Here is a 57,671-nt window from a genome sequence, read left to right on the forward strand (position 1 = left end):
CCTACGGTTGTTGACGGTCAAAGATGCAATCGTCGCAGCCCTTGCTTTCATCCCCAGGTTCCGTAAACTACACCTGGGGACTTCCCGCAAGTTAGGTTAAAATTCAATAAAGTAATTTCAGTGCTGTAAAAAATATTTACAGTCATTGTGTCAAGCATAAAGCCTCTGACTTTGCCTTCCTGATGGTACAGTCTCTCCTAGAGAAGCCATTTCCGAATGAATTTATGAAGCTTACTGCTACACATTATCCGTACTCCTATGGAGAAGCAAATGATGCGTAGCATTCCTAAAGGAATGAGTAAGCTTCATTGATAATGACATGATGCAATAAATTCTGCCCAAGTGCTTATACCAGTGTAAAAAAGAATGCGACAAATACATTAATTAGGGGTGCAAAGCATTGCACCCCTAGAAATAATGGATATGTAGTAAAAATTTTAAAATTGGTATTACTAGTCAGAGTCTTACCCATTATTTAATTTCTGGGTAAGACTTTAACTTCTTGGGTTAGTTAGAAACAGCACTAATGAAATGCTCATCAGCTTCCATACCTAACAAATCCAAACAATCATGGCGAACATTTTTTCCAGTAGTTCACAATTCTCCTCAGATAGTCCTAATTCTCTGATCCGGAGTATAGAGCCAAGTGCTAAATTCTACTCTATCTTCTCTAAAAAAGAGGTTTTAGATTTAATTCAGGCATTAGAAATTCGCAAAGAAATTCCTTTAAAATATTCTTACAAAGGTAGAGGTGGAAGAATTTGGAGTAATTTTTATCAAAAATATCTGATGACTCGATGGTATCGAACATCAAATGTAGAGATTGATTTATTAAAGAAAAATTTTGAGTATATTAACGGCAATCATCAAAATTGTACTAAAGTCAATATTATTGATGTGGGTGCAGGTAATTCCTATCCAGTTAAAAAATTCATTGCACAACTTTCTAAATTAGATAAAATTAATCAATATATTGCTTTAGATATTAGCAAAGAACTCTTGGCTTTATCAAAGGCAAATTTTACTAAATGGTTTCCATTAATTAAATTTAATAGTGACACAATTGATATAGAAACTAGTACTGTTTCCGCAGAGCTTTGGCAAAATTCAACTTCTGAAGCTACTCCAAGTATAGCCAATATATTTTTACATTTAGGTGTGACTATAGGGAATCATCAAGACAGGATTAGAGTACTGCAAAACTTTAGAAATAGCATGAAAACAAACGATTTTCTTGTGTTTACTAACGAAAGTGGCTCTAATTCTATATGGGATGGTCAAGCCAGAGGTGGGTGTAAATATCATGTAGAAGAAATTTACGCATGGATTAAAAACAAAGTGGGAATTATTGCTGAAGATTGCGAACTTGTCAGAAAGTATGACTTAAAAACCGATAGTATCATTGCCAATATCAAATTTCATCAAAATTATACTGTGGTTTTTAACAATTTGGGAATTGATAAGAATTTGGAAATTTTAAAAGACGAGGAAATTACTATTTGGAGACATCATAAATATGAGATGCCAGAAATTCTCCAAGAACTAGAAAAATCCGGTTTACAACTTGTTCACTATAGTTATAATAAATATTTTTCACATATTATGGTTATTTGTAAAATTGCTTGCTGATACCAATTCTATGTGAAACTGCATATTTAACGCCCGTCGGCAGTAGCCCACGAATATGCATTTCCAGCCAGAGGCTGGAAACGAGATAGATAAAGGTTTTAAGCTTAAGTTGACACGTATGGGCAGTGCCATGCCCCTACAAATTGGATAAAATTCTCATGACAACTCTTAACTTAGATACCCTGACTGCTGCTTTTGCAGATATCGAAATCATCAGCGATACCGCCCAAGTCGCTAAATTATCCCAGGATTATCACACCTTTAGCCCAGTTCTCGTCCCTAAATTAGCCGGGAAAGTCGGGGATATTGTGGTGCGTCCCGCCAATGAAGCTGAAGTGATTAAGGTGGCTGCAACCTGCGCTAAACACCGTATACCTGTAACTGTACGCGGTGCGGGTACGGGGAATTATGGACAATGTGTACCCCTACATGGTGGTGTCATCCTGGATATGACAAAAATGAGTGAAGTTCTCTGGCTAAAACCAGCAGTGGTAAGGGTGGAAGCTGGGGTGAAATTGGCAGCTTTGGATAAAAAAGCGCGGGAGATTGGCTGGGAAATTAGAATGGCTCCTTCTACCTACCGTACAGCTACCCTGGGGGGCTTTATTGCTGGGGGTAGCGGGGGGATTGGTTCAATTCAATATGGTTTATTAGGCGATCGCGGTAATATTATCGGATTACGAGTGGTAACTTTAGAAGAGGAACCCCAGATTATTGAGTTACGGGGCGATGATGTGCAAAAGGTCAATCATGCATGGGGTATCAATGGCATTATCACTCAAGTTGAACTGCCCCTAGCCCCTGCTTATCCTTGGGCGGAAGTAATTGTTACCTTTGACGATTTCATGGAAGCGGCTAAATTTGGCTATGCTTTGGGTAATGCTGATGGCATGATGAAAAAATTAATTACTGTGTTTGCATCGCCAATTCCCGAATATTTTCAAGCCTTACAGCAATATATCAGCCCAGGTAAACATGCAGTATTTTTAATGGTAGCCGAGCCAAGTCTGGAATTTTTACCCGGATTAGTTCAACAATATGGCGGGGAAATTACTTACCAAAAATCAGCACAGGATACAGGTAAAGGCATAAATTTAGCGGAATTTACCTGGAATCACACCACCTTACACGCCCGCACTGTCGATACTTCCATTACCTATTTGCAAAGCCTGTTTCCTCCCGATCCGCAGTTGCAATTAGTCGAGCAGATGTATCATCACTTTGGGGATGAAGTCATGATGCATTTAGAGTTTTTCCGTGTCAGGGGTGCGGTGATAGCCTGTGGTTTACAACTCGTGCGCTACACCACAGAAGCACGCCTCAATGAGATTATCCAATATCACGAAGCCCAAGGAATTGCGATCGCCAATCCCCATACATACATCATCGAAGACGGCGGTAGAAAAGTCATTGACCCCGAACAGTTAAAATTTAAAGAAATGGTTGACCCCTATGGATTGATGAATCCCGGTAAAAGCAAAGTTTTAGAATTCAAAGTTTCCCAGTAATGGGCAGGGGACAAGGAAGACAAGGGGGACAAGGAGGATTAATGATAATTGTACAGACGCGATTCATCGCGTCTCTAACCGATGAATCGCGTCTCTGAGCATTAATTAATAATTTTTACACGCTTTATCGCCGCCTAAAGCCATAGCTACTTGCTGGACTGGGGTAAAATTGCGAAAATTTCTGTAACTGGAACATTGCCTGTTGTAGCAATTTCTAAAAACCTAGTTTATCCCTCAGCGCCATGCAAGTATTTTGCACTAAAAACCACGTAAATAATGGCAGTAACCGTTTTTGCACTCACTGCGGTGAACCTTTACCTCTACCTGTCGGGCAGCTTGTGGATAAGCGCTACAAAATTATACGTCAATTAGGGCAAGGTGGTTTTGGGCGCACTTACTTGGCTGAGGATAAAAATCAAGCAAATAAACAATGCGTACTTAAGGAATTTGCGCCACAAGTTCAAGATCCCCAGGATTTACAAAAAGCGAAGGAGTTATTTGAACGAGAAGCCAAGACTTTAAAAAAACTCCAGCATCCGCAAATCCCCAAATTTCACGCTTCCCTACAAGAGAAATTAGGGGGTAAAGATTTCTTCTTTTTAGTCCAAGATTATATAGATGGTGATAATTACCGCCAGTTGTTAGAACAGCGTCAAAGTCAAAAGCAGACTTTTAGCGAAGAAGAAGTCTTAACTTTATTAGAAAAAATCTTACCGGTGCTGGCTTACCTCCATTCTCAAGATGTAGTTCACCGCGATATCTCCCCCGATAACTTGATTTGGCGACGTTCTGATAGTCTCCCGGTGTTGATTGACTTTGGTGGAGTGAAGCAGTTACCGGCTTCTCAAGGTTTTTGGTTTACTCAGTTGGCGGTACATAATACTTTGTTGGGGAAAACAGGCTATGCTCCCGAAGAACAACTGCGCCAAGGTAAAGTTTATTTTAGTAGCGATTTATATTCTCTGGCTGTGACAGCTTTGGTGCTGTTGACAGGGAAAGAACCACAAGCGCTGTATGACAGCTATCAAGGAATTTGGTTGTGGGGAAAAGAAATTAAACTTAGTCCCAAATTAGAAGCTGTCTTTAAAAAGATGTTGGCATATCAACCGAATGCACGTTATCAGAATGCTAATCAAGTATTGAAAGATTTACCAACAAAAGGCGCAACAGTAGCGGCTAAACCCCAAAATCCGCAAATTACTAAACTGAAAACGATGATAGTCGCGCCTGGGGGTAAACAAACACGACAAGTTATCAGTAAAATTCACCAGAAAACACAATTAATCGCTAATAAAATGCCGCTTCCTGTGTGGATGCGTCCGTTTGCGGTGAGTATGCTGGGAACATCGGTAATCGTTTTAATTGTTGCGGGGAGTTTTGCGGCAGTTAATGCCATTATTCGCGGCGTATCGTCAATTTCCTTACCCACACTGCCCACAGTTTCCAATCCTATCGGTAAACCAGTTAACGATAAATCAAACCAACAACCAGGGCGTCTGAGTCAAATTATCAGTCGTCGTCAACAACTGGAAATTCCCGAAGCATATTTCATCCGCATGGTAGATAATTTGTTTTACGCCCAAAAGCCAGAATTACAAAGACGCGCCCTCACCGGGAAATCAGAAGATGCACCATTACGGGATGAATGGGCTGGTATTGCCGAAAACTTGTTACAAAAACTGGAACAGGCTCAACTCAGTAGCCCAGCTCGTCGTAAACTAGGAAGCTACTCACAAAAAGATTTCGACAGATGGAGGGAACAAGCAAAAGCTGGGCAGTTCGGTGATTATACGCTAAAAGAATTAACAAAAGATACTAATACACAATTCGATCGCTTGTTTCCCGGAAAACAAGGCGAAAGAAGCAACCTGCAAACTTATGGTCAAATTTGGTATGCGATCGCAGCCGATCGCGTCAGTAAGGTACAATCTGGCAACTAGATTGTTGATGGTTGACACTTCGACAAGCTCAGTGCGACGCTGTTGACGGTTGACTGCTTGACAAATGACAGCCAAGAACTGACAAATGACTAATGACAAATGACTAATGACTAATTAATATGCCTTTTTCTTATTGCTCCCAAGGACATGAAAATCCCGCAGGTAGTCGGTTTTGCTTGACTTGCGGTGAGAAACTATCAGATACACCTATAAATTACAATATTCAACCTGGACAAGTTTTAGGCGATCGCTATTTAATTGTCCGTCAAATTGGTCAAGGTGGTTTTGGACGGACTTATTTAGCGGAAGATATCAACCGTTTCCGCGAACTTTGTGTATTAAAGGAATTTTCTCCCCAGGTACAAACGGCTTACGTTTTACAAAAGGCGGAGGAATTATTTCAACGGGAAGCTAGCGTTCTCTACCAACTGCAACATCCCCAAATTCCCCGATTTCGCGAAAATTTCCGTATAAATTTAGCAGGTAAGGAATATTTATTTTTAGTTCAAGATTATGTCGAAGGACAAGCTTATAATTCTTTATTAAATAATCGCCTCAAGCAAAATATGCGGTTTACAGAGGCGGAAATTAGACAGTTATTACAGCAAATTCTCCCAGTCTTAGAATATATCCACGCTTTAGGCGTAATTCATCGCGATATTTCCCCCGATAATTTAATTCTGCGTCAAGTTGATCAATTACCAGTATTAATTGATTTTGGCGGCGTGAAACAAGTTGTAGCTGCGGTAGCTTCTCAATATTATCAGCCCGGTGTTGTCGCTTCGCCGCCAGCCGCCACTTTACTAGGTAAGGTGGGATTTGCACCCCCAGAACAAATGCAAACTGGTTTGGTATCTCCCCACAGCGATTTATATGCTTTAGCGGCTACCATGTTAGTTTTACTGACAGGTAAACAGCCCCAGGAATTAATTGATACCTATAGTCTAGATTGGCAATGGCAAAGGGAAGTTAGTCTAAGTCCGAGTTTGGCAGAGTTACTAAATAAAATGTTATCGCCAAGACCAGGCGATCGCTATCAATCGGCGCGTCAAGTTCTCGAAATCCTCAACCAACCCCAGGGACTCAGCTACATACCCACCCAACCACCTACCCAAGCACCACCACCAGCACCAATTCCTCAACCCCATCAGCCAACCACAGCAACGGAGACTATAGCCATATCTTCTCCCCGTTATCCAACTCCCTCCGTTCCTGTAGCTTCTCCTCCTCCCCCACCAGGAGATTCTTGGACATCAACCAAAACTTTGCTGGTAGGTATAGCAACCGCAGGAGTTGTAGGTTTAGGTTTGTGGGGAATCAGTAAGGTAATTAACCCCGGCGATCCCGGTGGTGGAGGAATTTCCGCTTCACCGACACCAACAGTCACTAATAACCCTCCGCAATATTCCCCAGAAGAACAAGCACGCAAAGATAAATTGCGCGATCGCCGTCAGCAGTTGGGTATAGATAATGACTTTTTTGTAAAATTAGTTAATCAACTGTTTTGGGAGAAAAACCCCAGTTTAACAGGACGCACTTTCAGCGATCGCCCGGAAGATGAAAGTTTACGGGCAGAATGGGATAAACTCGCAGGGGATACATTAACTAAACTAGCACCACTGAGTAACAAAGCCCGTCAACAACTAGGTACATATACCACAGCAGAACGCGATCGCTGGAAAGTTGCAGTTAACCAAATTAATGTCGGTAGTCGTTCTTTATACGATTTAGGCGATGCAGCCTTTTTCGCCACTTTCCCCACCCAGCGCGGTAAAGAATTTATCGATCAACCCACAGGACAAGTATGGTACGCCTTTGTGAGTGATAAACTCAACGCCATCTTAGCGAATAGCGCCTTTGGTAAAATCACCTTTGATGCCGGAAGCACAAGTAAAACAGTTAGCGGTAAGCTAAGTGCAACTAACGGTAAAGTATTTATCGCTGATTTGGCGAAAGAGCAAGCTTTGGAAGTGAATCTCAAAGCCAATAATAAAGTTTTGCTGTCAATTTATTCCCCTTCTGGAAAAATCGCTTTTTTAGAAGATTCCACTAAACGCACTTTATCCACCACCTTACCCGAAGCTGGATTTTATGAATTTGTGGTTGTAAATACCGCATCCTCACCAGCAGATTATCAGCTGACTATCAACGCCGAATCGCCTACACCCATACCATCGCCAACGCCAACTGTAACGGAAACACCCACACCATCACCATCCCCTACAGCCACACCATCACCATCACCATCACCATCGCCAACGCCGACTGTTACCCCTTCACCAACACCATCACCATCCCCTACAGCCACACCCTCACCCTAATATTATCAATTTACCCGTAGGGGCGGGGTCTCCCCGCCCCACCCCGACAATTTGGGATAAATTATATTTGATGGAAAAATGAGAAATTGAAAATCCCAATGATGAAAAATTGCCTGACAACCACAAAATTTCAGGTTAATGTTTTCATACCAAATTTAAAAGACAATACGACAGATACACAAGCCTAAACCTTGTCCTGTCAGGATTCTTAATTTTGAATTTTGAATGCGCGAATTTTGAATTGGTATAGATATCGACTCAGCAAGAGTTTTCAGGTATTATTCGTGACAAAACAAGACCAAAAACCCTCTCGTTCTTTCGCTGGAATTGCTGGCATTGTTGCCATTGCTACCTTAATTAGTAAAATATTCGGTTTAATCAGACAGCAAGCGATCGCTGCGGCTTTTGGTGTGGGTGCTGCTGCTACTGCTTATAGTTATGCCTATATTATTCCAGGGTTTTTATTAATTTTACTCGGTGGTGTTAACGGGCCGTTACATAGTGCCATTGTCAGTGTTTTAGCTAAACGCAAGCAAGAAGAAGCTGCGCCTTTGGTAGAAACAGTCACAACCTTTGTGGGTGGCATATTATTAATAGTCACATTTGCCCAAATTTTCTTTGCAGATAAGCTAGTTGATGTCATTGGACATGGTTTGGATGGAACAACCAGAGCGATCGCTATCCAACAAATCCAAATTATGGCACCAATGGCTTTATTTGCTGGCTTTATCGGTATTGGCTTTGGGACTCTCAACGCCGCAAATCAATATTGGTTGCTTTCCCTTAGCCCTTTACTATCTAGCATTACCGTTGTCATTGGTATTGCCATCTTAGCCGTGCAATATGGCAAAGATATTATTCTCCCACAATATGCTTACGTCGGCGGTATGGTGTTAGCTTGGGGAACCTTAGCCGGCGCAATTCTGCAATGGGTAGTACAGTTAGTTGTACAGTGGCGCTTAGGATTAGGAACATTAAAGCTGCGATTTGATTTTAAATCCCCTGGAGTTCAAGAAGTCATTAAAATTATGACACCGGCGACAATTTCCTCCGGAATGATGCCGATTAATTTTGCTACCGCCCTTTACTTTGCTAGCCCTATCCCCGGTGCTGCGGCTGGTTTTAATTATGCCAACCTTCTAGTGCAAACACCTCTAGGGATTATTTCTAACATTATTTTGTTACCATTATTACCAATATTTGCCAAGCTTGCCGCTCCAGAAAACTGGCCGGACTTGAAATTACGCATCCGTCAAGGATTATTACTCACCGCCTTTACTATGTTACCTTTAGGCGCACTCATGGTAGTTCTATCCGTGCCCATTGTGCAAATAGTCTATGAACGGGGTGCTTTTAAACAAGATGCAACAGAGTTAGTTTCTTCCTTGCTAATTGCTTATGGTATTGGCATGTTTGCCTATTTAGGGCGTGATGTCTTAGTCCGAGTATTCTATGCTTTAGGCGATGGACAAACACCGTTTCGCATTAGTACCTTTAATATTTTCCTCAACGCCTTACTAGATTGGTTATTAGTGCAACCTTTTGGCGCACCTGGTTTAGTCTTAGCTACCGTAGGCGTCAATTGTAGTTCTATGTTAATGCTGTTATGGATACTCAATCGCAAACTTGACGGTTTACCTTGGCGCGAGTGGAGTATACCCATCATCGGTTTAACTGCTGGGAGCATAGTTTCTGGGGTAGCTAGCTATGGTGCTTTAGTCGCTTGTCAGCAGGTATTTAAATCCACAAATTTAGTCATTCTCCTCATTGAAGTATCTATTGCTGGCTTAGTAGGAATTGCTGTATTTGCTGTCTTTGTTACATGGCTAAAGATACCAGAGGTGAATAGTTTTGTAGTACGTATGCGTCAGAGATTTTTGAAAAAATAAGCAATTTACACTGATTTTCAGCTAAATTCACGCCTCAGCCAAGGGCACAATATGATTGTGTCCTTTTGTGTAAGCTATAAAAAACACAACACAAAGTTCTGCTGTAAGTAGGCAATTGTAATTATGTAACGAAACCTAACATTTGTAGCTGCAGCCAGATAGATTAGGACATCAAGCTAAGATAAAACCCTGACAATACAAGGCTTTTAACTCTGTCAACAATCAACAGTCAACAGCGCCGCACTGAGCTTGTCGAAGTGTCAACAATCAACAGTCAACAGCTATTAGAGAATAAAAACGATATACTACTTTTGTATTTTTATTATTAAAGGTAATCATGGGAGATTTGAATGCAAGCTTTGATATTGTGGATAATCAAACAAATAACATAACAACAGAACCAGAACTAGAAGATATTCCAGATCATCACTCGCAAAACATAAATTTAGGCACAATTAAACCATCAGGAGATTTATATCATCTGCAACCACCAATTTCCCAGTTACGGAACTTTCTTGAACCTTACGAATCGTTGATAAAAAATTTAATTCAACAATTCACTAACTTAGTTAAAGAAAGATTAGCTGTAGATTACCAGACTATTAATAATTATATTTTAAATATTATTAGACAAACTTCAGAGGCTGACTTAGCATTTATTCTGGGTAGCGATCGCGCAGATAATTTATATATTAAATCTCATAGCAACCTGGGGCAAGATATCGACCAAAAATTTTATTTCAATACCTTAAATACACATATTTTACCTACAGTTTCTCAGGTAGCAATTTTTAACCCTGCTTATCATGGAATTTATCGACTACATGAAGATACAAATGGTGAAAGAAAAGCTTTTGTCTTTATCCCTTTAAAAGATTTACCACAAGCTGAGGTGATTGTGGTTTGTGGTATTCCCCAAGATTCCTATCTCTTAGGTGATATCTATGGCAGGATATTATCTAGCTTTTATCAGGCTGCTCAGAAATTCTCCCATAATCCAGCCTTAGTAGAAGCTGTCATTCTCGATGATTTAAAGCAAGACTTTGGCTTTATCGCCGCACATTTATATGAACGCAGATTTCAGCTATTTTGCGATCGCCTGCAAAAGATGATAGTTTATTTTGAACCAGTGCTGCATTTAGATCCTGACGAACTATTTATCAGTAGCTGGGAAGCCTTAGCTAGAGATCCCGATACTTTAACTGCACCTGTAGATTTATTTCAAGCTGCGGAAATGTGGGGAACGAGATTTATCGTTGAACTCGATCAATATTTTCTCAGAACTGCTACTTCTAGTTATCAAGAAGCGAGAAAACAATCTAAACAAAACAGATCTAAAGATATAGTACCCTTATCAGTTAACGTTTATCCTGAATCTTTAATTAGAACCGCCTATTTTGAAACAGTACGCCAAGTACTGCAAGAAAAAACTATTACATCAAGAAATCTCATATTAGAAATTTCCGAAAAAACAGAATTACCCCAATTTAACGAAGGGGTGCAATTAAAATCGCCCTTAACATTTTTTAAGAAAAAATTACTGGAATATGTGAGTCAATTACAAATTAGATTTGCCATTGATGATTTTGGTGTCGGTTATGCTTCCGTCGCTCGTTTAGCCGGGTTAAACCCATCCCATGTGAAAATAGACCGCAATATTTTGTATCATCAACCAAGCGATATTATCATTCGCTTTGTCCATGAATTAGTCAGTGCAAATAATCTCAATCCATCAAATGTGATTGTTGAAGGAGTAGATGAAACTACCCCCATGAGCTTATATCATCTCCATAAAATCGGCGTCAAATATATTCAAGGACATATTGTTGCTAAACCCAGTCCCGATATTTATCGCCTAAGTAAAGAAAAGTATCATGATTTGCGCAGATTGATTTTAGACAAGCCTCATTAACAATTCGTAATTCGTAAGTAAGTCGGCGCTAATATTTCCAACTATGTTAAGAAATTTAAATGTAGGGTGTGTTGTCGCGCAGCGCAACGCACCTTCAACAATTATTTTTAAGGGGGACTTTGATTCTTTTCCCCCCTTTTTTAAGGGGGGTTAGGGGGGATCGAATTCTATGCAGCCTCATAAAAAATCGGTATTACATATAGGGATTTAAACCCCACCCGTAACGTTACTATTTATAGAAGTCCGGCTTTCCACCTCGGTTTAATTACGAATTACGAATTACGAATTAGTAATTATGTTGAGAACCTTTAAAGTTAAGGATGATCGATTGCTTTTACCTTAACGGTTGTCAAAGCATAGTTGTCTCCATAGTGAGATCTAACTTTTACCTTAACTTTATCCCAACCTGCATATAACACAGAAACATCAGCTACAGCCCCATCGCCAATCGCTAAAGATGTTCCTTCAGCTTTTCCTATGGTAACTTGAGGTTTATTTTTGATATTAACACGTGTCCCAGTTTCGGCTAAACCTTCAGCGCCGCTAGCTGATGCATCAGCAGTGATTCCCAATAAAGCACCACCTACAATCAACTCAGATTTGATATTTTCTAAGTAAGACAAATCTGCAATATCGATCATAATCACCTTTTTAAAAATGTTTTTCTAAGAAAGAATTGCTTGATGTGGGAAGTTAATTAATTTGAATTTGAAGAGCGATCGCTAAATATGTAGGTTAGGTTGAGTATTATTCCTCAACCTACTGGACTGACATAACTAAAATAGTGCATTAGATGTAGGTTGGGTTGAGGCTTTGCGAAACCCAACATGAATTTCAGAAACTCAACATAGATGCTGGTGTTGGGTTTCCTTACGTCAACCCAACCTACATTTTTTTGCAACATTTTAGCCTTGCCACGCCACTACGCATATTCTGATTGTTAAACAGGAATAAGATCTGCGCCCGACAGCCTCGATACACCATCTAAAATAGCAACTAAGTCACTAGTACCACTAGCTAAGTCTGCGACAAGTAATATATCAGTACGACCATCACCAACAAAATCCCCAGTCAGGGGTCGATAGCTTGCCCCAGAACTAAAGTTTATTTGAAGCTTATCTATACCAGACACAAAATCGAAAATCAGAGCGTAGTCATCAAACCCGGCGCTAGTATAAAACACACTATTTGCATTACCCAGCACAAATATATCTTGAGTATTATCATTAACGTTTGTCACAATGCCAGCATTGTCAACCGTACCGCCGCCATATAACTCATCTATCTCAAAGGTTCCGAAGCCGCCGCCAAATCCATTGAGAACATCACTACCGCCACCACCAACAAGGTAATCTCTAAAAAATCCATCAGCATCAGCTTCAACAGAACCGTTGGTACCGCCACTTATATTATCATTGCCATCACCGCCAAACAGTACATCACTACCAGCACTGCCAATCAGGTTGTCATTACCGCCATCACCAAATAGAAGATCGTTGCCTAGACTCCCATCCAGGAAGTCATTGCCCGCGCCCCCATAGACAATATCGTCACCTAATTCTCCAAATAGTCGATCGTTGCCGGCGTCTCCACGAAGCACATCGCTGCCAACACCGCCAAAAAGTTGATCGTTGCCATTACCACCAATCAGCGAATCGTTACCAAAGTCACCAAACAGATTATCGTTGCCGTTGCTGCCGTCGAGGGTATCATCACCAAAACCACCAAGTAATCTGTCTGCACCATTTCCGCCAGTCAAATTATCGTTGCCACCTTGCCCTACTAAGGTGTAGTTCAAATTAGACCCCAGGAAACTGAAGACATCAGCATTATTAGTTCCTAATTTATTAGGCATATTTTTTCTCCTAAACTGTTAAATTCAAATTGTTTAAATACAAATTATGCACAACGAATAATGTCAACGATTATGCTGACAAAAAAAGAGACTAATTTATTTATGTTCAAGTCGGTTAAATACCGCTTGAAATCTTTATTTGGTGTGCATATTTAGATACTTAAAACTTTAGGGCTAAATTTTATTTTTTAAATTAATTAGCACCTAATAAAATTAAGTTTATCACATTAAATAAAATATAAATGCATTTTCAATTTAAATTTAAGAATCAGCCAGTATATTTAAAATATTTTTATGAGTATAACTGTGATTTTAAGAGAGGCAATTAATTGCCTCTCTTAAAAAATTGTAGAGATATTGTTACTCAATTCAAGCTTTTATAAAGCTGCTTGAAATTTGCGTAACACTTAAATAAATTGTTTTTCAAGTTGCTATTTCGCAATAGTCGAAATCAATGCACTTTACTGACAATTTATTTTTATTAACGACGGTAGCCGCTTTCGATAGCAGCTGTAGATTGAGATAGAGCAGAAGTGGTGTTACCATCAACTTGAGCATTGGTTGTGGTGCTGGAGAAGCCTGCTTTACCACCAACAGTATCAGCAGTAGCAGTTGCTGTAGCAACATAACCTTCTAATTTCAGATCTGTATCAAGTTTAACAGTGATTTTTTCTAAAACTTTGGTTTTAGCATCAACTGTCAATGTAACTTTGTTTTTGGTTGTTGAACCACGTCCACCAAATACTTCTTCGGTTGCAGCTTCAATGTAGGTTAAGTCGTTGATATTCATTGCTTTTCTCCTGAGATTTGTTTGTCTGTTTGTTGGAATCAACTCTGTTTGAGTTGTTGATATTAATATAGCTAAGTAAATTCTGCTTGTATCGCCAAAATGGCTGTAAATATGATTTTTCTAGCCACATTGGCTAAGGAATTATTTTTTGTCTTGCCATCAATCTACTAACCATAATTTAAAAATGAAAAAACACCCAAATTTATGTTTTAAATCGGGTGATATCCTTAAAAAGGAATATTTATGTAATTTATAAATAGTTATAAATCGCCTTATAGCCAGAAATCTCTCTAAAGACTACTGTCTCTAACCGCGATAATTTGTATGATTTTAGATGCATAGGCTAAAAAATGATTAGAAACAAAGACTAAATCAATGTCTTTTGTCAAATCATTTTAGTTTATGCAACTTGAGAGAATTCTAACTAATTTCCTCACAGATGAGGAGCCATTTTGGCTTCATTTTTAGAGAAAGGGCATTAGGTATAGGTTAGGGAGCCTCGTAACCCTCTTCTATCACTTGGGAAGGGAAAAATAAATGTAGTGGCGTGGCAAGGCTCATACTTGTCAACTTAACGCGAAACCCTTTTACCGCAAGGAACTTCAGTTCCTTGCTCATAGCCAAAGTCATCTTAAGATGACTAAATATCTTCAAAATCTTGAGTCTACTTCAGTAGGGGCGGGTTCACAGATATGCTCCAATAATTCACGACTATCTCGTTTAACCCGCCCCTACTTGGACTATTAGCCTCTTAATTCATTCTCAGGCGGGTGACGCTTGTACAGAGGCTATTTTGAGCTTAAGTTGACACCAATGGGCAAGGCTAAAATAGTGCATTAGTCAAGCTCTTGTGGGATGGGCGTCTCGCCCGTCCTGGGTGGACAAGATGTCCACCCCACAAGCAAATTACCTGAAACAGCAAGAAGGCTCACACCTACCCGGAGGGAGGTGTCGAGATGAATTGCGCGTGAGGCTTCCGGTGAGCGTCAGCCGAACCGTTGACGACAGCCCTCTGACCAATATTGAGCGTCAGCGAAATCAGGGAAGAGGGCATGGAGGAAACGAACAAAATATTTGTTTAAGTTGCGACATTTTTAACTATTTGTGTTACCGTGAAAAAGTAAATACGGTAAGGTCGATTCGCCACTTTGCGAAACGCTCCTGCGTCGCTAACGCTGCGCTAACGTGACGGAGACCGCCAAGACCGCAAGTGGCTCACCATGTATAGAGCAATTAAAGTTAGAATTTATCCCACTGATGAGCAAGAATCATATTTAGCTCAATGTTTTGGCAATACTAGATGGTTGTGGAATTATATGCTTAACGCCACAACTACAGCGTACAAAGAAACGGGGAAAGGTCTTTCTAAGGCGGCAATGGATAAATTGTTGCCAGGATTAAAAAAGGAGTTTGACTGGTTAGGACTTGCATATAGTCAAGTATTGCAACGAGTAACATTTAACCTTTCTAGTGCATTTGTCAATTTCTTTGAAGGACGCGCTAAATACCCTAACTTTAAATCTAAACATGGCAAGCAATCGATTCAGTATCCCCAAAATGTGAAACTGATGCCAGAGGACTCTGTGATTAAGTTTCCTGGAAATTTGGGGTTAATGAAAGCCGTATTTCACAGACAGCACAGTCATGCAAAATTCACCACTGTAACAATATCGAAACATGCAGATGGTAGATATTATGCTTCTATTCTTTTCAACCAGGAAGATAAACCAGTAGTTGCAGTCAGAGATGCGATTGGAGTTGACTTGGGTTTAAAAAATTTTGCAATCACTTCTGATGGTTCAAAATATGACCTACCCAAGAAACGATTAGCTAAATTAGAAAAGAATAGAAAGTGCAAGCAGCGTAAACTAGCCAAGAAAACAAATAAAACAACTAACAAGCGGCATAAGGCTAAACGCTTAGTTGCAAAAGTGTCTAGCAAAATTGCTAGAGTTCGTGAAGACTTTCTACACAAGCTATCTCGCAAAATAGCATACGAAAACCAAGTTATTTGTGTAGAAGATTTGGCAGTTAAGAACATGGTGAGAAATCCTAACTTGGCAAAAGCTATTAGTGACCAGGGCTGGGGAATGTTTCAAACCATGCTCAAATACAAAGCAGAGAAATTTGGGCATACATATCTTGAAATAAATCGTTTCTTCCCGTCTTCTCAACTTTGTAGTGAGACTCTACTACCAATCCCAATGTTGCAAAATGGTTATGATTCATTGAAAGTTAGGTTTGTAGATTGCCCACATTGTCAAAAGCAGCACGATAGAGACATCAATGCTGCAATTAATATAAGAACCGAAGGTTTGCGAATTTTGGTGAGCCAGTACGGTCTTGGGGAAACCCCAAGTGGAGTAACTGGCGAACTCGTAAGAGCGTTAGGAACTAGCGCTTCTGCCCTTGGAGGGGATGTAAGACCAAAGTCTTCTGGACGTAAAAAATCTACGAAAACGGAGGCAATCCCCAATGAATTGGGAAGCCTACACTGTACCGAAGGTCAGTGTAGGTAGTTCACTAGACTAATGGCAGCATCCTGGGAAACTTGAGAGTCTCGGATGAGTAAGCCATCAAGTAAAAATAAGTAGTGCGAGCATCTTGCTCGCGCCGGCAAGACTTCGGCGTGAGCGCTCAGTCGAACGCTGCCCGCACTACAAATATTAAATTGTTCAACTTATTTTTACACGACTCCTAACCAGACAAAATTAATTACGGTCATTGCGAGCAAAGCAAACTAACTTCAAGCCGTGTGATTGCTTCAGCTAAATTCCGCTTCCCTATATTTGCCGCAGACATTGGTAATTAATTTTGGTTAATTATCTAGCATCGATGAATCTTTTTGCTGCTAACAATCTAGACTTGAGGACTGATGATACATCCGTGGCTATTTTAACAAAGCCTTTAAACACAGTTGGTTTAGCTAAAGCAGCTAGAGTCTTGGTGAAATTTAAGCGTTGTGTCCAAATAGATGTGCCAACTCCTGTACTAGGAGTAATAGTGTTACCTCTAACTGTACTCACACCATTGACTGTAATTACACCGTTACCACTGATGCGGAAACTAATGGCTACACTGTTACTCACACTGGAATCTGTGCCTCTACCTCCAAAAACAGCTACATCATCAGAAATAGGCTCTAAATGGTCTAAATCGTTAATTTTCATGCTCTTGAATTCTCCAATTCATACATTGTGGAGCATCTATATTAGTTCTGACTTTAATAGCTAATAATTCACAAATATCGAGATTTGTGAAAACAACGGAATATAAAAAAATTAGATAATATTTAAACAACTAAGTAATTCGGTAATTGCACCTAACTATTTTAAAAACCTAAATAGACTATAAACCCTACAAAACTCAAAAAATAATTAAGCCATATTGAGATAAAATCTCTACGGCTAATTATAGATATATTGAGTAAATTTTAGGGGTTGATATTTGTCTCTTAATTTATCAACTCTGGTGAAATTCTAGCTAATTTCACGATCATTTTGGTGCCATTTTGGCTAACTTTTTTTAATTTCGGCAGATTTTAATCAGTCAGAAACAGACAACCAGAAGTAGGGATGACTAAGAAGTTTAGGGAATTTGTTCAGCTGATTCCACTATGAAACGAGATAAATGGATGAGTTTTATGTTTATGACAGTTAAGGAGTTATGTAAATAAGTTGAACAATTTAATATTTGTAGTGTGGGCAGCGTTCGACTGAGCGCTCACGCCGAAGTCTTGCCCGTGCGAGCAAGATGCTCGCACTACTTATTTTTACTTGATGCCTAACTGTTAACTATATATAGGTGCGTAACAGCATAACAAGATTAACCATCAATCTCTGCAAAAGTTCGCAGCAGTCATACCAATTCACCAAAAGCGACGTTAAGCCCACACCTTGAAGGAGTGTCCGGGACAGTCGCCCCGTCGCTGTCAATGGTCAGTAGTCAGTAGTCAGTATCAAAAACAACTGACTACTGACTACTGACTACTGATGGGAAATCCCGCCCCTTTTAGGGTTGGGATCATCTAAACGCGATCGCCTACTAGCCACAGCAATATAAAATTTTTTTATACTGTATACTTAGCCGAGCTTACGGTCTACTAGGTCTTAGTAAACACTACCTATGATGAATCGATTGTAACTAGTGTCAGTTGATAAAGTGTCACTCACCACATTACTGCAATTATTCTAGAAGAGATATCCTTAGTTAGTGCAAGGAGTGATACCACTTCACAATATGTTTGTCACCAGTTATCTTCGTAATGCTCCTCCTTCAGGGGTTATTGCGGGTTTCAGATGTTGCATCAAACAAGTGGATTGGTATAAAGTTATACGAAGGGGCGCTTGGGTGAGCAAAACTCTCAGGCGCTTTTTCGTGTATAAATAAAAAAAATTTGGCTCTAAGTCAGCATAAGTAAGTTTTTAAAAGCACATATTTGGGCAGAATGATGGATTCTTAATCTACTCCTAAAGATTGATGATCTTCAATGCCATGACAAACTCCCATCTAGTAATTATCACGGGGGTGATGGAAATAAGTGCATAGAAGCAGAGGTTTCAATACTGCTTGGTTAAGGAAAATCGTAGGTTAAGGTTTTTGGGCTTAACTGAACAGTATTGACAAAGGTTTAGGGAACTTCAAAAAATAAATTATGCCAAATTGTAGGGGCGGGGTTACCCCCATACGTGTCAACTTAACGTGAAACCCGTTTTGTGCAAAGGTTTTGCCCTCACCCCCAGCCCCTCTCCCTCAGGGAGAGGGGAGCAAGAGATTCAATTCCCCTTCTCCCTGAGGGAGAAGGGGTTAGGGGATGAGGGTGAGGGTTTTTGTACAACACGCGCTGTATATAGCTTTTAGCTTAAGTTGACACCAATGGGTTACCCCGCCCCTACGAGTTGCGGGCTTGGTAAGTTAATGATTAGAATATTTTTTTATTTGGAAGTCCCTAACAACTAGCTGCACCGGACATTTGGCAATAAAAAATCACAAGCACCGGAAAATTAGGTATAAATCATGAACATGTGGCTAACAAAGAGCGACAATTATCTTGCCTTTGTAGATGACTCATGAAAAAATCACATGAAATTCAGCGAAATTGTCAGCCGACTTGGGGATATTGTTACCGATAGCAGTCTTAGCGCCAACGAAAACCACGATCCAGAGATTACAGGGTTGGCAGCCATTGATGAAGCGACTACTGGTAATCTTAGTTATATAGAAGGGACGAAATTTGCTTCTTGGGTGGGTAAAACTCATGCAAGTGCGTTGATTTTACCGCAGGACGAAAAATTACAGACACAAGCCCAAGAACGAAATATTGTTTGGGTAGCGACGAAAGAACCACGCTTATTGTTTGCAAAAGCGATCGCACTTTTTTATCAACCATACCGCCCCAGCCCAGAAATTCATCCTACAGCTGTGATTCACCCTACAGCAGAAATTGGTAGCGATGTATATATTGGCCCCCATGTGGTAATTCAACCCAGGGTAAAAGTAGGTAATGGGGCGATTATTCATCCAAATGTCGTCATTTATCCAGATGTGACCATTGGCGATCGCACTACCTTACATGCTAACTGTACCATTCACGAACGCAGCCAAATCGGGGCAGATTGCGTGATTCACAGTGGCGTGGTGATTGGTGCAGAAGGCTTTGGTTTTGTGCCTACCCGTACAGGCTGGGTAAAAATGGAACAATCTGGTTACACAGTTTTAGAAGATAGGGTAGAAGTTGGCTCTAACAGCGCCATTGACAGACCGGCTGTAGGAGAAACGCGAGTCGGTCGAGACACAGTTATTGATAACTTAGTGCAAATTGGGCATGGTTGCAAAATTGGCTTTGGTTGCGCGATCGCTGGACAAGCGGGAATGGCTGGCGGTGTGGAAATTGGTAACCGGGTAATTTTGGCGGGACAAACCGGAATCGCCAATCAAGTGAAAATTGGTGACGGTGCGATCGCATCGGCGCAAGCGGGAATTCACAATGATGTCGCACCAGGAGAGATTGTTTCTGGTACTCCCGCTATTCCCCACAAGCTATATCTTAAAGTATCGGCAATTTATAATCGGTTGCCCGAAATGTATAAGTTTCTCAAACAATTGCAACGTCAAGAACCCAAGTGAGAAGTTAACTTTCTGGGAAGCACTACAACTCTAAGTAGGGTTTCCCCTAATAACTAAATTTGGGGTTTCAGCCAATATATAGACATAGGCAATCGAGCAAAGCCGCAGTCAATAAATAATTCTCAATTCTGCAATCTTTTTGCTTGTCAATTACTAATTACTTAACCAACTTTAGTTATTATCACTGTTCTTTTGGAGGTTAATCAAGTTATGGCATTAATACGTTGGCAACCCTTCTCTGAAATGGAAACTCTACGCCGTCAAATGGATAAAATGTTTGACGAACTAGCAGGAGCTAACTCGCAAATTACCCAAGCTTGGACACCAGCAATTGAACTACAAGATACCACCGAAAGCATAATTTTACGCGCTGAAATTCCTGGTATTGAAGGCAAAGACTTAGATGTTCATGTCACAAGAGAAGCAGTTTCTATTGCTGGTGAAACTCGCCAAGAAAGCAAACAGCAAGAAGGAAGTTTCTTCCGTTCCGAATTTCGCTATGGTAAGTTTCAAAGAATTGTGAATCTACCTGCGCCTATCCAAAACGATCGCGTACAAGCCGAATTTAAGAATGGTATTTTGACATTAACTCTACCGAAAGTAGAAGAAGTCAGCAAGAAAGTAGTCAAGATTAATTTAGGAGAAAGCCAAAGCGCGATTGCTCCGGCTGAGTCACCAGCTACAGGTGATGTTTGGGCTGATAGTAATTCGTAATTAAGAGTATTGTTGATAAACCCGACTTATTCAATAAATCGGGTTTATCTGTAGGGGCGGGGTTTCCCCGCCCTTTGCTTTGCGACAATCTAAATGTCACAATCATTAATTAAATCGATATCACATAACCAATTAAGATTCTTGATTAAAATCCCAATTTTTCTAACACTGGTTTTGTGGAAACAATATGACGTTCTAAACCCAATTCTTTGGGGCTAATGCCTAAAGCCAAAGCAATTAACTGGGGTAAATGTAACACCGGCAAACCCAGTTTCTTTTCAATTACCTTTTCAACCTCTGGCTGACGGGAATCTAAATTGAGATGACATAAAGGACAAGGGGTAACTAAACAATCAGCACCAGCCGTTAAAGCATCTTGAATTTGCTTACCCGCCATCTGAAAAGATTCGCGAGTCGCGTAACTAGAAAGCGGCCAACCGCAACATTGAGTCCGACCTCGATAATAAATTGGTTCTGCACCCACTGCCCGGAAAACATTTTCCATGGCTTCAGGGCCGTAAGGGTCGTCATAGGGCAGAGATTTTTGGGCGCGTAGCAGGTAACAACCATAAAACGCCGCACATTTTAATCCAGTTAGCTTGTGGGTAACTCGTTGAGTAATTTCTTCTAAACCGTAATCCTGTACCAAAGCATAAAGCAGATGTTTAACTTCGGTACTGCCGCGATAAGGTAAACAGCCTTCTTTCGCTAGCAAACCATTTACTTGCTGAATGTATTCTGGTTTTTTTGTTTGACATTCCTTGAGGCGTTCATCGACATGACCGATGACACCTTGACAAGTGCTGCAATGGGTAAGTAAAGGTAAATTTAACTCTTCTGCTAAAGCAATATTCCGGGCATTTACTGTATCTTCTAACAGTTGAGAATCTTCCTTAAAAGTACCGGAACCACAGCAAGCAGCTTTTTTCAGTTCAATCAGTTGAATCCCTAGTGCTTGGGTTAAGGCTTGAGTTGATTGGTAAAGTTCCCGACAAGCACCTTGCGCCACACAACCAGGAAAGTAAGCGTATCTTAGTGTTTGAGATAGCATAGAACTATATTGCCCTGAGAGCATCAGCTCTCAACAATAAATTATTGATCTTCCCTTGCCAGTGTAGCTTGCAAGGCTATGTATCCGAGTTTGGACATTGTAAAAAAAATCAGTAAGAATTGCAAAAAAGACACATGTTGACAGCCTATGCAATCGTATAGCGCCGCCCATAAATGATATTGCCAGAAAATTCTGGGACAGTATACGGGCGATCGCGCTTTCCGATAAGATGTATATGCTCAAAACAATGTCACCTATTAAAGAGCAGATCATAGCAACTGGTTAAGGAATTTATATCTATGAGCACAGAAGCGGAAGTGTTTGACAAAGTTAAGACAGTGGTAGTCGATCAATTGGGTGTTGAGCCTGAGAAGGTCACACCAGGAGCCACATTTATTGACGATTTAGGAGCTGATTCCCTAGATATTGTGGAATTAGTAATGGCTTTTGAAGAAGAATTTGATATTGAAATTCCTGATGAAGAAGCTGAAAAGATTTTAACGGTTGGAGATGCAGTGAAGCATATCATGGGAGAAGCTACTACATCTGCCTGAAAAGCAATTGGGGATCGAGTATTAGGGATTGGGGATCGGGAAAAACTCCATTCCCTAGTTACTAGCCCCTAACCCTTTTAGGTTGAGCGTAGCCGAAGCCTATTCTCTATTCACTAGTCACCTTTTTTGCTGCTTTCTCGCCACCTTTAACTGAGTCATGACAGATTATAAACGTAAACGCGTTGTGGTAACTGGTGTGGGCGCGATTACACCAATTGGCAATACACCAAAAGATTATTGGGAAGGATTGTTGAGTAGTCGTAATGGCATTGACTACATCACTTCTTTTGATGCATCTAAGCATGATTGCTGCATTGCTGGTGAGGTCAAAAATTTCGATCCACATGAGTATTTGGATCGCAAAGAAGCCAAGCGCATGGATCGATTCTCCCAATTTGGGGTTGCGGCTGCCAAACAAGCTGTAGCTGACGCGCGTTTAGAAATTAATGAACTGAATGCCGAACAAGTTGGTATAATTATTGGTTCTGGCATTGGTGGATTGAAGGTTTTAGAAGACCAGCAAACAGTGTATCTAAATCGCGGCCCCGATCGCTGTAGTCCGTTCATGATCCCAATGATGATCGCCAACATGGCCGCCGGATTAACAGCCATTCATACGGGAGCTAAAGGCCCCAATTCCTGCTCTGTAACCGCTTGTGCAGCTGGTTCTAATGCCATCGGAGACGCTTTTCGCCAAATTCAATGGGGTTATGCCAAAGCCATGATTTGCGGCGGATGCGAAGCGGCGATTACACCCTTGGGTATAGCAGGATTTGCTGCTGCTAGGGCGCTTTCGACGCGCAACGACCCGGCTAATGCTTGCCGTCCCTTTGACCGCGATCGCGATGGATTTGTCATGGGTGAAGGTGCGGGAATTTTGCTGCTAGAAGAACTAGAACACGCCTTAAATCGCGGCGCTCGCATTTATGCCGAAATGGTCGGTTATGGGATGACTTGTGATGCATATCACATGACCTCCCCTGTCCCTGGTGGGTTGGGAGCAGCCAGAGCCATAGAACTAGCACTGAAAGATGGGGGACTCACCCCAGAAATGGTGAACTATATCAATGCTCATGGCACTAGTACCCCAGCAAATGATTCCACAGAAACGGCGGCAATGAAAAAAGCCTTGGGCGACCATGCTTATAACATAGCCGTTAGCTCTACCAAATCGATGACAGGTCATCTTTTGGGAGGTTCTGGCGGTATTGAAGCCGTAGCTACAGTACTGGCGGTGGCTAACGATCGAGTTCCACCAACAATTAATTTAGAAAATCCCGATCCAGAATGCGATCTGGATTATATTGCCCACAAGAGCCGCGCTCAACAAGTTAATGTGGCATTATCTAATTCTTTTGGGTTTGGCGGTCACAATGTCACCCTAGCCTTTAAGAAATACGTCTAAAATTCCCGCAAATATCAAGCGATCGCTTTGGCGAAAGTTGGTGCTAAAAGTATCATCAACGTCATTTCCAACTAAATGCAGGGTTCAAAACAACCCAATTATTAGCTGGATTTATCACCGCCATCATCAAACATCCCGCTTGTCCATCAACAATTGGCAGTGGGATGATAAAGATAGGGGGAATGTAAAAACAAGGCAATCATGGGGGAACAATCCCCGCCCCAGTTTGGAAAAATAGCTTGTCCGGGAATCGGACAAGGCTTTTTTCGCTTTTGCCTCCCCGGTAAATGAGCTACCAAGAGTGCTAACCCGTCGTTAAAAACAAGAGATTATGGCTGTTGCAACCCAATCCCTCGAAGAACTATCTATTAACTCGATTCGCTTTTTGGCTATTGATGCCGTAGAAAAAGCAAAATCGGGACACCCAGGGCTGCCGATGGGCGCTGCTCCAATGGCTTTTGTACTATGGGATCGCTTTATGCGGTTTAACCCCAAAAATCCCCAGTGGTTTAACCGCGATCGCTTTATCCTATCTGCTGGACATGGCTCCATGTTACAGTATGCCCTGCTGTACTTATTTGGTTACGACAGCGTCACCATTGAGGACATCAAGCAATTCCGGCAGTGGGAATCCAAAACCCCCGGACACCCCGAAAACTTCGTAACTCCTGGTGTAGAAGTTACTACCGGGCCACTAGGTCAAGGCATTGCTAATGGCGTCGGTTTAGCGATCGCTGAAGCCCACCTAGCAGCTAAATATAACAAGCCCGATGCCAATATTGTTGACCATTACACCTATGTGATTTTAGGTGATGGTTGTAACATGGAAGGTGTTTCCGGTGAAGCTGCTTCCTTTGCAGGGCACTTGGGATTAGGTAAACTCATCGCTTTGTATGACGACAACCACATCTCTATTGATGGTTCTACAGATGTTGCCTTCACCGAAGATGTGTCAAAGCGCTTTGAAGCTTACGGTTGGCACGTTTTGCATGTTAAAGAAGGTAACACCGACCTAGAAGCGATCGCCAAAGCCATCGAAGAAGCAAAATCAGTGACTGACAAGCCTTCGATGATTAAAGTCACCACCACCATCGGTTACGGTTCTCCCAACAAAGCTAACACTGCTGGGGTTCACGGTGCTGCTTTAGGTGCAGAAGAAATCGCTCTTACTCGGAAAAATTTAGGTTGGGAATACGAACCTTTCGTAGTTCCCCAAGATGCCCTCAACCACACCCGCAAAGCAGTTGAGCGTGGTGCCGCCTACGAAGCTGAGTGGAATAAAGTCTTTGCTGATTACAAAGCTAAATATCCCCAAGAAGCAGCTGAATTTGAGCGCTACCTCAGTGGCAAATTGCCTGATGGTTGGGATAAAGTACTCCCCACCTACACCCCCGAAGACAAAGGATTACCCACCCGCAAACATTCAGAAACCTGCTTAAACAAACTAGCAGCAGTTTTACCAGAGTTAATTGGTGGTTCCGCCGACTTAACCCACTCCAACTTAACCGAACTCAAAGGTAAGGGCGACTTCCAAAAAGGACAATACCAAAACCCCAACATCCACTATGGTGTTCGTGAGCATGGTATGGGTGCAATTGTCAATGGTATCGCCTTGCACAATTCCGGTTTAATTCCCTACGGCGCAACCTTCCTCATCTTCTCCGATTACATGCGGGCACCAATCCGCTTATCTGCTTTATCCCAAGCCGGTAGTATTTGGGTAATGACCCACGACTCCATCGGTCAAGGTGAAGATGGCCCCACCCACCAACCAGTAGAAACACTGGCTTCCCTGCGTGCTATTCCTAACCTCACAGTTCTTCGCCCCGCAGACGGAACCGAAACTTCTGGTGCATACAAAGTAGCCATTGAAAGAGCAAAGGCAAATGCTCCTACTCTGTTAGCGTTCACCCGTCAAAATGTCCCCAACTTGGCAGGTACATCAATTGAAGGTGTTGCCAAGGGTGGATATGTAGTAGTAGATAGCGACGGTACACCAGATATTATCCTCATTGGTACTGGTTCCGAATTAAGCCTCGCTGTTACTGCTGCTGAAAAGCTGACAGCCGAAGGTAAGAAAGTTCGTGTAGTCTCCTTACCAGCATGGGATTTGTTTGAAGCACAAGATGCAGCTTACAAAGAATCCGTTCTTCCCAAAGCTGTTACCAAGCGCTTGGCTGTAGAAGCTGGTTCTAGCTTCGGCTGGCACAAGTATGTTGGTACCGAAGGCGATATTATCAGCATCGATCGCTTTGGTGCTTCTGCTCCCGGTAACGTTTGTTTAGAGAAATTTGGCTTTAGTGTTGATAATGTTTTAGCTCAAGCAAAAGCATTACTCGGTTAATTAGCAACAGAATATTCTCTTAATTTCTTTAGGTGGGCATCTTGTCCACCTTTTTTTACGCTCATACCAATTTGAAAACAGAATGCGGCAGATGGTAGGGGCATGGCATTGCTGCCCATATCTCGTTTCCAGCCTCCGGCTGGAAATGCGGATTGCGAGGCTCCGGCTCGTCTTCTGATAAATTGAGGCAGAGCCTCATAAATCTACGCTCCCACGCAGAGCATGGGAGCTAGTTAGGATAAGGGTTTTGCGTTCAGTTGACACAGGTGGGCAGTGCCCATACGTGTCAACTTAAGCTAAAAGCTATATACGGCGCGTGTTGTACAAAAACCCTCGCGCCCTCATCCCCTAACCCCTTCTCCCTCAGGGAGAAGGGGAATTGAATCTCTTGCTCCCCTCTCCCTCAGGGAGAGGGGCTGGGGGTGAGGGCGAAACCTTGCAACCAAGCAGGTTTCACGTTAAGTTGACACCAATGGGCAGTGCCATACCCCTACCTGTACACCTCATTTACCTGAAATACGCTGTAATGTTTGCGACACATAAATTATTTGAAAGGCACAACAATGTTGTGCCCTACCCATCTATCGCAACTAATTGTGAAATTTTTGTTACCCTATATTCCTACTAATCTGTCTAAAACATAAGTAATACGAGAGTCCTCTAACCCTGCGGCTGCTCGATAAAACAATTCCCACTCATCAGGAGTAATTCGTAAATAATATTTGTATTGATCGGCTGATGCTCTGAGCTTTTTTTTGCCATCCACATAAGAATAAAGTTTAAGATAACGTCCTCGTTTCTTTGAATAGCGTACTTTTACTTTCCATTCTCGGTTATGACTATCACGTAAAACTGTTTTTCCTAAATTTTGACGTTTAGTAGGAAAAATATTGATAATTTCTTTACCAACCCCAACAATACCAGATATATCAGATATCATTAAATACTCCTTAAAGATTGATAACCGAAGGAATTGTAAATCAATACTGTGAATTAACTGAATACGCTTTTGAACTTTAATCACTTTTTTCAGCTTATTTGCTTTTTTGATGAGATGCTACCAAATAAATACTGAATACAAATCAAGATTCATTAAATAGGACTTACGCACAAACTACGGAAGAATCGAACCATCTTTGCGAAGCGTCTCGCAGAAAAGACACGAAGTACACTAAGAAATCAGAGTTTCAAAGGTATTTTGCGTAAGTCCTGATTAAATTTAAAACTCTGCAAATGTAGGTGTTTGCAGTTCAGTTGCGGACAAATACATCTCCAAAACTGGATTAAGATTGCTAACTTTTTCTCAACCACCCAAGGATAATCAAGAAAAAGATCATAGCCCTCAGATATGCCGTTTGTTTTGCCTGTTCCAGCTTGCTGGAGATGTTAAACAAAGGACATACTCAAGTTAGGGAGCCTTGCATTTGTTCTAGCTTCTTTACTGTAACTAATAGACATCACTAGGTAATGGCTATTAGTTAGCACCAACATCACAGAGTTTTATATCAAGTAATATGGTCTACCTTAAAAGGGTAGTGTCTTTTAACCCGGACAGGGTTGGGGCAGAAGGTGGATTTGAACCACCGGTCTTTGGAACCTAAATCCAACGAGCTACCACTGCTCTATTCCGCAATTTGTCGTCCTTTTACCCGGACAGGGTTGGCTGAAAGTGCGGGAATCGAACCTGCAACATATCGATTATGAGTCGATCGCTCTACCAGTGAGCTAACTTTCGGGAGTTTGATGTAGGAATCGAACCTACGCTCAACCGTTCATTTCGGCTTGCTCTACCACTGAGCTAATCAAACGACGGATAAGTAACGCATTAATCTGCGGTATACGCTCAATCCAGAGGTTGGCGCACCAGTCGGGTGTACTGAACCCAAACTATAGCTATATTTATGTATTACTATTCCACTACTTAATGTAACATAAACTGATAATTTTAGCTGGCTGTTACTCAAGAAAATTAGCAGATGCGAATTGCTACCCATTTTATGGGTAGCAATTTCTAATATTCTCTAGCTAGAAGGTCAGGCGATCAATCACACAACGAGTCCATGAAAAAATCTCTTCCCTAGCCCCTGGATTGAGCCAGGATGAGCGCTAACCCACCCTGCTAAATAATTTACTTACTGCTTTCAGCAGGCTGACCAATCATTTTGGCAGCATTTTCTTCACTTTCGAGAATACCGAATTCAATCAATAACTCTTCTAGTTCTTCCATTTCAATGGGTGTAGGAATCTGAAGATTCTGATTATTGATGATTTTGTTTGCTAATGTCCGGTATTCGTTAGATTGATTGCTTTCTGGTGCGTACTCGTTAACAGTCATCCGACGCAACTCAGCGTGTTGAACAATATTGTCGCGAGGTACATAGTGAATCATTTGGGTGTTCAAGCGTTTTGCCAGAGTTTCAATCAGTTCGATTTCTCTGTCAACGTTCCGGCTGTTACAAATCAAACCACCTAAACGAACACCACCTGTGTGTGCATATTTCAAAATACCGCGAGCGATGTTGTTTGCAGCGTACATCGCCATCATTTCACCAGAGGTAACGATGTAGATTTCTTGGGCTTTGTTTTCACGGATAGGCATCGCAAAACCACCGCAGACAACGTCACCTAGTACGTCGTAAGATACAAAGTCAACATCTTGGTAAGCACCATTTTCTTCTAAGAAGTTGATGGCGGTGATAATACCCCGACCGGCACAACCTACCCCAGGTTCTGGGCCACCAGACTCTACACACTTGACGCCACGGAAGCCAGTTAACATGACTTCTTCGAGTTCTAAATCTTCAACTGCGCCACGTTCAGCAGCCAAGTGCAAAACGGTGGTTTGAGCTTTACTGTGCAGCATTAAGCGAGTGGAATCAGCTTTAGGGTCGCAACCAACAATCAGGATGCGTTGACCCATTTCTGCCATAGCTGCCAGCGTGTTTTGAGAGGTAGTAGACTTACCAATACCGCCTTTACCATAAAAAGCTATCTGTCTGATTTTGCTATCGATAGACATGGTTTGTGTTTTCCTAGAAGTAATTGGTTGATGGGAGTAAAAGTTTACCTGGGGCTTAACCCTTGGTAGCGTTGGCACATAGTATTGGCCAAAAAACACACCGGGCAAAAACAGTAATAGGTTGCATAGATGAGGATGTAATTTATGTTTGAGGAATATTGCACAGATGACTCTTAAGCAATGGCGCTCAGATATATGTGTGAGGATTTTCTTTCAGCAGAACTTTGGCACTAGCATTGTCAGTAGTTGCAGCTAAATTTCCATCGGTTGCTCAAGCCTTCAGAGTTTTGACAGTAGCAATTTCGACCTTTACAGGATTTTGCCCTGCACCCAACCAACCAAAGTTGCAGTTTACTCTTAATGGTGGCAACAACTATGAGAATATTGCTAATACTATCGTTGCTCGATTTACTATCCTCAAATATCGAGCGATCGCGTTTTAGTATTTCTGCCAGTTATTCCTAAAAAATTACTTCATCCTCTGGCTATTAATGCAGTTCGATAACACCTTAATTACAAGGTAAATCTCTGCATTATCAACCTTTAACACTATGGTCTTGGCAGTGTATTGGTAAATTTTGACGTTCTAGTTAAATTCCTGAATTATATGAAACGGTATCTACTTTATCGGAGGTTTTTATTTTCCGCATCAGCATCTGCTAGAACAGAGTTAGAGCAATAAAACAAAGTGAATATTGCTTTTTCTCAGTTTAGTAACCGTTCTAAATTATTTGGGATTGCCAGTATGCACTCAGAGTCTTTCTTTCTCCCCAGACTCGCAGAGTAATTGGTTTTGGCAGTTTAATTAACTAGTATAGCCAAACATTACTGGCTATCATCTAAGCAAGCTATATTTGACTTCAAGCCTATACTAAGGTGATTGTCTTGCTTATCTGGCTTTTGTTTATCGTTACTAAAAGGCATAACGATATTGAAGCGGACTTACCAGAGCAAAAGGACTTTATCGAGTTCCCTCAATATTGTCTTGAAGTCTTTTTGCATTCTTACTTTTTGATTCCTGTTTTTAGATTAACACAGATTTCCTGATTATTTCTTTTTAAGCAAATTATTTTTCTCTTTGTCAATATATTGCTTTTTAGTTGTGTCACTATTGCTCATGCCCAACTTATTTATATTCTATTAACAGGTTTTCTAGATATAAAATATATAATCTGAATTTAGCAATTTTTATGCAGTAAATATTTGAATATTGCACCCAATCTTAGCGCAATATCTAGGCAATAGGTTATGTATAATACATTTTTTGTGCGGGGGCTATATAGTTCAGTTGATAAAATTTACTCAAAAATTGAGCTATAGAGAGAAAACTTACTTTGGTAAAATATGCAACTTAAACTTTATCAATATATTCTGTAGAGAAACTGAATATCGTGTTAAGGTTAAAGATGAGAATCAAAGTCGGACACAAATTTTGTTTTAAATTAAAAATTGACCACTTTAAAGTCCTCATCATCCAGAATGTGCCACGCGAGGAAGGTGAGGAAAATATGATTGTTAGTTTATTTAACCAAAAAATTCGGCAAATTCAAGATTATTTTTAGTTAATGATGTGATGTCATCTATATTATGGAAGCTAAAAAATACAAAGTTGATTACAAATTTCATTCAATTCATATTGAGGAAGAATCATTAAGTAGAAAAGCTTATTATTATAAAATTTCTGGTGAGTTATGTCATAATAGCGGTTTTGTAAATTCAATTGCTGAGGCGGAACAGGAAGCAAAAGCAAAGATTGATGAAAAGTTTCATCTCATAGAAAAAAAAGCTGCATTACATCGATATTGTGTGATGCGCGATTTTGAAAGTTTTATTGAGTTATTAAACCAACAACAAAAAATACCCCAAGAGATAGCTTATCAAGTCGCTTCTAACCTAACCTTAGCTTCTACTTTAAAATCTTTTAGTAAAGAATCACCAAGTGCTGATACCAATAAATCAGCAGAGGTTAATGGAGAGATTAGCATAGATAACTTACAACAATAATTAGTTGTCATTTGTCATTTGTCATTGGTAAGGATTTTAATGGTCTTTACGGTTCTTTACGTAGTTTGGTTTTTTGATGCTAACTTAACTAACTAAAATGTTGGTTGCATTATCTTTGTTAGAAGGCGAGCTTCCAGAGTCCATAGATTATTGCATAACCCGACATCTGGTATTTCAAATTCTAATGGATGGGGTGGTGACTGTAACATGGAAGGTAAAACTTGATTTTGGGCTTCAACTAAGCTAACTATCCAAGGAAGAAAATCTAAAATTTCTCTTGGTAATACCGTTAGCTCAAAGTTCCACAACAGATTAAGTCCTCGGGATTTCTGCGACTTTTTCCCCATCATGAATTGCAAAGCACTTTTATTAATAGCTAATCGCAAGATGAACGGGGATAATGGGTTAAATTCATCTGGTGCTGTATAAGCGTAGATATTTACATAATTCAGTTGTTGCCTATCATCCATCCAAGAGGCAATAGGAGAATTACTACTATAGGATATACTACTGATGCTGACTGATGTTTTCATTGCAGCAGCAAACAGAGAGTAAAATTCACGCCTGATTTCGCTAACAATGTGTTTGGCTTCTGGAGTCATGGTTAGTACATCTAATTGTTATTTAGATTGTATATATAAGATGGTTTTGAAGATTAATAAAATTATGTGTAAGCATCTCCCAAAAAATGGGAGAACGGCGAATATTCTGAACAACAATTTAAAGCTGTTTCTCAACTGCTTTGCTAAATTGCTCGTAAGGAGAAACGCCAACAATAGTGTCTACTAACTCCCCATCTTTAAAAATTAAAACTGCGGGAATACTGCGAAGACCAAATTGTTTGAATAAAGGTTTGTTGTTATCCACATCTACTTTAACAACTTTGGCACGATCTTTGTATTCCTGGGCGAGTTGTTCCATTAATGGCGCAACCAGACGACAAGGGCCACACCAAGTAGCTGTAAAGTCAACTACAACAATTTTCTCATTACCTAAAAGCGCCTCAAATTCCTCTCCTTGAATATAAGAAACGAGTTCAGTGTTAGTAGACATTTTTTAATTCCCCCGAATTAAACTAAAATTTCAAAAAATTTTGGCCATATCATAGCCAATGAATATTCAATATCTTACCGATAAATGGATACAAAAATTTTCATCAATTCAAGGTGATGAAGAATTGCTGGCTATATAGAGCTAAAATTGTTGAGAAAAAAGGCTCAAGCAGAAATGCTTGAGCCGCATAACATATCAAGTTAATTAATCGCTTAAATTAGCACAGTTTAGTAACGATTCCGTGCGCCATAATTGCCACGATTACCACCAAAGGAACCGCCTCTATCTTCTTTGGGTTTAGCCTTATTCACTTTTAAGTCTCTTCCCATCCACTCTGCACCATCAAGGGCTTCAATGGCTGCAGTTTCTTCAGCATCGGTACCCATTTCCACAAAACCAAAGCCGCGCAGACGACCTGTTTCTCTATCAGTAGGTAGCTGAACACGCTTTACAGAACCATATTCTGCAAATACGGCATTCAAAGTAGCTTCTGTAACGTCGTAAGAAAGATTGCCTATATAAACTGACATAGATTGTCTCCGAAATTGTAAATGTGTAGAGATTTAGATTTCGGAGAAAAGTTTGTAAATACCAAAAACAAAAAGCCTGTCAATACTAAAAACAAAAGCTGTTAACCGAATTAATTTCTCAATTTTTATTATGACACACAAATTAGGTTTTAGGTAAAAAATGGCAAAAATAATATTAGCTTACTAATTCAACTAAAGCGTCTCCCTGAAACCTGACGACGCATGAGACTAAGCAGCCGCGATAATGTTCAGATGTAAATACTGAGAGGGTGATATTGCTATGGCCTGAATCTATAATTTGCTTTACCTTACAGATTTGCCGTTTATTTTTGCAGTAGGCAATGATGCGATCGCCTGCTTTGACATCCAGTGCTTTAATTTTCAAGTTCCCAAAACTCCTACAGTAATAGATCTAAACCGTTAAATCTATTGTTTTTTGATCTAATTTTTCTTGGCTTTACTTGTGAAATCTATTGCATCAATTTTTTACTAAATTTTTCACTATTTTCATAGTAACATGATTTTAAATTTGCAGCTTATACTCATTAATATATAGATATATTCTAGAGGGCATGGCACTGCCATACCCCTACCATCTGTCGCATTCTTTTTTAAAATTGGTAGAAGAAAATTAAAACCTAAAAGAATAGGCAGATTGCAGAAATCAGTAAAATTGAAATTTTCGCTAATTATTACTGAATTATCTATTTTTGGGGTTTTAAGTTAACTGGAAGTAGCAGCAAGTTGTAGTTGAACCCACAATTCTTTTTTCCACTTCAGCGTTAAAATTTTTGGATCTGTAATTCCCAAGGCTTTTAAGCAATTAGTTATGTCTTTTTTGCTTAATGAGTTTGGTTCGACTTCTGAAGCAATAAAGCGAGCAAAAGTAGGTGAGACAAATGTAGGTACTTGTAAATTCATCTAGTCTTCCCAAATCTAATAAATTGTAGAGATTTAGATCCGGAAAGGTGTTACGAGCTGATTCACAAGGCCGAAAATATTTCTCACTGCTCTAAACATAACACTTGAATCTGTAATGAGATTTAGAGAACGCTAGAGGTTGTAATAAACATCGGTACATATCTTTGTACGCTTTGCTAGCAGATGATTGTGGCTATCAATTCCATCTGAAAAAGTTAATTATTATCTAGGGAAAGTTGACTTTAGCTGGCGTCGCGTAATACAAATATAACGCAATATTAGGATTTTGTTTGTATTACACAAATTACAAAAATGGTTCTTCTTTATATAACTTTGTATTTCTTGATATTTTTCTCTGAACTTTAGATATCTATACACCAGTCTGAATTACTCGAACAACCGCTTCTAACAAGACTTCTGGCTCTACTGGCTTAGGTAGATGCAGTTGAAACCCTGCTGCTAAAGCTTGATTGCGATCGCACTCGGTAGCGTAAGCAGTGAGCGCAATGGCAGGAATTGTCCCTCCTTGGGCTGGCGAAAGTTTTCGTAATTGTTGGATTAGCATATTGCCATCCATTTCTGGCATACCAATATCACACAGCAGTAAATCTGGGAGGAATTGCGGCAAAATATTTAATACTTCGGCGGCGGAAGTAGCAACCGTGACATCTGCACCATGCTGGGTAAGAATAAATTCTGCTAAATTACCCATATCGGCTTCATCGTCTACAACCAAAATCCGCAAGCCTGTTAAATTTACAGATAAGCGGGAAGGTTGATTGTCTGGAGATGATTCCGGCTCAATGCTGGTTGCTGGTAACAAAACTGTAAATGTTGCGCCTAAACCCTCGCCTTGACTTTGGGCTTCTACCGTACCCCCATGTAGCTCGACAATTTGACGAACGATCGCCAAACCTAACCCCAATCCGCCAAATCTACGGGTTGTACTGCTATCAGCCTGGCGAAAATACTCAAAGACATGCGGTATAAAGTCAGCATTGATACCTTTACCATTATCAATGACTTGAATTTGCACTTGCTTACCAATTTCTGCTAACTTTACTTCTACTCGTCCGCCTTCTGGTGTAAATTTAATGGCATTGGAGAGTAAATTCCAGAAGACTTGTTGTAAGCGATTGGCGTCGCCAAATACGGTTTGCTTGCCTGGTTGCAAAATTGTTTGAATTTGAATAGATTTGCTATTGGCGGCTAACTGTACTGTTTCTATCGCGCCGGCAATCACTTCGATGAGGTTGACTGGCGCAGTCTGAAGACTGAGTTTACCCCGTAACATCCGGGAAATATCGAGCAAATCTTCAATCAGTTGGGCTTGGAGTTTGGCGTTGCGCTCGATTGTTTCTAAGGCTTGCTGGGCTTTTGTGGGGGTTAATTTTTGCGTTTGCAGTAACTTTGTCCAGCCTAAAATGGGATTGAGGGGCGATCGCAATTCGTGAGATAGTACTGCCAGAAACTCATCTTTGACTCGGTTGGCTTGTTCCGCTTCTGCTCTTGCTTGACGTTCGGCTTCATATAACTGAGCGCGGGAAATGGCTTGAGCGCATTGACGACTAATTGCCAAAATAAATTCGCGATCGTCTGCTGTCAGTTGTTTATACTCTAGGAAATTCAGCGACATTCCACCCACCGATCTACCTTCAGCTACTAGGGGTAGGGACATCCAGGCACTATTATCATATTTACTGTAATTTTCTGCTAAATGAGGATAGCGGCTAACTCTTTCGCCTACGGTTTCCATCCACACTGGCTCTCCGGTTCGGATAGCTTCGGTTAAGGGAACAGGAGTATTCATGGAAAATCGTTGCCAAGATGCTGACAAGTCACTTTCATAACCGACAGCTTTGACAAGTTCTAGCTCGGTGCCATCATCGCTGACTAGCACCACCATTGCAGAAGTAGCTTTTAATACAGCCATGCTTTGTTCTACAATTACCTCCACCACTTGCAAAGGAGTTAGAGATTGAGAAAGGGCGGCTGTCACTGTTTGTAAGCGGGCGGTGCGATCTGCGGCGGTTTCGGCGGCTTGTCTGGCTTGTTGGGCTTGTTGATAAAGACGGGCATTATCAATAGCGATCGCAGCTCGTCGCGCTAAATCTTCGGCTAAAGTCAAATCTTTTTGGCTGTAATGACGCTTAGATTCGGTAAATACAAAGGAAATACTGCCAAAAACTTTTTCTTGCGCTTTTAAAGGTGCAATAATGCAGGATTTTAAGCCTAATCCGCGTAAGAGTTCTAAATATTCAGCATCGGCAATAGCCGCAGTTAACTGTTCATCGGTAATTTGGGTAACAATTTCACTGTTTCCAGTTTGCATTACCTGAGAAATACCATAGCAATCATCCAATTTTCGCGGATAGCGTTGAGCTAATTCCCAGCCAAATTGCTGCTTTTGCGGATCGATATGGGCAATAGCAACACGGCTGATGCTGTTATCTTCATTGAGTAAATCGACACTACACCAATCGGCAAAGTAGGGTACAGCTAAATCGGCAACGCTTTGCAGGGTTTGTTGGTAATCTAAGGAAGAAGCCAGTACTGCACTTACTTCGGCTAAAAAAGCTGACTGTTGTTGGGCGGCTTCGGCGGCGGCGCGGGCTACTTGTTCCCTGACTAGTTGTACTCGTTTTTCTTCAGCTTGTTGGCGATCGCGTAACGCTGCTTGCTGCTCGGTAATATCAAAAAATGAGGCGACAACGGCGTAAGGCTGATTGCTATTGACAGAGAATAGAGGGCGGGTATTGATGGAAATCCAGGTTAAACTGGCGTCTGGTTTGTGAATACCCATGATGACATTGGTTTGTGGCTCCCCAGTGCGTAAAGTTACCATCGATGGGTGCAATTCGCCGGGGAAAGGGGAACCATCTTCATAAACAGCCCGCCAGCGCGGATCGAGAGATGTACGCCCCATTATTTGATCGGCTGTTAAGCCTAAAATTTTCTCTGCACTGGGATTACAGGTAAAAATTGCTCCATCAGCATACTGTAAAACAATGCCCTCAGCCGCCGCTTCAATTACCGAACGATAACGTTCTTGGGATTCTTGCAGGGCTGCTTCTACCTTCTGGCGTTCGGTAATATCGGTAACAGCAGTAATAACGCTGATAATTTCGCCGGCAGCATTAAATAAAGGTGAAGCATTAATTGATAAAATCGAAGTGGTACTATCGGCATGGGCGATCGCGTGTTCCACTCCATATACAGCTTCCCCAGTTTGCATCACCCGCGCAAAAGGTAGTTCAGCTTCGGGAAAAGGTTGCCCTTCGACAGTGGTAATTGACCAAGATGGATCGTTATATACTCGTTCTGTAATGCTACTATTGGTTAATTTTAAGATTTGCTCGGCGGCTCGATTAGCGGCGATAATTTGTCCGTCAGGATTGATAATAACAATACCATCAGGCATTGTCTGAAAAATACTCGATAACCTAGCTTCACTCTCGCGCAGAGCATTTTCTATCTGTTTGCGCTCGGTGATATCGTGCATGACTACCACAGCACCTTGTTTTTCACCTTGCAAATTAGCGATCGCTTGTCCATTTGCTGAGAAGATTCGCGCTACTCCCTGCTGAGGTGCGATCGTCATTTCCACATTTTCCACCCGTTCGCCCTGTAAAGCCCGAAATAAGGGAATATCCGCCGTATTCATCGGCGTTTTACCATCAGGCAAGTACAGATTGTAATATTCTGCCCATTGCTCCGGTAGTATGGGTTGTACGGGTAATCCGTGAAATAATCGCGCTGCTTGATTAAATAACTTTAATTGCCCATTGGCATCGCAAGCCACAATTCCGGCTTGAATATTATCTAACAAGACATTAAGAAAATCTTGCTCTTTGCGTAGCTTTGTTTCTAATTGTTTCCTTTCTGTAATATCTAAAAAATAAGCTAATAAACCATGAGGAATCGGTACCAACCGCACCGACAACCATCGATTTAATGGGGGATAAAACTCATCAAACTCAACAGGGAATTTTTGGTTAATTGCTTGCTGAGAGTATTGAAACAAATCACTCGTAGCATCAACAGCAAATGCATCCCACAATATTTTGCCTAATAGACGCTCTCGCTGGATGCCCAAAAGCGCTGCAACTTGATTGTTAACCGAGGTGACAAGCCACGAGCTGTTGATTTCAATTAACGCCTCAGCCATGTTGTCAACAATTGCTTGGAAGCGTTCTGCAGCAGGTAGATCGTTGGAAAACTGTTCTGATGAATATATTTCTGAGCGATCGCTGTTCAGATGAGCCTCCTTTACCCCGGCAATACTGTCACCAACCGAAAATAATCTAGCCTAGCACTAAATGCCCAATGGTTGATCTGAGCTTTTCTGATTCTACAAGTTTCAGTAAATCGGCGTTAAAAATTATCTTATTACAAGGCAGAGAGCAGGGGACAAGGGAGACAATTGTACAGACAAGGGCGATCGCGTCTTTAACAAATGACTATTGACTATTGACTATTGACTACTGACTTAAAAACCTAAAATATATAATAATGTGAAGGGTAGGCGCAATTTTTGACAGCTTGAAGTAAAGGATCGGGAATTTCTGCTTCAGGTAGCCAGCCGGCTGCTAAATCCCAAATAATGACACCGCCTAAACTATTTTTCTCTACATAATTAATCTTTACCTGTACCGATTTCTCATCTTCATAAGAAATAAAACTATCAGTAGCAGAACCCAAGGTATTAATTTTTAAATAGGCAGATTGGGTGGTTTCATCCCAATGATAAACCTGCTTTTTGTAATAGCGATGAATAATATCAAAATAAGGAATTGAAGCTAATGTAGGTATTTGGGTTTTGTCCCATTTTTGTAATGGCTCAAATACACCACCCCATTTTTTACCCTCAAAATCAATTCCAATTCCTAACTTACTGGCGGCTACACCTGCATTGATAAAAGCTTTGACTAATCCATCAGTAGAAGGCAGAAGTTGATTAGTTCCGGGAAGTGTGTGCCCACAGTCATACAGTGGTGCATTGTGCCAAGTAACCCAACCTAGAGAATTTTCTGCTAATTGATATGTTGTGATATTGATTTGCGCGAATAGATGTTGCAATTTAGCAAATAGCTCTGGGCGATTTTTGACAGCCGCAGTTAATATTGGCTGGGGAGTAATGACGCTTAATTTCTCAGTCAAAAGATGAATAAAAGCGGTATATTGGGCTTCATCCTCTTGTGTGAGATATTCCCAATGAATATCAATACCATCGTATTGTTCGCCATCATAGCCTCTACCATCGTTGGTTAAAAATTTCACCAAATTAGTTGTAAAGGCGTCAAGATTTTCTGGGCTGGTAGCGGCTCTAAATCTATTGTTGATATTTGTCGCCCCATTGATTTCTGCTTTTTCATGGGAAGCGATCGCAAACAGAGCTTTTGTACCAGATGCATGGGCTGCTTTCAGCAAAGCTGCTGAGTTTTCTGGAGTAATTTGATTAGTCTCAAAATCCAAACCGGCGGGAGCGAAAATTGCATTTTGCTGTTTAGCACCAGGTTTAACCGCAAAATGAACGATTGTAGTCACAGCACTGTAATCAATATTTTCCGGGCGTAAATAATCTTGTCGCCAACCGGGATAATAAGCGCTAGTCCATCCCAAAATGCATTGATTATTGACTGGGAAACTATCAAGTGTTCTCATATAGCCTCTGTAACCTAACAATTTAGCGATCGCGATGAAGTATCAGCACAAACTACTCTACAAAGGGTGTTTGTATAATTCCGGTTAGGTTAGGTAGAAATAAATACTAGGGGCTAGGGGCTAGGGGAAAAGATTTTCATGTTTGGTTGTGATACCAATTTACAGCTATTTTCAGGTAAATAGACCAAGCTGTAGGGGCACGGCACCAGTAAAATTATTGTATGTACCAAAAGATTTTCGATGTTCCCTACTACGACAGATGTGGATCAAATAGCTGAAAACTGCGGTAAAAAAAGAATGCGACAGATTGTAGGGGCATGGCACTGCCATGCCCTCTAGAATATATTGATGTTTCGCCAAAACTATTTAAATTGGTAGTGAGATTTTATAGCGATCGACTCGCGTGATTAGATCCCCGACTTCTTCAAGAAGTCGGGGATCTAAGAATTTACCAAAATTAAGGCGATAAACTATGAGCCGCTAAATTTGATGAGAAGCCAGAAAAGCTTCGACTTCCGCCGCAGTGGGTTGAGAAGCGATCGCACCTGGTTTAATTGTAGTTAGGGCACCTACAGCGCTCGCATAAGTCACAATAGTTTTTGCTGTTTCCCCATTAGCTAAGTTTTTGATCCCATGCTGCAATAGTTGATGGATAAACCCGGCTAAAAAGCTATCTCCCGCGCCTGTTGTATCCACCACAGGTATAGAAAATGAGGGGAGTTTACCTTCATTTTCCACCAAGCAATAGGCGCAACCGTTTTCCCCATCTGTCACTAGCACTCCTTCTAGGGAATCGACTCGGTATGTAATTGCACCAGGATCGCTAGTATCAAAGAGCCATTCAGCTTCTTCTTTAGATAATTTAACAAAATCGACTCTTTTCAGTACTTCTTCAATTTTTTGCCGCGCAATCTCGTGATCGTGCCAAAATACAGGACGCCAATTCACATCTAGCAAAATCTTTAAATCGTAATATTCTGCTAATTCCAGGGCGCGATGAATGGCTTTTTCACTATCTGGATAAGCTAATTCCAAAGTACCTAAAACCAAAAAATCTGCCTCTTGAAATAAAGATTTCGGCAATTTTTCTGCTATTAGGTGCGTATCAGCAAATTCGGTGGTATCATACTTGCCAAATCCGGCAAAAGTGCGATCGCCTGCCAAATCCCTAGTTACATAAACTTGTCTGGTTGGCGCAGTTGGATGGCGCTGTACCCCTATTGTATCTACACCTAGTTCTTGTAACAGGTTGACCAATTTATTCCCTGGTTCATCTTCACCAACAGCTCCGATAAAACCCGCTGGTGTCCCCAGCTTGACTAAAGCACAAGCCACGTTAGCTGGCGCTCCTCCTGGGTAAGGAGTCCAAGACTGAACCTCTTCTAGCTTTAGCCCCAATTGATCGGCTAAACAATCAAACAAAATTTCACCGAGACATAAAACGCGGGGATTGCTCATTTCATTTTAGAGTTTCGATTTGGGAGGAAGATTTTCCAGTATAAAATCTACAATAATCTTTGCTTTATGTCGCCAGTCCTTCATAGAATGAAATAGCAATTTTTGCTACTAATCTTAGGGTGTAAATGTTTTGCTCCCACATTTTATTGCATCAGTAAAAAGGCTGAATTGATATATTAAATGGTAGTATTTATTACTGGCAATTTTTCAATTTCATGACTATGAGGCAAAAATAAACAAAAAATAATGGCAATTATCATGCTAACAGCGCGGAAAATGCCTGCCTAGAGAAGAATCTTCTAGAATTAGAGAGAGTGATTAAGTACATATACCAAGGGAGGATAGAATAAGTCATGGCTGCTGGCGAGTCTGTGACCCCTGTTAGTCTGTCAGACAGAGAACTGCAAATTATCGACTTAGTGGCCGCTGGCTTAACTAACCAAGAGATTGCAGGAAAACTGGAAATTAGCAAACGCACAGTTGATAACCATATCAGCAATATTCTCACGAAAACCCAGACGGAAAACCGAGTAGCTCTTGTGCGCTGGGCTTTACAGTGGGGCAAAGTCTGTTTGAATGATGTCAATTGCTGTTCTCTGCCTAACCATAACGATTAACGCGATCGATGGCGTTGAATTAGTACATCATTGATTGCGCGATCGCATTCAAGTTCTTTTGGTTTACAGCCTGGGCAAATCTGACGCTTAAATAAGTTTTCTGCTCTTCACGCCTTATTTCATCAGTGTGAACTTCTACCACCAACTTTTTGAGCGTCCAAGTCAACCAATTTTGGATTTTGGATTTTGGATTTTAGATTTTGGATTGAGCCAAGCACTAGGTTATTTGGCTCAAGGTGCTTAAATTTGGGATTTGTTTGGCTTCAGGCTGGACATAAACCAAAAAATCGAAAATCGGCCATCTAAAATCGAAAATTGGCACAGTCAACCAAAAATCATCGAGATTGACGACTAATAATCGTCAAGGGGAGTCTTTTCACTATCGGTAAAGGGTTTTATCAACTTTACCGATAGGAAATTTCCCTTAGGTACATAGGATATTTACCCAAGGAACAATAAAAATTAGCAATAATATCTTGCCGCAAGCGCTACATTTGTAAGAAATCTATGTTGCTCCATCAGCTTGAGGAGCAGTGTTTCTATGAATACTTCTGCTTCCTTTCAAAGTGGTTCATCTCCCTTTGACTTTTTTAACTTTGATTTGACGGTTCCCCTATCAGGAAACTTTACCAACGCAGCAGATAAAGTTGCTGCTGGAGATTTTGCCCAATCTACACCAGATGCTGATTTACTCAAACAGCTATCATTTATTCCCGGATTGAAAGAAATCTTGCTGCTGCGACAAGTTCACGCTTTAGAACATGCTACTGTTTGGCTTCTTGGGGAATCTAACAGCACCTCTAGTTCCCCCACAGCAGCCAAAAATTTTCAAATTGATAACGAATTATTAAGCGGTTTGTCTACAGAGCAGGGATTTTACCTTTATGGTGAAGTAAATATCAGCGATTTACGGCGTGCAGTTACTTTGGCGCTACATCGCCTGACTCATGGAGAAGGGGATTTAGCGATTCATCCCCGTTGCGGGACTAATTTATCTGTAGCCATGTTGTTAACAGCTGGATTAGCTGTAGGCGTGCATTTTTTGTTACCATTTCGACCAATCGAACAATTGATAGGTTTAGGGTTAGCCGCAACAACAGCAGCAGAACTCGCGCCAGATTTAGGTTTTATGGCACAACGCTATCTCACCACCGCCATTCCCTTTAATCTCAAAATCGCACAGATTATTCGTACAAAAGATATGTGGGGACGGGAAGCGCATTTTGTCAAAGTAAATTGGCAGGATTAATGAGCAAGTATAGTATCTTTGCTGATTGCTGATGGCGAATATCCGCCCAGTATCTATTCTGCTCTGCCCAGCAGTATTTCCATTAATATAGTGACTTACCATTATGCGATCGCTCATTTTAGAGGTTAAGTCATGAGAAAACTGTATTTCTTACTTCCAGGGACAGATAATAAATTTGCTTGTGGTGGGCTTTGGGCAGAGTTAAAAACACTTCATTTAGCTCAACAAATTTGTAGTGCTGAAGTTGTCACTTACCGTCAACGCGAACCAGGTAAACTTTTTCTGGACGATTTACTGCAACAAAAAAATTTAACCGATGTCATTTTTGTCATTAGCTGGGGTTTTGATATTGCTAAACTCGCAGCGAAACTGCAACAATATAACGTTGTTTATCATGCTCACAGTGCAGGTTACAAATTCAGTTTACCTGGGAATATACCCATTATTACTGTGAGCCGCAATACAATGGGGTATTGGGGACAAAAATCTCCTAACTCTTTAATTTATTACTTACCTAATCAAATTAGTAACGAATTTCAAAATTTACATCTAGAGCGAGATATTGATGTTTTAGTTCAGGCGAGGAAATCATCAGCATATTTAATGAAATCTTTGATTCCTGAATTAGAGAAAAAATGTCAAGTATTCGTTGCTAATTCCTTTATTGAAGATTTACCCGGATTATTTAATCGCGCTAAGATTTATCTCTATGACTCGGCTGAATATTGGGCACAACAGCGTGTAACTGAGGGATTTGGCTTACAACCAATGGAAGCTCTTGCTTGTGGTTGTCAGGTATTTTCTAGCATCAATGGCGGATTATCGGATTACTTAGACCCTGGCTTTAATTGCCATAAAATTGCAGCATATTCGCGAGAATTTGATATCCAAAGAATTTTAAAAGTATTAGAATCGCCTGTAAATACCACCTTATCTGAAGATTTCTTCGCTGAGTATCGATACGAAAATATTATTAAACGGTTGCAAGTGATTGTGACTGAATTAAATGAATTTTTCGACCATAAAATTCAACATTCCCAAAATATTCCCGATTTAACAAACATACGTCTAATTAAATTAACGGCAAATAACATATATAGTAAAATACGTAAAAAATATTTCTCAAAATAATACCAATCTGAAAAAATAATGCCACAGATTGTAGGGGCATTGCATTGCCATGCCCTCTAGAATATATTGATGTGCCGCCAACATTCTTTAAATTAGCATAAGTCAAATACATACCTTTTTTAATAAATGTCGGGTGTGCACTTCTTACCACGAAAACCTCAAAATTTTAGCAAAATTTAAGAAGTGCCTGCCCGGTAAAAATCTTAGGGACTTTCAGAAAATAAATTATCCAATTTACCATAGAGAATACTTTCTTTCTCCCCCCTGCACCCTGCACCCTGCCCCCTTGCCAAAAAAGCGATAGTATATTTTTTTAGTTGTAAGTCCAATAATATTAATCTCCTCACATATAGCAGACAAAAACTGTACTACCGGGGGGTCAGACCTATCATTCGCCAAGTGTAGTTAGGACTGCACCAACTTCCCCAACTGGTATATTTAAAACCCTGCCAAAATTTTTCTTGATTTTTGCGGAATGTATCATTAGACTCTGGAAGTCAATGTTGCTATTTAATTCTTAGCAAATGCTACCGAATTTAATGGTTAGCGTTAGTATATCTATGTCTTTTTTCGCAGTATAAATATGGCACAAGATTTTTACGTAAATTCAGGGTCTGGTAATGACAGCAACGTTGGTAGCCAACAAGCCCCCTTTAAAACCATCGCTCGTGCGCTTAAGGGTGCTACTTTAGGCAGTAAAATCCAACTAGCAGATGGTACTTACAATGCCACTACTGGAGAAGTCTTTCCCTTAACAGTACCATCAGGCGTAATAGTGGTAGGTAACGAAGCTAACAAAGGTAGCTCTGTTGTAATTGAAGGTAGCGGTAACTACCTCAGCCGGACATTTGCTGGACAAAATGTCACCTTTGTGATGCTGAATGATTCACAGCTACGGGGCGTTACTGTCACAAATCCAGCTACTCGCGGTTCTGCTGTTTGGGTAGAATCAAGTACGCCGACAATTGCTAATAGCACCTTCATTAATTCCAAGCGCGAAGGCGTGTTTGCTACTGGCGATGCAAATCCAGTCATCGTTGGTAATGTCTTCTCAACGAATGCGGCTAATGGTGTTTCCATCGCGAAAAATTCCAAAGGCGAAGTTAAAAGTAATACCTTTTCCAAAACTGGTTATGGTATCGCCATTAGTGATGCCGCAGCCCCGACAATTGTTGATAATAAAATTTCTGAAAACCGCTCTGGAATTGTTGTTTCTGGGACTGCGCGGCCTATTTTACGCAACAATATCAGCGAGAAAAATACCGATGATGGCCTAACAGTCATTGCTAGTGCTTTCCCGGATTTAGGCAGTATCAGTAATCCTGGGGGTAATGTTTTACGCAATAACGGTAAATTTGATTTGCAGAATGCTGGTAGTAACAAGCTGGTATCTGTAGGAAATCAAATCGATCCATCTAAAATCTCTGGGAGCATTGAGTTTGCTGCTACTCCCACACCAACGCCTACACCAACCCCCACACCCACCCCCACACCCACACCAACGCCTACTCCCACACCAACGCCTACACCAACCCCCACACCCACCCCCACACCAACGCCTACACCAACGCCAGTACCAGTACCAACACCCACCCCTACTCCAACACCAACACCCACACCCACACCCACCCCTACCACAGACTTAACAGACATTGCTAATCATTGGGCGGCTTCATTTATTCGAGAATTAGTCAAACAGGGTATAGTTAGCGGTTTTCCCGATCGCACTTTTAAACCTGATGCGACAATGACTAGGGCACAATATGCAGCCTTACTAGTAAAAGCTTTCAACCCCTCCCCAAATCGTGCGGCTACTAAATTCAAGGATGTACCAGCAGATTTTTGGGCGGCTAAAGTCATTCAGCAAGCTTATCAAGGTTTATTTCTCGCTGGTTTTCCTAATGGTAACTTCCAACCCAACCAAAATATCCAGCGTGTACAAGTGATAGTTTCTCTAGTAAATGGCTTGGGATTATCTGCTGATACTACAACCGCTTTCAAATTTGACGATCAAGCCAAGATTCCCGACTACGCCAAGGATGAAGTCGCCAAAGCGATAGACAAGCAAATTATCGTTAATTACCCCAATCCTAAAGCACTCAATCCTACCCGCGATGCTACACGCGCTGAGGTAGCGGCACTAGTTTATCAAGCTTTAGTTGATGCCGGTCGTGTAGCGGCGATTAACTCGCCTTATATCGTAGTTGGTTAATTCCTCTACTTAGCTATCTATATACCAACAAAGTCCTTTTTTGGGGATTTTGTTGGTATATTTTTTTGCATATTCATTTTCGGGTTGTTTTGGCGATCGCATTTACATTTGCATCATCAAGAAATATAATGTAGTATGTGTATTACATGCTGAACTGCAAATACAACTATTGAAACTATAAATTCCGCAGCACAGAGTAAAAATCCCAGGTTGTAAATGTTTTTATTAAACCTTTTACGTCGGCTCAGACTACCTAAAATATCTATGAAAATTTCTTTCTGGAAAACCTTCTATATTAAACCTAACGAAATTGGAATCTTATATCACCGCAGTGATTTCAAAAAAATCTTACAGCCTGGTACATATACTTATTTTGGTTGGCATTGGCAAGTCAAAACCTTTGATTTGAACCAACCAGAAGCTAAAATTGAGAACTTAGAACTGTTGCTACAAAATCACAGTTCCGAGTTACAGCAATACTTAACAGTTGTTCGTACAGCCTTTAACCAAGCAGCTTTAGTCCGTCTAGGACAAAATTGGTTAAGTATTTCACCTAACCAATTACGCGCTTTTTGGCGTGGTTTTATTGAGGTAGAAACTCATCTATTTAACTTAGAAGAAACCTTAGAAATCCCTGCTGAATTTGTTCAAAAATTACGCGGAATTTCCTTAGCTGGTATTCAGAAACTGCAAATTTCCGAATATGAAATTGGCTTACTGTACGTGCAAAACAACTTTATCCAACCTTTAGAACCAGGTGACTATGCTTTCTGGTGCTTTGATAGGGTTGTCTCTGTTCGGAATTTTAGCCGCATTCTACCTAATCCCAGCTTTCCCTTGGAAGATGTCTTAATTGAGAGACATCCAGACTTTGTATCTGCTTATTGTGAAACAGTACAATTACAGAATCAGCAAGTAGCAATTGTCCGCTATCAAGGGAAAGTAATTTCCATCCTTGCGCCATGTAGCCGCAAGCTGTTTTGGCAAGGTGTAGAAGTAGAGGTAATTGATATCAGCAATGATGCAAAATTACCCTCTCGCTTAGTTGCAGAGTTAGTTTCCGGCTTACCAGAGGCTTTAAGTCTTAGCCGTAACAGCCTGCATATTTGCGAAGTTCCTACACAACATATTGGCTTGCTCTATATTAATCAAGAATTTCAAAGCCAACTTCAGCCAGGAAAACATGCTTGGTGGTTGTTTGGACGTTCCTTTCAAACGGAAGTCTTTGACTTGCGCCAACAAACTCTAGAAGTGTCTGGTCAAGATATCCTTTCTAAGGATAAAGTACCTTTACGCTTAAACTTAACTGCTGGCTTCCGTATCCTCGATCCTCTTAGAGCAAAAAATGGCTTATCAGATATTATTAGCTATTTGTACAAAGAATTACAATTTGCTTTGCGTGGTGCAGTAGGCGAAAGAAGCTTAGATACGTTACTAGAGGATAAAGGGGCGATTGATAGAAGTGTTTCTGACTACATTCGCCAAAAAATCGCCGACTACGGAATTGAAATAGATTCAGTTGGGGTGAAAGATATTATTCTCCCTGGCGAAATCAAAACTATTTTGAGCAAAGTAGTAGAAGCGGAAAAAGCCGCCCAAGCCAACGTAGTTCGGCGTCGAGAAGAGACTGCTGCGACTCGCAGTATGTTAAATACGGCTAAGGTAATGGAGGATAACCCCGTTGCATTGCGGTTGAAGGAGTTGGAAGTATTAGAGCGAATTGCTGAGAAAATCGAGAAAATTCAAGTTAATGGCAGCTTGGATAGCATTTTAACCGATTTAATTCAGATAAATCGCCAGTAAGGGACTTCCAACTAAACAAATATACTATCACTGTGTAGGCAGGGAGCAGGGGGAAAAATCAAAATATCTTCTCTCGGAATTTGGATAATTTATGTCTGGAAGTCCCTAAACTCAGAAAAATAGATATCAATATAGATGCACGCCGATAAGCAATGCTTGTTATCTGGGTGCATCTTTATGTTTAGCTAAGAATCAGATTTTGAGCTTTGCTAAACCTAAATAGCGTATACCTTCGGGAGAGATATCAAAACGACAGGGTAATACTTCTAAACCGATAGCGATCGCATCCCGTAACAACTTACCATATATAGGGTCTGTAGTATCACCAGGAGCAAACTCCGTACAATCGCCGCGATTAATAAAGTACAGCATCACCGCACGACTTTGAGGTAACAAAGCCATCAGTTCTCTTAAGTGCTTTTGTCCCCTAGTTGTTTCTGTATCGGGGAAGATGGCTAAACTACCTTGACACCAAGTTGTATTTTTTACTTCTAAATATATTGGACGTTCCCCATCACTTCCTGTTAAGAAAAAATCCACGCGACTTTTCTTATCTTGTCCATAAACTACTTCACCTTTGATGTGACTATATTCACCCAACTCCGGGAATAAATATTTCGCTAAAGCTAACTTAACTATCTGATTTGGTAAAGCAGTATTCACCCCTACCCAAGTAGGATAATTATCATCCACTTGAATTAATTCTAAAGTGTAAGCTAATTTGCGTTTCGGATTAGCACTCTTAGAAAGTTGCACCGCACTACCAACAGTAGATACTCCAGTCATCGGCCCGGTATTGGGACAATGTGCTGTTACTATTTCACCATTTAATAGCTGTACATCAGCAAAAAAGCGCTTGTAGCGCTTTAGTAAAATTCCCGGATATAAAGTTGGGTAGCGATAAAGCCAATCCATAATTTTGACAATCTCTCGCGTAACAGCAAAGAGATAAGTTTACCTCTAAAGGATGACTATTTTTACTTTTTGAGTACAACTTTTGGAAGAAATTCTCTTTACCATAGTTTGGCATTTTTTGTATTTATTTTCACGCTAGTTTAATAAAACTCAGCATACAATAGTGCTTATCAGCCTCCTAAAATCAAAAAAGTTAGGAGGGTTGCAATCTGCAAGTAGGTAAATCCTATGCAAACAGTCCAGGGAATGACGGAATTAGAATATGCTTTTTTGTTTACCCTAAGAAAGGTAAATTCCATCAAGCTAGAAGGTTTTAAACCATTTTTTAATAATTTACCTGTAGACCCTTATATTAAAGGGAATTATCGTTCGCGAAGATTATCTAGATTTACAGTTTTGGGAGATAAATTAGTTAAATTACCTCACGGTTATTTCTATCAAAGCAAAGATTACAATCCATTAATGGGAGATATTAAAAGAGAGTTTGCCGAATTAGATGATGCGTTGATAGAACTGGATATATTTAAAAGCTTGGTTTTCGCATTTACTGATTCATGTAAACTTCATCCAGAAGCAGAAATAGGAGTACATCAGATTAGAATTAGCTGTTCACCTGAGAATATGGGTAATCCTGCACCTGAAGGTATCCATAGTGATGGTACAGATTTTATCGGCATCTTCTCCGTTAATAGACATAATATCGTCGGTGGCGAAACACGTCTATATACTGCCAAGAAAGAAAAACCAATTTTTAGTAAAATTCTCAATCCTGGAGAACTTTTATTAGTCAATGACCATGAATTTTTCCATTATGCTGCTCCCATTAAACCAGAAATTCCAGAGCAAGGAACATGGGATGTTTTTGTACTAACTTCCCCTAGTTTGCTTTCTCATTAATCGTATTAAATAATAAAACTATAGATTGTCATGATAAAAGGGAAGCAGCAACCCTACAGATTCATCTTTTTTATAACTTTTAATGACTTTAAATTGGCGGAATAATTAATCTAGCTAAAATATTTGGCAATCTATAAAAGCTGGGGAATTTAATGTAGTCATTTACCCAGCTTTTTTAATGTTGAATAGGCAATAATATGGCTAATAGTGATTTATCTAATTTAATTTATTTAGTTGCTACATCAATAAAATGCCTCAGTAATAATATTTAGGTCAATGTAACAGCCAATGTGCGATCGCACTGTTGCTTGAATAGCACAAAACCTCCATACCATATTTTGTAATTTTTTGTAGTTATTTTTACGACAGTTTAATAAAACTCAGCATACAATAGATCTTATCAGCCTCCTAAAATCAAAAAAGTTAGGAGGATTGCAATCTGCAAGTAGGTAAATCCTATGCAAACAGTGCGGGGAATAACGGAACTAGAATATGCCTTTCTCTTTACCTTAAGAAAGGTAAATTCCATCAGATTAGAAGGTTTTAAACCATTTTTTAACGATATGCCTGTCGATCCTTATATTAAAGGTAATTATCGTTCTCGCAGATTATCGCGGTTTGTCGTTGCTGGGGATGAGTTAATTAAACTACCTCATGGTTATTTATTTCAAAGCAAAGAATACAACCCATTAGTAGGAGATATTAAAAGAGAGTTTGCAGAATTAGATGATGCGATGATTGAACTCGACATCTTTAAAGAGATGATTTTCGCATTTACTGATTCTTGCAAAATTCATCCCGAAGCAGAGATAGGAGTGCATCAAATTAGAACTAGCTGTTCACTGGATAATATGGGTAATCCTGCACCTGAAGGTATCCATAGTGATGGTACAGATTTTATCGGTATCTTCTCTGTAGATAGAAACAATATTCAAGGCGGAGAAACACATTTATATACTGGTAAGAAAGAAAAGCCCATTTTTAGTAAAGTTTTACATCCCGGCGAGCTTTTATTAGTCAACGACCATGAATTTTTCCACTTTACTACTCCCATTAAACCAGAGACTGATACTTTAGGAACAAGGGATGTATTTGTATTAACTTCTCCTAGTTTGCTGATTAATTAATACTATTTACAAGTAAAACCAAACATTTTCATTAAGGGTGTGTTATGCCATAGGTTAACGCACTCTTAATTTATAGTAATGGGGCATGGGGCATAGGGCATGGGGCATTGGAATATTAATTTTTATCTCACGCAGAGGCGCAGCGAAAAGTCTGAGCGGAGGTTTCCTCCGATCAGAACTTTTCAAGACAGAGGCGCAGAGAGTAAGAGTTAGAAAAATCTACTTTTTCATTTCTCTCTTTCTTGGCGCACTTGGCGTTCTTGGCGGTTCATTTCATTAAAAATAATCGCATCTCCACGAAAATTTATATACCCTCTTCAATCTACCGCAAATATTTGACAATCTACTAAATATGGAGAATTGAAAGCCGTCATTTCTCCAGCTTTTTTACCTGGAATAGGAAATAACCTAGCTGATAGAGGTTTATCTAGCTTAATCGCGAGAGTAGCCATATCAATTAAGATGGCAGCAATTTTTTCAATAGAAATATCGCCAGGAATGGGAACTGTATCTAATCCACAACCACAAACTGCTGAATACAGTAACAAATTGGTAATATCATAAGTCTTTTCATTAGCTCTTGTAGCTAATCCCACATCTTCGCAAACAGGAAGCATCAAACCAGAATAGCCACAGATTTTTACTGATACATTTTTTAAAACACGAGTTAACATTCCCGAAATTGCTAAAGTTCCTGGTTGTCCAAATTTACCTTGCATAAGCTTTTCATAGGCAAAAGCAATACTGTTATTTTTATCTAATGATGGTGCAAGGGAAGTATCAATTCCTAGAAAAGTAATTGCAAATTTATCAGATATAATCTCGGCAATATTTGCAACTTGCTTTAACTCCATTTCTAATAATATTTTTAGTTTTGCTTCTGCTGTTGGTATATCATCAGCTTGAGAGAATGCTTGAGTTAACAAATCGCAGCACTCTAAGCCAATGGCAAATGCTGATTCACCTTGATGGTATGATGTGGGGAAAAATGGGATTCCTGGTTTGCAGTTAGCCCAAGCACAAAAGCGAAAATTTCCATAACCATTTTCGCTATCTTGGGAAATATGCTTAATTACCCTAGCTGATTCTAAGGCATTTTCTAAGTTAATTCCCGTTGCGCGATCGCCAATTTTACTCGAACAATAAATTACTGAGGTTTGTTTGTTAATTTCGGGAATTAAAGCGATAGTTTTCGGTTGAGATGCATAACCGATATTGAAAAAACTTAAATTGAGATTTTGACAAATTTCTTCTAAGCGTTGAATTTGATTTATTATTTCATTCTGAGATAAACCTTGCAGATATTCTTCCCAAGAATTCGTGGCTATTCTTGTTGTTTGCACTTCATAGCCTTGTTGAGTAAAAATATCCTTTGCTTGTTGGTTAAATTCAGCAGCTTGTTTAATTTTTTCTGCATCTTCAGGAGATTGCAGCGAAATTCCTGTAGTAATAGTTCTGATTTTCATGGGTTTTTATAATCACAATAACTGCCTGCGGGTAGCGTCTCCCAGAGAAAACGCTAAGTCAGAGAGATTGATAGAGAATATGAAAATTACACTTGTGGTGAGTAGAGCAGTACTAACATAGGAAATGAGCTAGAGTCACCGTGAATACCTAATATAGTCATAACTAAATAAAAGCCATGAGTAACGAATTCTATAATCAAGGTTTGGAAAAAGCTAAACAAAAAGACTACGCTGGCGCAATTGCGGAATTTAATCTGGCTTTACAGCAGACACCTGATTTTCCAGAGGCTTATTTTCAACGGGGATTGGCATATTATGACTCAGGGGCAATTCTCCAAGCTGTGTCCGATTACACCGAAGTCATCAAGCTAAACCCGGAAAGTGTGGAAGCATATTACTCTCGCGCCTTGGCTAGGGTGGCGTTAAAAAATTTACCTGGCGCGTTGGAAGATGTTGAACGTGCAATTCGCCTTAATTCCCATTATGCCGCAGCTTACAGCTTACGGGGGATGGTGCGGCGCAAACAAGGGTATCTTCATGATGCGATCGCAAATTTTAAACAAGCTGCTGAATTATATCTCCAGCAAAAGGATGCAGAAAATTGTCGTCTGTGTTTGGAAAAAATTAAACAACTACAACCACCAGCAAAACCAGCCGTTACACCAGCTAATTCTCCGGCTATAAAAATCACATCCCCACAGGAATATTTTAGGCAACTATTAGATAAGGCAGAAAAGGGAGATACTGAAGAAGCGATCGCAGATTTAAACTGGGTATTACAAGCCGATCCCCAAGATGCACAAGCTTATTGCTGTCGAGGGGTAGTAAATTGCAAAATGGGTAAATATCAAGAAGCGATCGCGGATTTTAATCAAGCGCTTAAATTAAATTTTGTTGATGCTATTGTCTATCGTAACCGAGGTAAAGCCCGTTGTTTATTAGGCGATTATCAAGGCGCGATCGCAGACTTTAACCAAGCGTTGCAAACTGAACCCCAAGACGCTTTAGTTTATGTGGCTAGAGGTAATGCTTATCGCGCTATGAGCAATTATTTGGGTGCAATTCAAGACTATTCGCAAGCAATCCAAATTAATCCCAACGATGCCCAAGCTTATTATAATCGCGGGATTGCCCATACACATTTAGAGGATATGCAACAGGCTATAGAAAATTATCAAAAAGCTGCTAGTATTTTTCTCGAAAAAGAAGACTGGGATAACTATAAATTAGTTTTAGATAGTCTGAATAAAATTCAAAAATCACTCCCCGAAACGAAACAGCAAAAATATAATCTGCTCCGCCAGCGATTGTTACGTCTAGTTGGCGGACAATGGGAAATAGCTCAAAGATTAATTCAGCAGAAAAAAGATAACTATCCGCAAATGCCAGAAGAGTGGTATTTACAAAAAGTAATCACAGAATTAGAACGCGATCGCGGAATTTAAAAAATTGCCAGAAGCAGAAAAAACCGGGTATTCTTACTTTTGGGTAATCCCACCCATGAATACCATTATTTTGCTGTGAAAATCTGCCAGATGCGGCGAATGCGATTTTTTTCCAAGTTTTTCATTACTTTCATTGCAGTATTGCTACTACCTATTCTCATGGTTTCTGCACAAAATCCTCCGGTTAATCCAGGCGAGAACCTAGTTACTGAAGGTATCCCCCAAATACCTGCATCCCTAGCAGAATCGGTAAACCGCTATACCCAGTTTCGCGCGGCTAGTCTTGCTAGTTGGCATCCCAGTCGCCGGGAAATGTTGATTTCTACACGCTTTGCTGATGTACCGCAAATCCACTTAGTTAAATTTCCCCTGGGGAGTCGCAAGCAGTTGACATTCTTCCCGGAACGAGTCGGTGGTGGTAGTTTTCAACCGACTGAGGGTAATTACTTTATCTTTAGTAAAGATACTGGTGGTAATGAATTTAACCAAAATTACCGTTATGACTTAGCAACGGGAGAAATTACCCTGTTGACTGATGGAAAGTCGAAAAATAGCCGGGGTGTGTGGTCAAATAAAGGCGATCGCATGATCTACACTTCTACTAGACGCACGGGTAAAGATAATGATTTTTACATTATCAATCCGCAAAATCCGCAAAGCGATCGCCTATTAACACAAGTTGAAGGCGGTGGCTGGGGTGGTATAGACTGGTCACCAAGCGATCGCCAATTTTTGGCACTGGAATATATTTCTGCCAATGAAAGCTATCTGTGGCTCATCGATACCCAATCAGGCGAGAAGAAACTCATCACACCCAAAGGCGGTAAGGAAAAAGTCGCCTATTATGGCGGTGTATTTAGTAAAGATGGTAAGGGTTTGTATGTCATCACCGATCGCGACTTTGAATTTTCGCGGTTAGCATACATTGATTTAGCTACAATCCAGCATACATATCTCACCAGTCATATCCCTTGGAACGTTGAAGACTTCGACTTGTCTGATGATGGTAAACACATTGCCTTTGTTACCAATGAAGATGGGGCGAGTGTATTACATTTGTTGGACACAGCCACAGGTAAAGAAAAGCCACTACCAAAGTTACCAGTAGGTAATATATATGGTGTCAGTTGGCATCGCAACAACCAAGATTTAGGCTTTACCTTAGTTTCTTCGCGCACACCCGCCGATGTTTACTCCTTAAATATTATCACCAACAAAATCGAACGCTGGACAGAAAGCGAGACAGGCGGCTTAAATACCGAAAATTTCCCCGAAGCCCAGCTAATACGCTGGCAAAGTTTCGATAACAGAAGCATCTCCGGCTTTTTGTATCGTCCTCCCGCTAAGTTTACAGGTAAACGCCCAGTCATTATTAACATTCATGGCGGCCCAGAAGCCCAGTCTCGTCCATCATTTTTAGGGCAGAGTAACTATTACCTCAACGAATTAGGCATTGCCATACTGTATCCCAATGTTAGAGGTTCCAGTGGTTACGGTAAAACCTTCTTGCAGTTGGATAATGGCTATAAACGAGAAGACTCGGTGAAAGATATCGGTGCATTGTTAGACTGGATTGCAACCCAACCAGATTTAGATAAAGACAGAATTTTAGTCACAGGTGGAAGTTATGGCGGTTATATGTCCTTAGCTGTTGCTACTAAATATAGTGGACGCATCCGTGCGGCGATTAATATAGTCGGCATTTCTAACTTCGTCACCTTTCTGGAAAAAACCGAAGGTTATCGGCGCGATTTGCGGCGGGTAGAATACGGTGATGAACGCGATCCCAAAATGCGCGAATTCTTGCTGAAAATCTCCCCAGTAAATAATGCTAGTCGCATTCAGAAGCCTTTATTCGTGATTCACGGTCAAAATGACCCCCGCGTTCCTCTCAATGAAGCCGAACAAATTGTTGCTACAGTCAAAAAGAATCAAGTTCCCGTATGGTATTTGATGGCTAAGGATGAAGGACACGGATTTAGCAAGAAGAAAAATATTGACTTTCAATTCTATGCAACTGTGATGTTTATCAAAGAATTTCTGTGAATTTTTTGAAATAATTCTTGACATTTAGTATTTGTCAAGAGGGTAGTCAGCACTCTTGCTAAGTTGATGACCAATGACTAATGATCATTGGTCATTTTTTTATATATTATCTTGTCATAATTAAATGACAAGATGATGTGATAAGTGGAAAAGCGATCGCAATTTTTAACCTGAAATTAATCCGGAATTTTCACACACTTTAGTAAAGCGATTGACTAATTACTTACATATCTACTAACTTTTTAAAGTTATTACTAATTTAATAAAGTAACTTCATGTTAAAATCCAAACGATGCTGACTTTTTCTATTGGCACTTAATTTTTAACGATTAAATAATCAATAAAGTCACTCGGTGTCACAAAATCTCTATCAGGGGCAATTAGATATGCAAAATTTCCAAGATATTGAGCATCAGCTTGACTGAAAATTAGAGTATTTGGTGTAATCTAATTTACCTGAATACTTGATAGGCATAGACTTTCAGCAGTTTTAAAGATACATAGCAATAGCTGCAGAAAGCAAGTAACACTCTAATTGAACGTCAACACAGAATTGACAATTATACATCAGCAATCTTTACTAATTCTTCTTACATCGAGCTACTTAAGTATATATAATTGTCTATATTCTCTGCCAAAAATTATTATTATCAGAGATTAAATTGTACGTAATGTTAATGGGGTGATATACAAATTTAACCAAAATCTAGATAGGGAAGTGTTGTTAATTAATAACATAATATCTCAATTTTGCACCCCAAAAAACAATGAATTATTTACACACTTTTAGTGAAAGCACCTATATATCTACATGGTTAGTGTATTGCTGGTTGATGACCAAAATTGTATTAGAAGATACTTGGAAGCTCTACTAGATCCAGTGTTGGATTTACAAGTAATCGCTAAGACTCCAAAAGGGAAAAATCCGATTGAACAAGTAGCTACTTTACAGCCTGATATAGTCCTGATAGATATAGATTCACTCCGCTTAGATGGAGTGCGAGTGACTGAGACTATCTGTCAGCGATTTCCACTAGTCAAAGTTTTGTTGTTAAGTAGTGACGATAGCGACGAATATATTCATGAAGCCTTAGATGCGGGAGCAATGGGCTATTTGCTTAAAGATGCATCAACTGAGGAATTTCGCGATTCCATGCGCTTTTTTTGTGAAAGCTATAGTGAGTTAGAAGCTCATTTTCCCGAAGAATCCCTGGTAAAAGTTCCCGTAGCTAGTTCAGTCTCTGCAAACTCAGCTTATGAAGAATCTGCTGTCAAACTTCCTGCGGCAGAGAGAAGACTCAGTTTACCTGCTTCATCTCACCTCAAGTCAGCCGGAAACTTAACCCTACTACCAAGCAAGCAAAAAGAGATTCCCACTGAAGCCAATCCCCCATCACCTAAACAAATAAGTTGGCAGCAATTATTAATCTTACTCATGATTGCTGTAGGCGGGACAACTGGTATATATCTGATCCGCCAAGCTTTGAGAACGCCGTTACCATCTTTGAGCTACTTACAACAGCAATCAGCCTTGATAGGTACAGAATTTAGCGGTAAAGTAAAGCCCGCAAAGATAGTCAAAATCGCCGCTTCTAGCCCTTCAGTAGTAGAAAAGATTAATGTCAATATTGGCGATCGCATACAACTCAATCAACCCCTGATGGTGGTGAAAAATCCAGAGGGTGACAGAGAAATTGAACAAATTTTGCAACAACGCCAAAGCCTGCTGCAACAAGAACAAGCAGCACTCCAACAACAGCAAGCAGCGCAACAAAAAGTATTTATCTGGGAACAGAAAATCAGCGATATCAAGCAAAACGAATCCCCTCTAGCTGAAAAGATAGCCGATGCAGATTTAGAGCTATCCTTATCGCAGAGCGAAGCTGATAAACTGCCTTTACCCCAGAGACAAGATTCGGTAGAAAGAACCAAAGCCATATACGAAAGAGCGCAATCACGAGTGCGACGGTTCGGACAACTATATCAACAAGGTGCGATCGCAAAAGATCAGCTAGAACAAGCAGAAGCAGATATGAAAGTCGCTAAAGCAGATTATCAAGTAGCTATAACTGCTGC

General features: G+C 40.3%; 43 protein-coding genes and 3 tRNA genes (1 of these 46 running past the window's edge). 25 read left to right on the forward strand and 21 right to left on the reverse strand.

Translation table 11 applies throughout. The features are described 5' to 3' along the window. Positions 1-570 precede the first annotated feature (570 nt). From AACW45_RS21610 to AACW45_RS21635, 6 genes are all read left to right on the forward strand, one after another. Positions 571-1,629 carry an L-histidine N(alpha)-methyltransferase gene (locus tag AACW45_RS21610; protein ID WP_190634661.1) on the forward strand — a complete coding sequence of 353 codons (1,059 nt, stop codon included), beginning with the start codon at positions 571-573 and terminating at the stop codon, positions 1,627-1,629. A 158-nt stretch (positions 1,630-1,787) separates the two neighbouring features. After that, positions 1,788-3,137, forward strand: coding sequence for an FAD-binding oxidoreductase (locus AACW45_RS21615; RefSeq protein ID WP_190634663.1), 1,350 nt, complete (start codon positions 1,788-1,790; stop codon positions 3,135-3,137). Positions 3,138-3,379: 242 nt separating this feature from the next. Further along, positions 3,380-5,077, forward strand: a complete 1,698-nt coding sequence (locus AACW45_RS21620) for a serine/threonine-protein kinase (RefSeq protein WP_190634665.1) — start codon at positions 3,380-3,382, stop codon at positions 5,075-5,077. Between the two features lie 119 nt (positions 5,078-5,196). Beyond that, positions 5,197-7,398 (forward strand): serine/threonine-protein kinase, encoded by a 2,202-nt coding sequence (locus AACW45_RS21625; RefSeq protein WP_190634666.1) that lies wholly within the window; start codon positions 5,197-5,199, stop codon positions 7,396-7,398. Positions 7,399-7,682: 284 nt separating this feature from the next. Next, on the forward strand, positions 7,683-9,287 hold the full coding sequence (gene murJ, locus AACW45_RS21630; protein WP_190634668.1) for a murein biosynthesis integral membrane protein MurJ: 1,605 nt from the start codon (positions 7,683-7,685) through the stop codon (positions 9,285-9,287). Between the two features lie 337 nt (positions 9,288-9,624). After that, positions 9,625-11,199: an EAL domain-containing protein gene (locus tag AACW45_RS21635; RefSeq protein ID WP_190634670.1), complete on the forward strand. Its 1,575-nt coding sequence runs from the start codon at positions 9,625-9,627 to the stop codon at positions 11,197-11,199. A 314-nt stretch (positions 11,200-11,513) separates the two neighbouring features. Here the strand turns inward: AACW45_RS21635 and AACW45_RS21640 are convergent, their stop codons facing one another. The 3 genes from AACW45_RS21640 to AACW45_RS21650 all read right to left on the reverse strand — a co-directional run bounded on the left by AACW45_RS21640 (position 11,514) and on the right by AACW45_RS21650 (position 13,844). Further along, positions 11,514-11,840: a hypothetical protein gene (locus AACW45_RS21640; protein WP_190634671.1), complete on the reverse strand. Its 327-nt coding sequence runs from the start codon at positions 11,838-11,840 to the stop codon at positions 11,514-11,516. Between the two features lie 299 nt (positions 11,841-12,139). Then, on the reverse strand, positions 12,140-13,054 hold the full coding sequence (locus tag AACW45_RS21645) for a calcium-binding protein (protein WP_190634673.1): 915 nt from the start codon (positions 13,052-13,054) through the stop codon (positions 12,140-12,142). A 481-nt stretch (positions 13,055-13,535) separates the two neighbouring features. Next, positions 13,536-13,844: a hypothetical protein gene (locus AACW45_RS21650; RefSeq protein ID WP_190634675.1), complete on the reverse strand. Its 309-nt coding sequence runs from the start codon at positions 13,842-13,844 to the stop codon at positions 13,536-13,538. A 1,220-nt stretch (positions 13,845-15,064) separates the two neighbouring features. Between AACW45_RS21650 and AACW45_RS21655 the strand changes: the two genes are divergently transcribed. Continuing rightward, on the forward strand, positions 15,065-16,363 hold the full coding sequence (locus tag AACW45_RS21655; RefSeq protein WP_190634677.1) for an RNA-guided endonuclease InsQ/TnpB family protein: 1,299 nt from the start codon (positions 15,065-15,067) through the stop codon (positions 16,361-16,363). A 303-nt stretch (positions 16,364-16,666) separates the two neighbouring features. Here the strand turns inward: AACW45_RS21655 and AACW45_RS21660 are convergent, their stop codons facing one another. Further along, complete coding sequence (locus tag AACW45_RS21660) at positions 16,667-17,014, reverse strand: hypothetical protein (protein WP_190634680.1); 348 nt, start codon at positions 17,012-17,014, stop codon at positions 16,667-16,669. A gap of 1,912 nt (positions 17,015-18,926) precedes the next feature. Here AACW45_RS21660 and lpxD point away from each other — a divergent pair. After that, a complete protein-coding gene (gene lpxD, locus AACW45_RS21665) occupies positions 18,927-19,970 on the forward strand; it encodes a UDP-3-O-(3-hydroxymyristoyl)glucosamine N-acyltransferase (RefSeq protein WP_190634682.1) in 1,044 nt (347 codons plus the stop codon). Positions 19,971-20,180: 210 nt separating this feature from the next. Further along, complete coding sequence (locus tag AACW45_RS21670) at positions 20,181-20,684, forward strand: Hsp20/alpha crystallin family protein (protein ID WP_190634684.1); 504 nt, start codon at positions 20,181-20,183, stop codon at positions 20,682-20,684. Between the two features lie 145 nt (positions 20,685-20,829). Here the strand turns inward: AACW45_RS21670 and AACW45_RS21675 are convergent, their stop codons facing one another. Further along, a complete protein-coding gene (locus tag AACW45_RS21675) occupies positions 20,830-21,735 on the reverse strand; it encodes a CoB--CoM heterodisulfide reductase iron-sulfur subunit B family protein (protein WP_190634686.1) in 906 nt (301 codons plus the stop codon). A 299-nt stretch (positions 21,736-22,034) separates the two neighbouring features. Here AACW45_RS21675 and AACW45_RS21680 point away from each other — a divergent pair, with 299 nt between their 5' ends. The 3 genes from AACW45_RS21680 to tkt all read left to right on the forward strand — a co-directional run bounded on the left by AACW45_RS21680 (position 22,035) and on the right by tkt (position 26,038). Continuing rightward, positions 22,035-22,289, forward strand: coding sequence for an acyl carrier protein (locus tag AACW45_RS21680; RefSeq protein ID WP_190634689.1), 255 nt, complete (start codon positions 22,035-22,037; stop codon positions 22,287-22,289). Positions 22,290-22,446: 157 nt separating this feature from the next. Beyond that, the gene (gene fabF / locus AACW45_RS21685) at positions 22,447-23,694 is read left to right on the forward strand and encodes a beta-ketoacyl-ACP synthase II (protein ID WP_190634691.1); all 1,248 of its coding nucleotides are present in this window, start codon (positions 22,447-22,449) and stop codon (positions 23,692-23,694) included. 331 nt (positions 23,695-24,025) lie between these two features. After that, positions 24,026-26,038 carry a transketolase gene (gene tkt / locus AACW45_RS21690; RefSeq protein WP_190634692.1) on the forward strand — a complete coding sequence of 671 codons (2,013 nt, stop codon included), beginning with the start codon at positions 24,026-24,028 and terminating at the stop codon, positions 26,036-26,038. Positions 26,039-26,651: 613 nt separating this feature from the next. On the opposite strand, the gene AACW45_RS21695 is transcribed toward tkt, so the two are convergent. The 5 genes from AACW45_RS21695 to nifH all read right to left on the reverse strand — a co-directional run bounded on the left by AACW45_RS21695 (position 26,652) and on the right by nifH (position 29,057). Next, complete coding sequence (locus tag AACW45_RS21695; RefSeq protein WP_190634694.1) at positions 26,652-27,062, reverse strand: hypothetical protein; 411 nt, start codon at positions 27,060-27,062, stop codon at positions 26,652-26,654. A 534-nt stretch (positions 27,063-27,596) separates the two neighbouring features. Beyond that, a tRNA-Leu gene (locus tag AACW45_RS21700) sits at positions 27,597-27,669 on the reverse strand. 29 nt (positions 27,670-27,698) lie between these two features. Then, a tRNA-Met gene (locus AACW45_RS21705) sits at positions 27,699-27,773 on the reverse strand. A gap of 2 nt (positions 27,774-27,775) precedes the next feature. Continuing rightward, a tRNA-His gene (locus tag AACW45_RS21710) sits at positions 27,776-27,846 on the reverse strand. Positions 27,847-28,166: 320 nt separating this feature from the next. Beyond that, positions 28,167-29,057: a nitrogenase iron protein gene (gene nifH, locus AACW45_RS21715; RefSeq protein ID WP_190634695.1), complete on the reverse strand. Its 891-nt coding sequence runs from the start codon at positions 29,055-29,057 to the stop codon at positions 28,167-28,169. A gap of 224 nt (positions 29,058-29,281) precedes the next feature. Here nifH and AACW45_RS21720 point away from each other — a divergent pair, with 224 nt between their 5' ends. Continuing rightward, the gene (locus AACW45_RS21720) at positions 29,282-29,500 is read left to right on the forward strand and encodes a hypothetical protein (protein ID WP_190634697.1); all 219 of its coding nucleotides are present in this window, start codon (positions 29,282-29,284) and stop codon (positions 29,498-29,500) included. A 1,144-nt stretch (positions 29,501-30,644) separates the two neighbouring features. Beyond that, a complete protein-coding gene (locus AACW45_RS21725) occupies positions 30,645-31,061 on the forward strand; it encodes a hypothetical protein (protein WP_190634699.1) in 417 nt (138 codons plus the stop codon). A 92-nt stretch (positions 31,062-31,153) separates the two neighbouring features. Here AACW45_RS21725 and AACW45_RS21730 read toward each other — a convergent pair whose 3' ends face one another. From AACW45_RS21730 to AACW45_RS21755, 6 genes are all read right to left on the reverse strand, one after another. Then, positions 31,154-31,663 (reverse strand): hypothetical protein, encoded by a 510-nt coding sequence (locus AACW45_RS21730; protein ID WP_190634701.1) that lies wholly within the window; start codon positions 31,661-31,663, stop codon positions 31,154-31,156. Between the two features lie 118 nt (positions 31,664-31,781). Then, complete coding sequence (gene trxA / locus AACW45_RS21735) at positions 31,782-32,114, reverse strand: thioredoxin (protein WP_190634703.1); 333 nt, start codon at positions 32,112-32,114, stop codon at positions 31,782-31,784. A gap of 227 nt (positions 32,115-32,341) precedes the next feature. After that, the gene (locus tag AACW45_RS21740) at positions 32,342-32,644 is read right to left on the reverse strand and encodes an RNA recognition motif domain-containing protein (protein ID WP_190634705.1); all 303 of its coding nucleotides are present in this window, start codon (positions 32,642-32,644) and stop codon (positions 32,342-32,344) included. A gap of 175 nt (positions 32,645-32,819) precedes the next feature. Further along, entirely contained in the window at positions 32,820-33,029 is a 210-nt protein-coding gene (locus AACW45_RS21745; RefSeq protein ID WP_190634708.1) for a hypothetical protein, read from the reverse strand. Between the two features lie 338 nt (positions 33,030-33,367). After that, positions 33,368-33,565: a hypothetical protein gene (locus tag AACW45_RS21750; RefSeq protein WP_190634709.1), complete on the reverse strand. Its 198-nt coding sequence runs from the start codon at positions 33,563-33,565 to the stop codon at positions 33,368-33,370. A 370-nt stretch (positions 33,566-33,935) separates the two neighbouring features. Then, positions 33,936-37,847 carry a hybrid sensor histidine kinase/response regulator gene (locus AACW45_RS21755; protein ID WP_313933796.1) on the reverse strand — a complete coding sequence of 1,304 codons (3,912 nt, stop codon included), beginning with the start codon at positions 37,845-37,847 and terminating at the stop codon, positions 33,936-33,938. A 44-nt stretch (positions 37,848-37,891) separates the two neighbouring features. Between AACW45_RS21755 and AACW45_RS21760 the strand changes: the two genes are divergently transcribed. Next, entirely contained in the window at positions 37,892-38,032 is a 141-nt protein-coding gene (locus AACW45_RS21760; protein ID WP_190539409.1) for a hypothetical protein, read from the forward strand. A 30-nt stretch (positions 38,033-38,062) separates the two neighbouring features. Here the strand turns inward: AACW45_RS21760 and AACW45_RS21765 are convergent, their stop codons facing one another. Then, positions 38,063-39,229, reverse strand: coding sequence for a glycosyl hydrolase family 18 protein (locus AACW45_RS21765; protein WP_190634713.1), 1,167 nt, complete (start codon positions 39,227-39,229; stop codon positions 38,063-38,065). Positions 39,230-39,709: 480 nt separating this feature from the next. Then, a complete protein-coding gene (locus AACW45_RS21770) occupies positions 39,710-40,687 on the reverse strand; it encodes a carbohydrate kinase family protein (RefSeq protein WP_190634715.1) in 978 nt (325 codons plus the stop codon). 353 nt (positions 40,688-41,040) lie between these two features. On the opposite strand from AACW45_RS21770, the gene AACW45_RS21775 reads away from it, so the two are divergent. Further along, the gene (locus AACW45_RS21775) at positions 41,041-41,304 is read left to right on the forward strand and encodes a helix-turn-helix domain-containing protein (protein WP_190634717.1); all 264 of its coding nucleotides are present in this window, start codon (positions 41,041-41,043) and stop codon (positions 41,302-41,304) included. A 19-nt stretch (positions 41,305-41,323) separates the two neighbouring features. On the opposite strand, the gene AACW45_RS21780 is transcribed toward AACW45_RS21775, so the two are convergent. Then, positions 41,324-41,470 carry a hypothetical protein gene (locus AACW45_RS21780; RefSeq protein WP_190634718.1) on the reverse strand — a complete coding sequence of 49 codons (147 nt, stop codon included), beginning with the start codon at positions 41,468-41,470 and terminating at the stop codon, positions 41,324-41,326. Positions 41,471-41,845: 375 nt separating this feature from the next. On the opposite strand from AACW45_RS21780, the gene AACW45_RS21785 reads away from it, so the two are divergent. The 4 genes from AACW45_RS21785 to AACW45_RS21800 all read left to right on the forward strand — a co-directional run bounded on the left by AACW45_RS21785 (position 41,846) and on the right by AACW45_RS21800 (position 47,699). After that, complete coding sequence (locus AACW45_RS21785) at positions 41,846-42,553, forward strand: DUF6391 domain-containing protein (RefSeq protein WP_190634720.1); 708 nt, start codon at positions 41,846-41,848, stop codon at positions 42,551-42,553. A 132-nt stretch (positions 42,554-42,685) separates the two neighbouring features. Further along, positions 42,686-43,684 (forward strand): glycosyltransferase, encoded by a 999-nt coding sequence (locus AACW45_RS21790; RefSeq protein ID WP_190634722.1) that lies wholly within the window; start codon positions 42,686-42,688, stop codon positions 43,682-43,684. Positions 43,685-44,267: 583 nt separating this feature from the next. Further along, the gene (locus AACW45_RS21795) at positions 44,268-45,896 is read left to right on the forward strand and encodes a DUF1565 domain-containing protein (RefSeq protein WP_190634725.1); all 1,629 of its coding nucleotides are present in this window, start codon (positions 44,268-44,270) and stop codon (positions 45,894-45,896) included. Between the two features lie 264 nt (positions 45,897-46,160). Next, entirely contained in the window at positions 46,161-47,699 is a 1,539-nt protein-coding gene (locus AACW45_RS21800; RefSeq protein ID WP_190634727.1) for a slipin family protein, read from the forward strand. A gap of 192 nt (positions 47,700-47,891) precedes the next feature. Here the strand turns inward: AACW45_RS21800 and sfsA are convergent, their stop codons facing one another. Further along, positions 47,892-48,617: a DNA/RNA nuclease SfsA gene (gene sfsA / locus AACW45_RS21805; RefSeq protein WP_190634779.1), complete on the reverse strand. Its 726-nt coding sequence runs from the start codon at positions 48,615-48,617 to the stop codon at positions 47,892-47,894. Between the two features lie 225 nt (positions 48,618-48,842). Here sfsA and AACW45_RS21810 point away from each other — a divergent pair, with 225 nt between their 5' ends. Together AACW45_RS21810 and AACW45_RS21815 are read left to right on the forward strand one after the other, a co-directional pair. Continuing rightward, on the forward strand, positions 48,843-49,511 hold the full coding sequence (locus AACW45_RS21810; protein WP_190634729.1) for a 2OG-Fe dioxygenase family protein: 669 nt from the start codon (positions 48,843-48,845) through the stop codon (positions 49,509-49,511). Positions 49,512-49,969: 458 nt separating this feature from the next. After that, the gene (locus AACW45_RS21815) at positions 49,970-50,638 is read left to right on the forward strand and encodes a 2OG-Fe dioxygenase family protein (RefSeq protein ID WP_190634731.1); all 669 of its coding nucleotides are present in this window, start codon (positions 49,970-49,972) and stop codon (positions 50,636-50,638) included. Between the two features lie 317 nt (positions 50,639-50,955). On the opposite strand, the gene AACW45_RS21820 is transcribed toward AACW45_RS21815, so the two are convergent. Continuing rightward, a complete protein-coding gene (locus tag AACW45_RS21820) occupies positions 50,956-52,104 on the reverse strand; it encodes a DUF711 family protein (protein ID WP_190634732.1) in 1,149 nt (382 codons plus the stop codon). Between the two features lie 176 nt (positions 52,105-52,280). Between AACW45_RS21820 and AACW45_RS21825 the strand changes: the two genes are divergently transcribed. The 3 genes from AACW45_RS21825 to AACW45_RS21835 all read left to right on the forward strand — a co-directional run. Beyond that, on the forward strand, positions 52,281-53,549 hold the full coding sequence (locus AACW45_RS21825) for a tetratricopeptide repeat protein (RefSeq protein WP_190634734.1): 1,269 nt from the start codon (positions 52,281-52,283) through the stop codon (positions 53,547-53,549). A gap of 159 nt (positions 53,550-53,708) precedes the next feature. Then, positions 53,709-55,595, forward strand: coding sequence for a S9 family peptidase (locus tag AACW45_RS21830; protein ID WP_199331204.1), 1,887 nt, complete (start codon positions 53,709-53,711; stop codon positions 55,593-55,595). 811 nt (positions 55,596-56,406) lie between these two features. Next, positions 56,407-57,671, forward strand: partial view of a response regulator gene (locus AACW45_RS21835; protein WP_190634737.1) — the 5' portion only. It continues 550 nt past the right edge of the window; 1,265 of the gene's 1,815 nt are visible here — the first part of the coding sequence; it begins with the start codon at positions 56,407-56,409; the stop codon falls past the right edge of the window.

Origin of the sequence: Calothrix sp. FACHB-168 (assembly GCF_963889195.1) — a bacterium.
GTDB classification, from domain to species: Bacteria; Cyanobacteriota; Cyanobacteriia; order Cyanobacteriales; family Nostocaceae; genus Aulosira; species Aulosira anomala_A.

What these genes read in the sequence shown, in the direction of transcription:
- trxA (WP_190634703.1), bottom strand. Translation starts at nt 32,114, where the DNA reads ATGTCTACTAACACTGAACTCGTTTCTTATATTCAAGGAGAGGAATTT.
- fabF (WP_190634691.1), top strand. Translation starts at nt 22,447, where the DNA reads ATGACAGATTATAAACGTAAACGCGTTGTGGTAACTGGTGTGGGCGCG.
- AACW45_RS21660 (WP_190634680.1), bottom strand. Translation starts at nt 17,014, where the DNA reads ATGAAAATTAACGATTTAGACCATTTAGAGCCTATTTCTGATGATGTA.
- AACW45_RS21725 (WP_190634699.1), top strand. Translation starts at nt 30,645, where the DNA reads ATGGAAGCTAAAAAATACAAAGTTGATTACAAATTTCATTCAATTCAT.
- AACW45_RS21825 (WP_190634734.1), top strand. Translation starts at nt 52,281, where the DNA reads ATGAGTAACGAATTCTATAATCAAGGTTTGGAAAAAGCTAAACAAAAA.
- AACW45_RS21750 (WP_190634709.1), bottom strand. Translation starts at nt 33,565, where the DNA reads ATGAATTTACAAGTACCTACATTTGTCTCACCTACTTTTGCTCGCTTT.
- AACW45_RS21765 (WP_190634713.1), bottom strand. Translation starts at nt 39,229, where the DNA reads ATGAGAACACTTGATAGTTTCCCAGTCAATAATCAATGCATTTTGGGA.
- AACW45_RS21785 (WP_190634720.1), top strand. Translation starts at nt 41,846, where the DNA reads ATGAATACTTCTGCTTCCTTTCAAAGTGGTTCATCTCCCTTTGACTTT.
- AACW45_RS21730 (WP_190634701.1), bottom strand. Translation starts at nt 31,663, where the DNA reads ATGACTCCAGAAGCCAAACACATTGTTAGCGAAATCAGGCGTGAATTT.
- AACW45_RS21675 (WP_190634686.1), bottom strand. Translation starts at nt 21,735, where the DNA reads ATGCTATCTCAAACACTAAGATACGCTTACTTTCCTGGTTGTGTGGCG.
- AACW45_RS21830 (WP_199331204.1), top strand. Translation starts at nt 53,709, where the DNA reads ATGGTTTCTGCACAAAATCCTCCGGTTAATCCAGGCGAGAACCTAGTT.
- AACW45_RS21760 (WP_190539409.1), top strand. Translation starts at nt 37,892, where the DNA reads ATGGTTGATCTGAGCTTTTCTGATTCTACAAGTTTCAGTAAATCGGCG.
- AACW45_RS21645 (WP_190634673.1), bottom strand. Translation starts at nt 13,054, where the DNA reads ATGCCTAATAAATTAGGAACTAATAATGCTGATGTCTTCAGTTTCCTG.
- AACW45_RS21815 (WP_190634731.1), top strand. Translation starts at nt 49,970, where the DNA reads ATGCAAACAGTGCGGGGAATAACGGAACTAGAATATGCCTTTCTCTTT.
- AACW45_RS21620 (WP_190634665.1), top strand. Translation starts at nt 3,380, where the DNA reads ATGCAAGTATTTTGCACTAAAAACCACGTAAATAATGGCAGTAACCGT.
- nifH (WP_190634695.1), bottom strand. Translation starts at nt 29,057, where the DNA reads ATGTCTATCGATAGCAAAATCAGACAGATAGCTTTTTATGGTAAAGGC.
- AACW45_RS21820 (WP_190634732.1), bottom strand. Translation starts at nt 52,104, where the DNA reads ATGAAAATCAGAACTATTACTACAGGAATTTCGCTGCAATCTCCTGAA.
- AACW45_RS21625 (WP_190634666.1), top strand. Translation starts at nt 5,197, where the DNA reads ATGCCTTTTTCTTATTGCTCCCAAGGACATGAAAATCCCGCAGGTAGT.
- tkt (WP_190634692.1), top strand. Translation starts at nt 24,026, where the DNA reads ATGGCTGTTGCAACCCAATCCCTCGAAGAACTATCTATTAACTCGATT.
- AACW45_RS21670 (WP_190634684.1), top strand. Translation starts at nt 20,181, where the DNA reads ATGGCATTAATACGTTGGCAACCCTTCTCTGAAATGGAAACTCTACGC.
- AACW45_RS21810 (WP_190634729.1), top strand. Translation starts at nt 48,843, where the DNA reads ATGCAAACAGTCCAGGGAATGACGGAATTAGAATATGCTTTTTTGTTT.
- AACW45_RS21775 (WP_190634717.1), top strand. Translation starts at nt 41,041, where the DNA reads ATGGCTGCTGGCGAGTCTGTGACCCCTGTTAGTCTGTCAGACAGAGAA.
- AACW45_RS21610 (WP_190634661.1), top strand. Translation starts at nt 571, where the DNA reads ATGGCGAACATTTTTTCCAGTAGTTCACAATTCTCCTCAGATAGTCCT.
- lpxD (WP_190634682.1), top strand. Translation starts at nt 18,927, where the DNA reads ATGAAATTCAGCGAAATTGTCAGCCGACTTGGGGATATTGTTACCGAT.
- AACW45_RS21770 (WP_190634715.1), bottom strand. Translation starts at nt 40,687, where the DNA reads ATGAGCAATCCCCGCGTTTTATGTCTCGGTGAAATTTTGTTTGATTGT.
- AACW45_RS21650 (WP_190634675.1), bottom strand. Translation starts at nt 13,844, where the DNA reads ATGAATATCAACGACTTAACCTACATTGAAGCTGCAACCGAAGAAGTA.
- AACW45_RS21635 (WP_190634670.1), top strand. Translation starts at nt 9,625, where the DNA reads ATGGGAGATTTGAATGCAAGCTTTGATATTGTGGATAATCAAACAAAT.
- AACW45_RS21800 (WP_190634727.1), top strand. Translation starts at nt 46,161, where the DNA reads ATGAAAATTTCTTTCTGGAAAACCTTCTATATTAAACCTAACGAAATT.
- AACW45_RS21795 (WP_190634725.1), top strand. Translation starts at nt 44,268, where the DNA reads ATGGCACAAGATTTTTACGTAAATTCAGGGTCTGGTAATGACAGCAAC.
- AACW45_RS21680 (WP_190634689.1), top strand. Translation starts at nt 22,035, where the DNA reads ATGAGCACAGAAGCGGAAGTGTTTGACAAAGTTAAGACAGTGGTAGTC.
- AACW45_RS21790 (WP_190634722.1), top strand. Translation starts at nt 42,686, where the DNA reads ATGAGAAAACTGTATTTCTTACTTCCAGGGACAGATAATAAATTTGCT.
- AACW45_RS21615 (WP_190634663.1), top strand. Translation starts at nt 1,788, where the DNA reads ATGACAACTCTTAACTTAGATACCCTGACTGCTGCTTTTGCAGATATC.
- AACW45_RS21640 (WP_190634671.1), bottom strand. Translation starts at nt 11,840, where the DNA reads ATGATCGATATTGCAGATTTGTCTTACTTAGAAAATATCAAATCTGAG.
- AACW45_RS21655 (WP_190634677.1), top strand. Translation starts at nt 15,065, where the DNA reads ATGTATAGAGCAATTAAAGTTAGAATTTATCCCACTGATGAGCAAGAA.
- AACW45_RS21740 (WP_190634705.1), bottom strand. Translation starts at nt 32,644, where the DNA reads ATGTCAGTTTATATAGGCAATCTTTCTTACGACGTTACAGAAGCTACT.